Source organism: Microbulbifer sp. SE14 (assembly GCF_059834885.1).
In genome coordinates, this window is the sequence record NZ_JCBAJA010000015.1 from 1 (window position 1) to 57,671 (window position 57,671).

The 57,671-nt window shown below is 62.3% G+C and carries 50 protein-coding genes and 1 pseudogene (1 of these 51 running past the window's edge); 33 read left to right on the forward strand and 18 right to left on the reverse strand.

Going from position 1 to position 57,671, the window contains the following annotated elements; all coding sequences use genetic code 11:
- Window positions 1–1,436: 1,436 nt before the first annotated feature.
- From AC6R19_RS11820 to AC6R19_RS11840, 5 genes and pseudogenes are all read right to left on the reverse strand, one after another.
- Window positions 1,437–1,768 (reverse strand): annotated as a pseudogene (locus AC6R19_RS11820) (DUF1214 domain-containing protein).
- Window positions 1,696–2,055 carry a hypothetical protein gene (locus tag AC6R19_RS11825; RefSeq protein WP_500580023.1) on the reverse strand — a complete coding sequence of 120 codons (360 nt, stop codon included), beginning with the start codon at window positions 2,053–2,055 and terminating at the stop codon, window positions 1,696–1,698. Before AC6R19_RS11825 ends, AC6R19_RS11820 begins: the two are co-directional and overlap by 73 nt.
- 187 nt (window positions 2,056–2,242) lie before the next feature.
- Complete coding sequence (locus AC6R19_RS11830; protein WP_500580024.1) at window positions 2,243–2,449, reverse strand: DUF1254 domain-containing protein; 207 nt, start codon at window positions 2,447–2,449, stop codon at window positions 2,243–2,245.
- Complete coding sequence (locus tag AC6R19_RS11835; protein WP_500580025.1) at window positions 2,450–2,692, reverse strand: hypothetical protein; 243 nt, start codon at window positions 2,690–2,692, stop codon at window positions 2,450–2,452.
- A gap of 23 nt (window positions 2,693–2,715) precedes the next feature.
- The gene (locus AC6R19_RS11840; protein WP_500580026.1) at window positions 2,716–3,027 is read right to left on the reverse strand and encodes a DUF1214 domain-containing protein; all 312 of its coding nucleotides are present in this window, start codon (window positions 3,025–3,027) and stop codon (window positions 2,716–2,718) included.
- 178 nt (window positions 3,028–3,205) lie between these two features.
- On the opposite strand from AC6R19_RS11840, the gene AC6R19_RS11845 reads away from it, so the two are divergent.
- The 16 genes from AC6R19_RS11845 to AC6R19_RS11920 all read left to right on the forward strand — a co-directional run bounded on the left by AC6R19_RS11845 (window position 3,206) and on the right by AC6R19_RS11920 (window position 23,601).
- The gene (locus AC6R19_RS11845; protein ID WP_500580027.1) at window positions 3,206–4,312 is read left to right on the forward strand and encodes a hypothetical protein; all 1,107 of its coding nucleotides are present in this window, start codon (window positions 3,206–3,208) and stop codon (window positions 4,310–4,312) included.
- Entirely contained in the window at window positions 4,309–4,980 is a 672-nt protein-coding gene (locus AC6R19_RS11850; protein WP_500580028.1) for a GntR family transcriptional regulator, read from the forward strand. The genes AC6R19_RS11845 and AC6R19_RS11850 overlap by 4 nt, the downstream gene beginning before the upstream one ends.
- On the forward strand, window positions 4,981–5,289 hold the full coding sequence (locus AC6R19_RS11855; RefSeq protein WP_500580029.1) for a DUF6122 family protein: 309 nt from the start codon (window positions 4,981–4,983) through the stop codon (window positions 5,287–5,289).
- 155 nt (window positions 5,290–5,444) lie between these two features.
- A complete protein-coding gene (locus AC6R19_RS11860; RefSeq protein WP_500580030.1) occupies window positions 5,445–6,818 on the forward strand; it encodes a Type 1 glutamine amidotransferase-like domain-containing protein in 1,374 nt (457 codons plus the stop codon).
- Between the two features lie 757 nt (window positions 6,819–7,575).
- Window positions 7,576–10,383: a TonB-dependent receptor domain-containing protein gene (locus AC6R19_RS11865; protein WP_500580031.1), complete on the forward strand. Its 2,808-nt coding sequence runs from the start codon at window positions 7,576–7,578 to the stop codon at window positions 10,381–10,383.
- A 91-nt stretch (window positions 10,384–10,474) separates the two neighbouring features.
- Complete coding sequence (yfcC, locus tag AC6R19_RS11870; protein WP_500580032.1) at window positions 10,475–11,980, forward strand: putative basic amino acid antiporter YfcC; 1,506 nt, start codon at window positions 10,475–10,477, stop codon at window positions 11,978–11,980.
- A 23-nt stretch (window positions 11,981–12,003) separates the two neighbouring features.
- On the forward strand, window positions 12,004–13,167 hold the full coding sequence (gene iadA / locus AC6R19_RS11875; protein WP_500580033.1) for a beta-aspartyl-peptidase: 1,164 nt from the start codon (window positions 12,004–12,006) through the stop codon (window positions 13,165–13,167).
- Window positions 13,164–14,090: a GlxA family transcriptional regulator gene (locus AC6R19_RS11880; RefSeq protein WP_500580034.1), complete on the forward strand. Its 927-nt coding sequence runs from the start codon at window positions 13,164–13,166 to the stop codon at window positions 14,088–14,090. The genes iadA and AC6R19_RS11880 overlap by 4 nt, the downstream gene beginning before the upstream one ends.
- A gap of 26 nt (window positions 14,091–14,116) precedes the next feature.
- Window positions 14,117–15,379, forward strand: coding sequence for a cyanophycinase (locus AC6R19_RS11885; RefSeq protein WP_500580035.1), 1,263 nt, complete (start codon window positions 14,117–14,119; stop codon window positions 15,377–15,379).
- 76 nt (window positions 15,380–15,455) lie between these two features.
- Window positions 15,456–15,638 carry a hypothetical protein gene (locus AC6R19_RS11890; protein WP_500580141.1) on the forward strand — a complete coding sequence of 61 codons (183 nt, stop codon included), beginning with the start codon at window positions 15,456–15,458 and terminating at the stop codon, window positions 15,636–15,638.
- Between the two features lie 221 nt (window positions 15,639–15,859).
- Window positions 15,860–17,209: an aspartate aminotransferase family protein gene (locus AC6R19_RS11895; RefSeq protein ID WP_500580036.1), complete on the forward strand. Its 1,350-nt coding sequence runs from the start codon at window positions 15,860–15,862 to the stop codon at window positions 17,207–17,209.
- Window positions 17,210–17,443: 234 nt separating this feature from the next.
- Window positions 17,444–18,829, forward strand: a complete 1,386-nt coding sequence (locus tag AC6R19_RS11900) for a glutamine synthetase family protein (protein WP_500580037.1) — start codon at window positions 17,444–17,446, stop codon at window positions 18,827–18,829.
- 317 nt (window positions 18,830–19,146) lie between these two features.
- Window positions 19,147–20,001, forward strand: coding sequence for an OmpW/AlkL family protein (locus AC6R19_RS11905; RefSeq protein WP_500580038.1), 855 nt, complete (start codon window positions 19,147–19,149; stop codon window positions 19,999–20,001).
- A gap of 389 nt (window positions 20,002–20,390) precedes the next feature.
- Window positions 20,391–21,749 carry a glycosyltransferase family 4 protein gene (locus AC6R19_RS11910; protein ID WP_500580039.1) on the forward strand — a complete coding sequence of 453 codons (1,359 nt, stop codon included), beginning with the start codon at window positions 20,391–20,393 and terminating at the stop codon, window positions 21,747–21,749.
- Window positions 21,749–22,525 (forward strand): class I SAM-dependent methyltransferase, encoded by a 777-nt coding sequence (locus AC6R19_RS11915; RefSeq protein WP_500580040.1) that lies wholly within the window; start codon window positions 21,749–21,751, stop codon window positions 22,523–22,525. The genes AC6R19_RS11910 and AC6R19_RS11915 overlap by 1 nt, the downstream gene beginning before the upstream one ends.
- Window positions 22,522–23,601 carry a prenyltransferase/squalene oxidase repeat-containing protein gene (locus tag AC6R19_RS11920; RefSeq protein ID WP_500580041.1) on the forward strand — a complete coding sequence of 360 codons (1,080 nt, stop codon included), beginning with the start codon at window positions 22,522–22,524 and terminating at the stop codon, window positions 23,599–23,601. Before AC6R19_RS11915 ends, AC6R19_RS11920 begins: the two co-directional genes overlap by 4 nt.
- A 209-nt stretch (window positions 23,602–23,810) precedes the next feature.
- Here the strand turns inward: AC6R19_RS11920 and AC6R19_RS11925 are convergent, their stop codons facing one another.
- A complete protein-coding gene (locus tag AC6R19_RS11925) occupies window positions 23,811–24,428 on the reverse strand; it encodes a class I SAM-dependent methyltransferase (RefSeq protein WP_500580042.1) in 618 nt (205 codons plus the stop codon).
- 114 nt (window positions 24,429–24,542) lie between these two features.
- On the opposite strand from AC6R19_RS11925, the gene AC6R19_RS11930 reads away from it, so the two are divergent.
- Together AC6R19_RS11930 and AC6R19_RS11935 are read left to right on the forward strand one after the other, a co-directional pair.
- A complete protein-coding gene (locus AC6R19_RS11930; protein ID WP_500580043.1) occupies window positions 24,543–25,265 on the forward strand; it encodes an acyltransferase in 723 nt (240 codons plus the stop codon).
- Between the two features lie 50 nt (window positions 25,266–25,315).
- Window positions 25,316–25,828, forward strand: a complete 513-nt coding sequence (locus AC6R19_RS11935) for a shikimate kinase (protein WP_500580044.1) — start codon at window positions 25,316–25,318, stop codon at window positions 25,826–25,828.
- Window positions 25,829–26,072: 244 nt separating this feature from the next.
- Here AC6R19_RS11935 and AC6R19_RS11940 read toward each other — a convergent pair whose 3' ends face one another.
- A complete protein-coding gene (locus tag AC6R19_RS11940) occupies window positions 26,073–26,543 on the reverse strand; it encodes an Lrp/AsnC family transcriptional regulator (RefSeq protein WP_078085981.1) in 471 nt (156 codons plus the stop codon).
- Window positions 26,544–26,813: 270 nt separating this feature from the next.
- Between AC6R19_RS11940 and AC6R19_RS11945 the strand changes: the two genes are divergently transcribed.
- The gene (locus AC6R19_RS11945) at window positions 26,814–30,380 is read left to right on the forward strand and encodes an indolepyruvate ferredoxin oxidoreductase family protein (RefSeq protein ID WP_500580045.1); all 3,567 of its coding nucleotides are present in this window, start codon (window positions 26,814–26,816) and stop codon (window positions 30,378–30,380) included.
- Between the two features lie 110 nt (window positions 30,381–30,490).
- On the opposite strand, the gene AC6R19_RS11950 is transcribed toward AC6R19_RS11945, so the two are convergent.
- Window positions 30,491–31,762 carry an OprO/OprP family phosphate-selective porin gene (locus AC6R19_RS11950; protein WP_500580046.1) on the reverse strand — a complete coding sequence of 424 codons (1,272 nt, stop codon included), beginning with the start codon at window positions 31,760–31,762 and terminating at the stop codon, window positions 30,491–30,493.
- Between the two features lie 129 nt (window positions 31,763–31,891).
- Window positions 31,892–32,791, reverse strand: a complete 900-nt coding sequence (locus AC6R19_RS11955; protein ID WP_500580047.1) for a TraB/GumN family protein — start codon at window positions 32,789–32,791, stop codon at window positions 31,892–31,894.
- A 187-nt stretch (window positions 32,792–32,978) separates the two neighbouring features.
- Between AC6R19_RS11955 and AC6R19_RS11960 the strand changes: the two genes are divergently transcribed.
- A complete protein-coding gene (locus tag AC6R19_RS11960; protein ID WP_500580048.1) occupies window positions 32,979–34,082 on the forward strand; it encodes a glycosyltransferase in 1,104 nt (367 codons plus the stop codon).
- A gap of 85 nt (window positions 34,083–34,167) precedes the next feature.
- Here AC6R19_RS11960 and AC6R19_RS11965 read toward each other — a convergent pair whose 3' ends face one another.
- The 3 genes from AC6R19_RS11965 to AC6R19_RS11975 all read right to left on the reverse strand — a co-directional run bounded on the left by AC6R19_RS11965 (window position 34,168) and on the right by AC6R19_RS11975 (window position 36,863).
- Window positions 34,168–34,797, reverse strand: a complete 630-nt coding sequence (locus AC6R19_RS11965) for a glycosyltransferase (protein ID WP_500580049.1) — start codon at window positions 34,795–34,797, stop codon at window positions 34,168–34,170.
- Window positions 34,798–34,910: 113 nt separating this feature from the next.
- Window positions 34,911–35,504 (reverse strand): acyloxyacyl hydrolase, encoded by a 594-nt coding sequence (locus AC6R19_RS11970; protein ID WP_500580050.1) that lies wholly within the window; start codon window positions 35,502–35,504, stop codon window positions 34,911–34,913.
- Between the two features lie 213 nt (window positions 35,505–35,717).
- Window positions 35,718–36,863, reverse strand: coding sequence for a sigma-70 family RNA polymerase sigma factor (locus tag AC6R19_RS11975; RefSeq protein WP_500580051.1), 1,146 nt, complete (start codon window positions 36,861–36,863; stop codon window positions 35,718–35,720).
- A 440-nt stretch (window positions 36,864–37,303) separates the two neighbouring features.
- Here AC6R19_RS11975 and AC6R19_RS11980 point away from each other — a divergent pair, with 440 nt between their 5' ends.
- On the forward strand, window positions 37,304–37,843 hold the full coding sequence (locus AC6R19_RS11980) for a bactofilin family protein (RefSeq protein ID WP_500580052.1): 540 nt from the start codon (window positions 37,304–37,306) through the stop codon (window positions 37,841–37,843).
- A gap of 77 nt (window positions 37,844–37,920) precedes the next feature.
- On the forward strand, window positions 37,921–39,147 hold the full coding sequence (locus AC6R19_RS11985) for a hypothetical protein (RefSeq protein ID WP_500580053.1): 1,227 nt from the start codon (window positions 37,921–37,923) through the stop codon (window positions 39,145–39,147).
- Here AC6R19_RS11985 and AC6R19_RS11990 read toward each other — a convergent pair.
- The gene (locus AC6R19_RS11990; RefSeq protein ID WP_500580054.1) at window positions 39,117–39,785 is read right to left on the reverse strand and encodes a YceI family protein; all 669 of its coding nucleotides are present in this window, start codon (window positions 39,783–39,785) and stop codon (window positions 39,117–39,119) included. The genes AC6R19_RS11985 and AC6R19_RS11990 overlap by 31 nt on opposite strands.
- 19 nt (window positions 39,786–39,804) lie before the next feature.
- Entirely contained in the window at window positions 39,805–40,227 is a 423-nt protein-coding gene (locus tag AC6R19_RS11995) for a hypothetical protein (protein WP_500580055.1), read from the reverse strand.
- 155 nt (window positions 40,228–40,382) lie between these two features.
- Between AC6R19_RS11995 and AC6R19_RS12000 the strand changes: the two genes are divergently transcribed.
- Complete coding sequence (locus AC6R19_RS12000) at window positions 40,383–40,727, forward strand: hypothetical protein (RefSeq protein WP_500580056.1); 345 nt, start codon at window positions 40,383–40,385, stop codon at window positions 40,725–40,727.
- 89 nt (window positions 40,728–40,816) lie between these two features.
- Here AC6R19_RS12000 and AC6R19_RS12005 read toward each other — a convergent pair whose 3' ends face one another.
- From AC6R19_RS12005 to AC6R19_RS12020, 4 genes are all read right to left on the reverse strand, one after another.
- Window positions 40,817–41,572 carry a YciK family oxidoreductase gene (locus tag AC6R19_RS12005; RefSeq protein WP_500580057.1) on the reverse strand — a complete coding sequence of 252 codons (756 nt, stop codon included), beginning with the start codon at window positions 41,570–41,572 and terminating at the stop codon, window positions 40,817–40,819.
- A 135-nt stretch (window positions 41,573–41,707) separates the two neighbouring features.
- Complete coding sequence (locus AC6R19_RS12010; RefSeq protein ID WP_500580058.1) at window positions 41,708–42,415, reverse strand: HAD-IA family hydrolase; 708 nt, start codon at window positions 42,413–42,415, stop codon at window positions 41,708–41,710.
- A 2-nt stretch (window positions 42,416–42,417) separates the two neighbouring features.
- Window positions 42,418–43,119, reverse strand: a complete 702-nt coding sequence (gene ubiG, locus AC6R19_RS12015) for a bifunctional 2-polyprenyl-6-hydroxyphenol methylase/3-demethylubiquinol 3-O-methyltransferase UbiG (RefSeq protein ID WP_500580059.1) — start codon at window positions 43,117–43,119, stop codon at window positions 42,418–42,420.
- A gap of 247 nt (window positions 43,120–43,366) precedes the next feature.
- Complete coding sequence (locus AC6R19_RS12020) at window positions 43,367–44,680, reverse strand: TRZ/ATZ family hydrolase (protein WP_500580060.1); 1,314 nt, start codon at window positions 44,678–44,680, stop codon at window positions 43,367–43,369.
- Window positions 44,681–44,912: 232 nt separating this feature from the next.
- On the opposite strand from AC6R19_RS12020, the gene gyrA reads away from it, so the two are divergent.
- From gyrA to pyrF, 10 genes are all read left to right on the forward strand, one after another.
- On the forward strand, window positions 44,913–47,477 hold the full coding sequence (gene gyrA / locus AC6R19_RS12025; protein ID WP_500580061.1) for a DNA gyrase subunit A: 2,565 nt from the start codon (window positions 44,913–44,915) through the stop codon (window positions 47,475–47,477).
- A 168-nt stretch (window positions 47,478–47,645) separates the two neighbouring features.
- Window positions 47,646–48,737 carry a 3-phosphoserine/phosphohydroxythreonine transaminase gene (serC, locus tag AC6R19_RS12030; RefSeq protein WP_500580062.1) on the forward strand — a complete coding sequence of 364 codons (1,092 nt, stop codon included), beginning with the start codon at window positions 47,646–47,648 and terminating at the stop codon, window positions 48,735–48,737.
- A gap of 165 nt (window positions 48,738–48,902) precedes the next feature.
- Complete coding sequence (pheA, locus tag AC6R19_RS12035; protein ID WP_500580063.1) at window positions 48,903–50,006, forward strand: prephenate dehydratase; 1,104 nt, start codon at window positions 48,903–48,905, stop codon at window positions 50,004–50,006.
- Window positions 50,006–52,249: a bifunctional prephenate dehydrogenase/3-phosphoshikimate 1-carboxyvinyltransferase gene (locus tag AC6R19_RS12040; protein WP_500580064.1), complete on the forward strand. Its 2,244-nt coding sequence runs from the start codon at window positions 50,006–50,008 to the stop codon at window positions 52,247–52,249. The genes pheA and AC6R19_RS12040 overlap by 1 nt, the downstream gene beginning before the upstream one ends.
- 345 nt (window positions 52,250–52,594) lie before the next feature.
- Window positions 52,595–53,293: a (d)CMP kinase gene (gene cmk / locus AC6R19_RS12045; RefSeq protein WP_500580065.1), complete on the forward strand. Its 699-nt coding sequence runs from the start codon at window positions 52,595–52,597 to the stop codon at window positions 53,291–53,293.
- A 173-nt stretch (window positions 53,294–53,466) separates the two neighbouring features.
- Window positions 53,467–55,146, forward strand: a complete 1,680-nt coding sequence (gene rpsA / locus AC6R19_RS12050; protein WP_500580066.1) for a 30S ribosomal protein S1 — start codon at window positions 53,467–53,469, stop codon at window positions 55,144–55,146.
- A 156-nt stretch (window positions 55,147–55,302) separates the two neighbouring features.
- Complete coding sequence (ihfB, locus tag AC6R19_RS12055; protein ID WP_500580067.1) at window positions 55,303–55,611, forward strand: integration host factor subunit beta; 309 nt, start codon at window positions 55,303–55,305, stop codon at window positions 55,609–55,611.
- A 56-nt stretch (window positions 55,612–55,667) separates the two neighbouring features.
- Window positions 55,668–55,976 carry a lipopolysaccharide assembly protein LapA domain-containing protein gene (locus AC6R19_RS12060; protein ID WP_500580068.1) on the forward strand — a complete coding sequence of 103 codons (309 nt, stop codon included), beginning with the start codon at window positions 55,668–55,670 and terminating at the stop codon, window positions 55,974–55,976.
- Between the two features lie 7 nt (window positions 55,977–55,983).
- Window positions 55,984–57,174 carry a lipopolysaccharide assembly protein LapB gene (gene lapB, locus AC6R19_RS12065; RefSeq protein ID WP_500580069.1) on the forward strand — a complete coding sequence of 397 codons (1,191 nt, stop codon included), beginning with the start codon at window positions 55,984–55,986 and terminating at the stop codon, window positions 57,172–57,174.
- A 56-nt stretch (window positions 57,175–57,230) separates the two neighbouring features.
- Window positions 57,231–57,671 carry the 5' portion of an orotidine-5'-phosphate decarboxylase gene (pyrF, locus tag AC6R19_RS12070; protein WP_500580070.1) on the forward strand. The gene runs 273 nt beyond the window's last position, so 441 of the gene's 714 nt are visible here — the first part of the coding sequence; its start codon is at window positions 57,231–57,233; its stop codon lies beyond the right edge, outside the window.

Here is a 57,671-nt window from a genome sequence, read left to right on the forward strand (position 1 = left end):
TCCGCAACTGGAAGCCAGCGCTAAACCGTTTTATGATCGAATTTGGTGATCGCTTGGTCGATCACCAGTAACCAGCGGCATGGGCGGTTACACAGAATTATTTACAGCCTCATAAATTTTCGTAAAACACTATCATTCTGCTCTTCGTATCTTCGTATCTTCGTATCTTCGTATCTTCGTATCTTCTGTGCTTGCAGATTTGGTATCGCAGAAAATGGCAATCATCTTTAAAGAAGATGACTGCCAATAATTTATATAATGCTCAGAGAATATTCGTAATCGTCAGTGAGCTGGTGCTTGGCGCTTCGCTGACTCCAGGTCCTAGTAGACAGGACGTCAGATCGAGAGTTGGTGTTACCCACTCCTCAACCACTCTGCTTCCGAGATACTTGCCTTCAGTTACAGTGCCCGTGTTCGTTCCAATCTGTTGTCCGCCAACGGTTACGATTACTTGATCTTCCTTGGCCCAGGAATACAGGGTGTGTGTGCCGTCGCTCCATTGAATATTATTGGACCCTTCATTAGTGGAAGTCGGGGTCAGGCAGCCCAACATATTGGTAACTGAGCTGGTTACCTCGCCTACTGATCCATCAACGCAAGAGTAGGTTGTTTCCCATGTGGTAGTTGTTTCCTGCTCCTCAAGCCGTAAAGGCGGAGAATAGGTTATTGTTGCGTCAGCAAGGCATTCCTGAATGGGTTCAGCTTGAGCTGACGGCGAAGAGGTAAACAGAATGCAAATAAAGAGCTGTATTGCAATCGCTGGGGTTTTTAAGTTTGAGTATAGGTTCATGCCTCTGCCCGCTTTTATCGTTTGTTCAATCTGAATGGTTCTTGAGTTATCTTTTCTATTTCATGCGTGATCTCCTTGATGGAAAAAATCTGGAATGGATAACGGATGATTATTATATGTTGTGTCTGATTTTCTATGATTATAGCGGTAATGTATCCTGTTTGATTTTTATGTCGTCAACCTAAATTTATTTGATTATCTGTTGTGGATGTGTTTGTTTTCCTGGGTTCTTTTATGGGTGATGATACATATATTTAATTTGTAATGTGAGGGAGATTCCGCCAGTTACCTTGGTTGTCGTGTTTTCTGTTCTTTAATTGTTGTTTTGTGATCTTTTTATAACTTTGTGGGTATATTTCCCGTCGGTTTTTTCACTAAGGCCATTGTGGTTGGTGGAGGGTTGTTCGGGATCCTAGATTCATGCTGTGCTAACCCGTAAAAGATGGTTGCCAGTTTCGACTGAAATAAAGTTGTTAATAAGACTGAAGGGGAGGTACTTTCGATCCTGTGGTAGGTGGGAGCGAAGAGAAGGAAGCTCCCTCTTTATTCCGTAGGAAATATAACCTCAGTACTGGAGGAAAGGCTATTGCCTCCTTGGCGGCGACAGTGAGTGAGCCTCCATTCACTACTTGGTAGCAGGGAATGCTCAATTCTTTCGTATTACCGGAGGCGGGGCCAAGGAGCCGTCGAGCACTTCCAGTGCCGGCCAATAGAGCCGCATCATCAGGGAAAAGTTGCCGTCTGCAGGTGTCGGCAGCCGGTTGGATTCCTTGGCCGCGCCGGGCGACTCGCGCTGAACGTACAAGTCCAGAGAACCGTCCGGATTGAATGTGAGCTTGTCGCGGTCGCCGATGGCGTAGCGTCGATGGGGTTGTCGGCGAACAGCTGGCGACCGTTGTATAGGGTCAGTGACCAAAAAGCGCGCACTGGCGGGACTTCGCCTTTTCGAAGTGCATGATATAGCGGCGGTCGTTGCACAGTGGCTCGCCGTTGGCGTCCACAAAGGCAGTAGGGTAGACGGCGTCTTCCGGGATATTGGCTCCCAGTCCGCCGTAGGCGACTGCGGCACGGCGCAAGTAGTTGGTGCCGTAATTGCCCATGCCGCTGAGGTTCATGCTCCAGCCGTTGACCGAGCTGGTGGTTTTTCCCTGGTGTTCATGATTCTCGACAGGGTCTCTTCCGGTGCCGCCTGAAGCCTCGCGGACGATTTCCGGCTGGCCTTTGGGGGAAAAGGCCTGGCCGGGCACAATACCGATGCATTTCATACGATCGAGAATCGGGTAGTCGTGCGCGTGGGGCGGGTTTTTTTGCCAGCTCGACGAACAGTGAAAAGAATTCCAATGCCCTCCATCTTCGCCACCTGGTCTACCGGTGGGCTCATATCCAGTTTAGGGTCGACGCTGCCTTTGAGCGGTGTGTATGGCTTGCCGTAGGCGCTTAGCGGGATCGCCTTCAGAGCCGCTGAAATTTATAAACGGCCTCGTAATCGGCCTTGCCGCTGGTCTGCACGCGACCGCCCAGCCAGCCGAAAGCAGTGGGGCTGTCATAGCGGGTCACCCCCTCCGGCAATTCACCTTCCCTGCCGGGGCCGACAATGGCAAAAGTCTGCGCACCGTTGCCGGTGTGCGCGTGCCAAGGGCAGTGAATACATCGGTCCATTCATCGAGGAACGGCAGTAGGTAGTAGCGCCCGGCCGAGTCCGGTACGGTTGATGGGGGTTTGGGGAAACTGGGGATCCTCGACGTTGATCGCCACCTTTTTGCCTACATGCATCAGTACCAGTGGATAGGCGTAGATGTAGGCATCGCGGGCGATCTCGCGCATTTCTAGTGCCGAAGGTGTCTCATCGCTGTGCACCGCCGACAATAGCAGCAGGGTGATAAAGAATGTTGCAACGCGCAATGTAGTCATCGTTGAGGTGCTCCTTACTGCCGATTGTTTGGGGGAGTGACTTTTTGAAGGGGCGGCAAGCGGGGGCCTTCACGCAAGACTTCTGCTTTCGGCGAGTACATGCGCATCATCACCTGGAAGCGGCCTTCGGGCGCGGATAGCCAATTGGATTCGCGTGCTTTCCCTGGTGATTCGTGCTGGATATAGATATCCAGGAAGCCATCCGCATTGAAGGTAGTGTGGCGTGGATGCCCCTTTTCCTGCTGCGCGAAGAGTTGCCAGCTTTCACTATCGGGGGGCTTTGGGTCACAATAGGCGGCACCAGTGCCGGACGACGACCCGGTCACTCCAAGTTGAGGTAGCCGGGCGCGGTTTTGACGGCGGATGGCGAGGTCTGGCGTTGCGCCGGTGACGAGACACGCCCGGGACCGGTTGTACTGCGGAGGGTCATGACCAGTCGGTTCCTGGCCAGTCTGCGGCGTGATCCGAGAGCCTTCAGTTGCCTGATGGATTCAGAGTAAAGCAGTGAAAAAATCCAATTGTGTATTGCTGGCGGGCGCCAGTGCCGCGAAGCGCATTCGCGAAGAAGGGCTGCGCCAGCAGCAGTTCTCTACCCTGGTGGGCGCCTCCGGCGGCCCCAAGTGGCTGGTGATCAGCCATCTGGACCGGATTCTGGCGGGCGAGTTTTTCCGCGACCGTCGCGAGCCGATTGCGTCCGTGGGCTCCTCCATCGGCAGCTTCCGCAATATGTGCTACGCGATGGAGGATTCCCTCGGGGCGCTGGCGCGCCTGGAGTACGGCTATATCCACCAGACCTACGCCTCGGCAAAGCCGACGCCGGCGGAGATCACCGCGGCCGGCGAAAAGATACTGAAGGACGTGCTGGGCGGGGAGGGCGCGCGGGAGGTGGCACACAACCCGGTCTGGCACAGCCATTTCGTCACGGTGCGCGGCCGCGGACCCCTGGCCAGCGAGAGGCGCGTCCTGTTGGCGCCGGCGCTGCTGGCATCCATGCTGGCCAACGCGCTGTCCCGCCACAGCCTGAGTGCCTTCTGGGACCGGGTGGTGTTCCACTCCGGCGACGCCACCCGTGTGCGCTTTGCCGATCTGCGCACCGTCAATACGCGCCTGTCGGTGGACAATGTCTGCGACGCGGTGCTGGCCAGCGGCTCCATTCCGCTGGTGATGGCGGGGGTGCAGAATCCGCAGGGGGCACCCGCCGGCAATTACCGCGACGGCGGTATCACCGACTATCACTTCGACCTGCGCTTCGAACACCCCGAGGGGCTGGCGCTCTATCCGCATTTCTTCCCCTATATGGTGCCCGGCTGGTTCGACAAGAACCTGTCCTGGCGCCGGGTCAGGGGGCGCGCCATGCAGAACACCCTGCTGGTGGCGCCGTCGCCGGCGTTTGTCGCCGGCTTGCCCTATGGCAAGATTCCCGACCGCAATGATTTCTACAGGCTCAGCACCGAAGAGCGGCTGAAGTACTGGAATACCGTGGTGGATATGAGCCGGCGGGTGGCCGACGATTTCTTTGAGCTGTGGCAGACGGGTAGTGTGGCCGACCATCTGGTTGAAGTGAGGTATGATGACGCCCCCCACAAGCTGTCCCAAGTGATCGCCGCATGAGCACCGCGCAGGAATTCAACGCCCCCCAGGAGGAATACCGCACCACCCAGGAGCGGGTCTACTACCAGGTGCGCGATGCCATCCTGCGCGGCAAGTTCCTGCCCGGGCATGCGATCACCATCCGCGGCCTGGCCGCGGACCTGGACTGCAGTCCCATGCCGGTGCGCGAGGCGCTGCGCCGGCTCACCTCCGAGCGGGCGCTGGAACTGTCGGACACCCGGCGGGTGACCGTGCCCACCATGACCCCGGAAAAGCTGGCAGAGATCTGCGCCGCGCGGGTGGCGCTGGAGTGCCAGGCCGCCGAGCAGGCGCTACCCCATGTGGGCCCCGGGGAGCTGGAACAGCTGCGCCAGTTGGACGAGCGGGTCACCGCGGCCCTGGCGGACAAGGACATAGAGGAATACGTCACCGCCAACCTGGAGTTCCACTTCACGCTCTACCGCCTCGGGCGGCCCCATATCATCCTGTCGCTGATCGAGAGCCTGTGGCTGCAGACGGCGCCGCTGCAGCACCTGGTGTTCCGGCGCTTCGGGGTGCAGGAGCTGCCGGACCGCCATCGGGACCTGATCGAGGCCATCGCCTCCGGCGATGCCGGGCGCGTCCGCACCGCCATCCGCCAGGATATCGAAGAGGGCCTCGGCTCCATCTCCGCAGAAGAATTGTTATAAATGTTCAGTTACATCCATATCGCCCTGCACATCCTGGTGCCGGTGGCCATCGCCTGGTTTTTCTTCCGCGATCAGTGGAAAAAGGCCGCACTGATCATGCTGGCGGCCAACCTCGTAGACCTGGACCACCTGCTGGCCAGCCCCGTCTACGATCCCGACCGCTGCAGCATCAACTTCCACCCGCTGCACAGGATGCTGCCCATCTCCCTCTATGGCGCCATGATGTTCCTGCCCTGGAAACCGGTGCGCTGGCTGGGTATCGGGCTGATAGTGCATATGCTGCTGGATGCGCTGGACTGCGGCCTCTGAGGAGAGGCGGCTGCGCGCAAAGCTTTCGGAATGTACAGTTTTTGCCGCGAACTTGACAGTTTTCTCCCGTATGCGCCGAGGGTGTCCAATTGAGGCCGCCGATACAGTTACTCTTTGATGGCATAACAATAACTGCAACCATCAAGGAGCGTGTCATGTTCGCAAGAACCGCACTGCTGTTAAGTTTGGCCCTGGCGAGCCAGTCCGGCCTCGCCTGTATTTCCCAGGAATCCGAATCCAACGATGCCGAGTCGAATGCCGATGGCCCTGTCTGTTCGTCGCAGACGGTCAGCGGAACCATCGCCAACCGCCGCGACCAGGACTGGTATTACTTCGATGTCGACGAGGCCACCAGTTTGACCATCAGCCTCGATCACGCCGGCAATGACGATTTCGACTGGCACCTGTACGATCCCAGTCAGCGCCTCTACAGTGCCGAGACCGGCAGCGCGCCGGAGAGCGCCACGGTATCCGTGGACGGTGTCGGCCTCTACACCCTGAAAGTGACCCGCTACAGCGGTCAGGGCTGGTATACCCTGGACGTGGACGGAATCCCCGATGGCAGCGGTGGCGGTTCCGGCGGCGACTGCGGTTACGGCAGCCGCCCGGCCAAGCCCGGTGGGCTGACCAGCTACCTGACCGGCAATGCGGCGGATGCCTGTGTGTCCCAGGACGACGGCGGCCTGCTGGTGATGGGCGGCGGCAGCGATGTGGACGACGCCTTTACCCGCCGGGTCAAGCCGCGCATCGGCGGCGGCGATGTGGTGGTGCTACGCACTTCCGGCAGCGACGGCTACAACGACTATCTGCAGGGCCTGCTGGCCGCCGATTCGGTGGAGACGTTGCTGGTGGACCGGCGCCAGTTTGCCGACGACGAGTACGTGCTCTGGGCGGTGCGTACGGCGGAGTTCGTGTGGATCGCCGGGGGCGACCAGTCCGATTACCTGAACCAGTGGGCCGGCACGGCCCTGGAGACGGCACTGGATGAAGTGCTGGCCCGTGGCGGAGTGCTCGGCGGTACTTCCGCCGGTGCGGCGGTGCAGTCCGAGCATATCTACGACCCCGACGGTGTGCTCGGTGTCTACTCTTCGGAGGCGGTCACTGACCTGTGCCACGAGTACATCAATATCTCCACCGATTTCCTGACCACCCAGGTGATGCGGGGGGTGATTGTCGATACCCACTTCGCCGAGCGCGACCGCATGGGACGCCTGATGGTGTTTATGGCGGGACTGCCGACGGGCATTCGCGGTATCGGTGTCGACGAGGCCACGTCCATCTTTTTTACCACCGATGGCACCGGCACCGTCGACGGCAGCGGCAATGTCTATGTGCTGGCGGAGGATGGGCAGACATCGCGCACTCAGGCCAGCTGTGGTCAACCGGTCGTGTACGAGGATGTGCTGCGCTACAAACTGTTGGAGTTCGATCAGTACAACATCCTTACCGGTGCCACCGGCGCAACGCCGAAGCGCATCGGCGTTGATGGGCGCAATCAGAATTTCTACATCAACCAGCCTTACCAGTAATCGGGCTATAGAACTGGAAGGGGCCTGAACTGAATGCCGCCAAGTTAAGAGCTCCGATTCGGCTCTGCCGCTGGTGGCCGCCCGGGAAAAAGCCTCATCGGCAAACATTTCCCGGGCGGTCACCAGCGGCAGAGTCTTAAATTGTGCCAGCTGCCCGCTTAACTTCGTGCCATTCGGGCCGGAACTCATGTCCGGTCCCTTTGTATTTTCTGAGTTTTTCGTTTCACTGAAATGCCGGGCAGCTGGTGTCGATGCCCTGGGCTGGCAGCAGATAATTCGGTTGCACCCCCCGATTTCCGCGTCGAAAACTTCTGCAAAGCAGGGCTTTACAGCATTTTTACAGCGTGATAAAAATTGCGTGAGTTTCCCAATAAGAGCTTTAACCAGCCAACACCCAGCGCCATGATTACAAGCGAGATTTTCACAATCACTGCTATCGAGCGCTGCTCCGCCAACTACCACCTCAGCGAGTGGTTTGACGAGTAGCTTTTCTGCCTCGGTGTGCCCAGGCATTCGACGTTGTTGTCGATATTGTTGAGCGTGCCGCCGAGTACAGGGAAGCTGTGAGTCGGAGCCTATTTTCCCGCACTTATTTGCTCACCGAAGTTTTCCACAGGATTGGTATGCCCTGGGTGTGCTGAACTGTGTCCGCCTGCCCGATCGCCAAGGTCTCTCGCACCCGTGTTCTGTTGGCGTTTTCAAGCGGTTTATTAACGAATATAAGGGCCAGGGGCCCGGAAAAAGAAGGGAAGATAAAATGAATAAGAGAACCCGACTCTATCAGGCCATCCGCGTCGCCATCGGCTGTTCCCTGATTTACGGCAGTGCAGTAGCCCGGGAGGTGCCGCGCGGTCCTGAAGAGGCAGTGGAAGAAGTGGTGGTCACCGGTACCCATATCAAGGGGCTGGATACCGAGGGGGCGGTCCAGGTAGTGCAGATCGACCGCGATGATATCGAGTCCTCGGGTGCGACCTCGCCGATCGAGATTCTGCAGCAACTGACCCAGACCGGCGGCGGCAGCGGCACCTTCTCCACCGCCACAGGCGGCCCGCTGTCCAGCAACACTCCCGTGGGCGCCGCCGGCGTTTCCCTGCGCGGCCTCGGTGCGTCCTCAACCCTGGTGCTGGTCAACGGCCGCCGGGTATCCGTCAGTTCCTTCGCCAAGGGGCAGGAGTCTTTCGTCGATGTAAACTCGATTCCGCTGTCCGCCATCGAGCGCGTCGAAGTGCTGCCCAGCGGCGCCGCAGCCACCTACGGCGCCGATGCGGTGGCCGGTGTGGTCAACTTCGTACTGCGCGACGACTTCGAGGGCAGCGAGATCACCCTGTCCCACGGCAACTCCACCGCCGGCACCGACGAGGGCAAGTACAACCTGAACTGGGTCTGGGGCCACAAGGGCGAGCGCAGCCACACCATGCTGGTGGCCGACTTCTTTACCCGCAACGCACTCTACGACCGCGACCGCGATGTTTCCGCGAGTTCGGTGCGACCGAGTCAGCAGGGTGTCTATCCGAGTTTCAACGACCTCTATTTTCTAGATCCCCCCTCCGGGAGTCGCGATCAAACCCAGGAGCCGGGTGCAAACGGCTGTCCAGTGGATCAGTTTAAGCTCGGTCGTCTGGGCGAGTACTGCGAATTCAACACCAACGCTGTCGTCGCTACACAGGACGAATACGAGAGTGGCAGCCTGGTCGGCACATTCAGTTACCAGCTGACTGATGACCTGGAGTGGTTCAATACCGCCATGGCGCAGATGAGCCAGTCTCGCGGTACAGCTTCTCCGGCCAACTTTAGCCGCGCCCCTTTCGATCCGGAAAGCCCTTTGTGGCCAGAGGGGCTGGTAAATGACATGGTGGTTGAGGGAGAGGTTGGCGGCTTTAGTGATTATTACGGTTATCCGGTTTACGCCTGGGGCAAGTTCCCGGATCCCCGCGCTGTCGAAGTAGAGAGTCAGTCTATCCGCTTGGTTACCGGCTTGCGCGGCGACATCAACGATTGGGATTGGGAAGTCGCGGCGAATATCGGCCGCAGCGAATCCGAGCAGCGTGGCATCTCCGGTCTTTACAATTCCGAGGCCTTTTATAACGCCAGCATGGGCAACCTGTGTACCGATGGCACCGTCGTCGATCGCTGGGAGCTCGACCTTGCCCGCCCCGGCGCCAGTTACGGCAGTGGCGAAACCTGTGAGTCTCTCGGCAAGACCACCGCCTGGTACAATCCCTTCAACGGCCAGGGCGAGCAGCTGGATGCAATAGACCAGTTCGTGCGCACCGATGCCAGGCGCAGCGGTGTTTCCAACCTGTATGCGTTGGGCGGCAATACTTCCGGCTCCTGGTTCGAGCTGCCGGCCGGTGCGGTACAGGTGGCCTTCGGTGTCGAGTTCCGCCGCGAAACCGTAAAAGATGCGCCGTCCGGCGATGCGGTTTCCACCACCCTGAACCCGGAGCCGATTCTCGGCTTCAGCTCCACCTCCGCCGACGCCGAGCGCGACCAGTGGGCGGTGTATATGGAGCAGATGATTCCGCTGGCGAGCAACACCGAGCTGCAGCTGGCGCTGCGCTACGACGACTACGACAGTTTCGGCGGCGACGCCAACCCGAAGGTCGCGCTGCGCCACGCCTTCAACGACGCCATCATCTTCCGCGGCAACTGGTCCACCTCCTTCCGCGCGCCGTCCCTGGCCCAGGTGGGTGCCGGCACCCTGCTGTCGAGCTACACCGTGGACTGCTCCGTGACTCCGGGCGCCTGTGACGGCCTCGACGACGAGAGCGGCGAGGCGCTGCTGTCGGAGGAGGTCAGCAACGACGATCTGCAGCCGGAAACCGCCACCACCTGGGGCGCGGGCTTCCTGTTCAAGCCCGGCAAGGATACCGAGCTGGCCGTCGATTACTGGAATATCGAGCACGAGAACCTGATCGGCGTGGAAGAGGATGACTTTATCTTGCGCGCGCTCGCCGGGGACTTCCCGGTGGTGGGCGAGGGCGAACTGGCCACCGGCCAGCCCGGCCTCGAAGTAGCCGGCGGCTTTGTGGTCGATGCCCATTTCCAGCTCACCAACCTCGGCTGGCAGAAGACCAGCGGTGTGGACATGGCCTTCACCCAGTATCTCGACACTGACGACTGGGGCAGCCTGCGCTTCGCGCTGGACGCCACCTACCTGGCGGAGTTCGACAAGTTGCCGTCCAGCACACTGGGCATCGTTAGCGAAGCGGGTCAGTACCAGTACCCGCGCTGGCTGGCGAACACTTCCCTGCGCTGGCGCTACGAGGACTGGTCCGCGACTCTCGGTGCCAAGTACACCCACAGCTACATGGACGATCCCAGCCCGCGGGTACTCGATGCCGTCGGCCTGCCGGACGACGCTGAGGTCGAGGTGGATGCCTGGACGGTATTCGACCTGAGTGTGAGTCGCGATTTCAGCAACGGCAGCTGGCTCTCCCTGCGGGTGGACAACCTGCTGGACAAGGAGCCGCCGCTGGTGCTGGGCACTGGCGCCAACGTGGATCACTTCAACCACAGCTCCATGGGTCGCTTCGTGACCCTGCGTTACGGCCACGCCTTCTAAGCACAGCCGCACGCGTTGTGGCCGGGCCGGGAGTGCGAGCGCGCTGCCGGTCCGGCCCGACTGGAACCGTCAATTTCCTTCTGGTGTTTCTATGCAAGCCTCTGTATCTGACGTCGAGCGCCAACAGCGCGAAGCGGTTTCCGCCGAGCCCAAGTGGGCCATGCCGGATACCTATCTGATCCTGCTGTTTGTAGCGCTGCTCGCATTTGCGCTCAATTTCCTGGTTCCTGCCGGCACCTACGAGACGGTGGTGGTGAACGACCGCACGGTGGTGGATCCGGGCAGCTACCGGCAGGCTTCGGATACGCCGGCAGGCATGGCCCTGTTCGCCGAGGGCGGCAATATCGGGCTGTTGAACTTCGCCTTCGAGGGCATGGTGTCCGGCTCCAAATGGGGAGCTTCCATCGGTGTCTTCGCATTTATTTTGCTCACCGGCGGCGCCTTCGGCCTGATCTTCGCCAGCGGTTCGGTGGAGCGCGGACTCTTCCAGGTGATTGCGCGCAACCGCGAGGCCGGCGGCTTTTACCTGGCGACGCTGTGCGCCATGTTTTCCGCCGGCGGTGCCGTTTTCGGCATGGGGGAGGAAGTGATCCCCTTCACCCTGCTGGTGGTGCCGCTGCTGGTTGCGATGGGCTACGACAGTATCACCGCGCTGCTGGTGACCTATGCGGCCACACAGGTGGGATTCGCCACCTCCTGGATGAACCCCTTCGGTGTGAGTATCGCCCAGGGCATCGCCGGGGTGCCGGTGATGTCCGGCAGCCTGCCGCGCATGCTGTTGTGGGCGCTGGCCACGGCATTTCTGATCGCCTACACGCTGCGCTATGCGCGCCGGGTGCGCAAGTGCCCGGAATCCTCCCCGGCCTTCGAGTCGGACGCGGTGCACCGCGCCGGGCGCCCGTCGCTGGATGCGATAAGGCCGATGGTGCGCGGCGACGGCTGGGTGCTGCTGCTGTTCACCGCGGGTATCGCCTGGATGGTCTGGGGTGTGGTGGAGCGCGAGTATTTCCTGCCCGAAATCGCCAGCCAGTTTTTTACCATGGGCATCGTCATCGCGCTGGTGGCCATCGTCTTCGGCCTCAACGGGTTGACCGCCAACCGCGCCGCCGCGGCCTTCAAGGAGGGCGCGCAGCAGCTGCTGCCGGCGGCCATGGTGGTGGCCTTCGCCAAGGGCATAGTGCTGCTGCTGGGGGGCGACGAGCCCGGCAATCCCAGCGTGCTCAACACCCTGCTGCACTGGGCGGGGCAGGGCCTTGCCGATGTGTCCGGCACCCTGTCCGCCTGGTGCATGCTGCTGTTCCAGACGGTATTCAACTTCTTCATTACCTCCGGCTCCGGCCAGGCGGCGCTGACCATGCCGATCATGGCGCCGCTGGCGGACCTGGTCGGGGTAACGCGGCAGACGGCCGTGCTGGCCTTTCAACTGGGCGACGGCTTCAGCAACCTGGTCGTGCCCACCTCCGCCGCGCTGATGGGCTGCCTGGGAGCCGCCCGCCTCGACTGGGGCCTGTGGATTCGTTTCGTCCTGCCGCTGATGGGCTGGCTTTTCGCGCTGGCCTCGGCGGCGGTTGTACTCGCCGCTTTAACGGGATTTTAAAAGTTGTTATGTCACGAATTGTATTGATAAAAAACGCGCAGGTGTTCGCGCCGAGGAATCTCGGGGTCTGCGACATACTGGTCGCGGGCGACAGGATCGAAAAGATTGACCAGGGCCTCTGCCTGCCGGCGGAGATCGGCGAAACCGTGGACGCCGACGGCGCCTGGCTGATCCCCGGGCTGGTGGACTCGCTGGTGCATATCAGCGGCGGCGGCGGCGAGGGCGGTTTCGCCACCCGCACCCCCGAACTGGATCCGCGCGAGGCATTTGCATCCGCTGTCACCACCGTTGTCGGCGTGCTGGGCACCGATGCCACCACCCGCACCCTGAACGAACTCTACGGCAAGGCGCGGGCCCTGGATGCCCAGGGGCTGTCCTGCTTCATGCACAGCGGCTCCTATCAGTTCCCGGTCAATACGCTGACCGGCAGTGTGCGCACCGATATCATGCTGGTGGACAGTATCATCGGTGTCGGCGAACTGGCGATCTCTGACCACCGCTCATCCCAACCGTCCACCGCCGAGCTGGTGCGGGTCGCTTCGGACGCTCGGGTGGCGGGTCTGCTGAGCGGCAAGGGCGGCGTGATCAGCGTTCACGTCGGCGGCTGCGAGGGCAGGCTGCAGCCGCTGTTCGACGCGGTGGCGGCGTCGGACATTCCGATCAGCCAGTTCTATCCCACCCATATCAACCGCAACCAGCCCCTGCTGGAACACGGCGTCGCCTTTGCGCGCGCCGGTGGCTATATCGATTTCACCACCTCTACCACCCGGGAAATTCTCGCGTCCGGCGAACTGCGCGCGAGCGCCGCGCTCAGGCTGGCCCTGGAGGTCGGCGCACCGGCGGAGCGCATCACCTTCTCGTCCGACGCGCAGGGATCCATGACCAACTTCTGCGACCGGGGTACTCTGCAGGATATCGAGGTGGGTTCCGTGGCCAGCCTGTTCGATGAATTCCGCCGCGCCGTGCGCGAGGAGGGAGTCGATTTCATCAGGGCCTTGCAGGTGGTCACCGACAACCCGGCCCGGGTGCTGGGGCTGCGCAACAAGGGCCAGATAGCCGCTGGCCTGGATGCGGATCTCGCGATAGTGGATCCGGCCAGCTTCGAAGTGCGCCACGTCATGGCCCGTGGCCGCTGGCAGTATTTCGACGGCGGGCTGCGATTCAAGGGGGGCTTTGCCGGGACATGAGCCAGTCTGCCGCAGGTACCATTGCCGTGCTTTTGTTACCGGGCTTTTCCATGGCGAGCCTGGGCATACTGACCGAGCGCTTTACCCTCGCCGCCGGCCGGGCGCCGCTGCTCTTCAGTTGCGGCGACGAGATGGTCGCGTCGGAGCACGGTATCCGCGTTCAGGCCCGGGAGCTGCCGCAGGAGCCTCGGGAGTTCCACAGTCTGATTGTCTGCGGCGGGCGACAGCGGCCGACTTCACTGCACGCCTGCGTACAGGCACAGGATCACATCGCGGTGTGCGGCGGCTATCGAATCGGTATCGGCAGCGGCGTGCTGGTGCTGGCTCGCGCCGGGTTGCTGGACAGGCGTCGCTGCAGTCTGCCCGAGGGGCTCAGGGGAGAGCTGGAGCAGATGGGCTGCGGGACCATCGTCATGCCGGGTTGTTTTACCCGCGACGGTGCCATCTGGACCTGCTGGGGCGAGGACGCCGTCACCACCATGCTGGATACAATGCTGCCGGCCTGGAGCAATAGCGGCTGCGGCGGCAACTCGCCGCTGCACGGCGAAGTGGAGGACAGATCCACACTCGTGGAGGCCCAGGCCCTGATGCGCAACAATCTCTCCGAACCGCTGACGACAAGGGAGGTCGCAGACTATCTCGGGGTTTCCTGCAAGAAGCTCGAGCGGATATTCCGGCAATTCGTTGGGCAACTGCCGGCTCGTTTCTATATCGGCCTGCGCCTCTCCCTGGCCAGGCAGCTGCTGCACCACAGCAACTGCAGTATCGAGGAGGTGGGCAGGCGCTGTGGTTTTGCTTCCGCCTCCCATTTCAGCCGCGCCTTCCGCAATCATTTCGGCTGCTCGCCGCGCGATGAACGCCAGAATTTCGCCGCATCGCCGGAAATGCTCGCCGAAAGCCGGGCACTTAGAGTTTCCGCGTGACAGATTGAATAAGAAAAAGGTCGACAATGTTTACGAGAAAAAATGCACTTTTCCAATGGCTGATCTCGACCGCTTCCGCGTTGCTGGCTACAGGTGTGCAGGCTGGTGAGGGTGGAAAGCTGCTGATCGTCGGCGGCGCGCTGCGCAGTGACAACGCGGCGGTCTACCGCGCGTTCATCGATTCGATACCGGGGGAATTGCCCGAAGTGGCCATAGTGCCGGCCGCCTCCGGCCGGCCCGCGCACTACGCCGAGGCCTTCCGGGCGGATCTGCGACGGCACGGATACGACGGGCGGGTGCATATACTGCCGGTGGCGGTCGAGGACGATCCGTCCACCGAGGTCGACGAGAGCCGCTGGTCCCGCGGCGCCCGCGATCGCAGCCTGGTCGAGCGCCTGGAAAAGGTGGGCGGCATCTGGTTTGTCGGTGGTGACCAGACCCGCATAACCGACACCCTGCTGCTGGATGATGGGGAGGATACACCGCTGCTTGCGGCCATCCGCGCCCGGCTGGCCGGGGGGGCCGTCGTCGCTGGCACCAGCGCCGGCGCCGCGATCATGAGCCGAACCATGATCGCCGCCGGCGATTCCCTCTCGGCGCTGACCCTCCCACAGGCACAGCAGTACGACGGCATGCAGGCCCAGGAGTCAGGGCAACTGCTGTTGGGCAGGGGGTTGGGATTTCTCGAAACCGGCATCGTCGACCAGCATTTCGATCGCAAGAGCCGCCTCGGCCGGCTGGTACGCGCCCTGGCGCCGCCGCTGCAGAAGGCACAGCGCCGCGGCTTCGGCGTCGATGAGGACACCGCGGTACTGGTCGACCTGGATAGCGGGGAAATGCGCGTGCTGGGTAGCGGCAATGTGTCGCTGCTCGATGCGCGCGAAGCAGAATTTGCGCGCAGATCCAGACATTTTGCGGTGGATGGTATCCGCTTGTCTGTGCTGAGTGACGGGGACAGTTACAATTGGAAAAACGGAGTCCTGAGGCTCGAGGGCAGCGCTACTACCGGCAGAGAGGCATTTGCTTACAGCCCGGCGCAGGGTGCTGGCATCGCGCTTCCCAATGGTCGCCTGGATCAGTTGCTGGGGTTTTCCCTGCTCGACAACAGCGAATCTAAGGAACTGCGCCGTTACGCGTTTAGTGAGAGCGGCCGCGGTGTTCTCTTCCGGTTCGAGCAGATGGGCGAGAGCCGAGGCTACTGGCGTTACGGCTCTGGCACCAAGGACCAGTACTCGATTGCCGATGTGCACTTGTCGATAAAGCCGGTGACCGTAACCATCAAACACTAATCCTCCAGCAGCGGACCAGCTGCAGTTGAATGCCGCGGTTACCTGGAGTGAGGTGTCGGGCTGGTGACGGCGCTCAATCCTTACTGGCTACGGAAGGACCTCGGCCATCACCCGGCGGGCGCTCCAGAGCGGCCGCAGCGTGAGGGAACTGGTGCTGGAGGAGCAGTTGATGACGCCGGAGCAACTGGAAGATCCGCTCGGCCCGGAATCCATGCTTGGGTCTGGCGATGCTCGGGTGATCTACAGCACCGGACTATAGTGTTGTCGCAACGGATCGATAGGTCTTGCGCTCTCCCCGGGCTCGCCCCTAGAATGTGATCACAAATTTGCGGGATGCAGATTTGGGCGCCCCAGGCGACCGCGGAGTGATTGCCGGGGACGGGCAAATTACCGATTTTGGAGAGATCGGCCCTCGTACGAGGAGGGGCGTACCGCATCGGGCGGCGACGCGGATCTCAGCTAGATAGCCAGGAGTGAGAGATGAACAAGAGCGAACTGCAACAACACGACCGCGAGCACTTGCTGCACCCCTTTACCGATTTCCACGACCTGGGCAAGCAGGGTACCCGTGTGATCACCAGCGCCGAGGGGGTCTATATCACGGATATCGACGGCCACAAGATGCTCGATGGCATGTCCGGTCTCTGGTGCTGTAACCTGGGCTACAGCCGCAAGGAAATCAGCGACGCCATCTACGAACAGCTGAACAAGCTGCCCTTCTACAACAGCTTCTTCCAATGCACGACTGTGCCCTCCATCGAACTGGCAGACGCCCTGGCGGAGGTGACCCCTGCGGGCATGAACAATGTCTTCTTCACCGGTTCAGGCTCCGAGGCGAACGATACCAACCTGCGCATCATCCGCCGCTACTGGGACCTGAAGGAGCAGCCCGGGAAGCGCATCGTCATCTCGCGCAAGAACGCCTACCACGGCTCCACCATCGGCGGTGCCAGCCTCGGCGGCATGAGCGGCATGCACAAGCAGTTCCAGGGGCTGGATTACATAGAGCACATCCAGCAGCCCTACTGGTTCGGCGAGGGCGGCGATATGTCCCCGGAGGAGTTCGGTATCTACGCCGCGCGCTGCCTGGACGAGAAGATCCAGGAGCTGGGTCCGGACAAGGTGGCCGCCTTTATCGCCGAGCCGATCCAGGGCGCCGGTGGCGTGATCATCCCGCCGGAGACCTACTGGCCGGAAGTGAAAAGGGTGCTGGACCAGTACGATATCCTGCTGGTGATGGACGAAGTGATCTTCGGCTTCGGTCGCACCGGCGAGTGGTTCGGCGCCGATTACTACGGCATGCAGCCGGACCTGATGACCTTTGCCAAGGCGGTGACCAACGGCTACTTCCCGCTGGGCGGCACCATGGTCAGCGACCGGGTGGCGGACGTGATCAAGGCCAGGGGCGGTGAATTCACCCACGGCTACACTTACTCCGCGCACCCGGCGGCCTGTATGGCCGGCCTGGTGACCATCAATATCCTGCGCAACGAGAAGATCATCGAGAATGTGCGCGACAACACCGCCCCCTACCTGGCCGAGCGCTGGGCGGAGCTGGCGGATCACCCGATCGTCGGCGAGGCCCGCAGTCTGGGCCTTGTCGGTGCGCTGGAGCTGGTCAAGGACAGGGGCAGCCGCGAGCGCTTCGACGACAAATGCACCGCCGGCGGTATCTGTCGCGATATGAGCATCAGGAATGGCCTGGTGATGCGCGCCACCGGCGACACCATGATCATTGCGCCGCCGCTGATCATCACCAATGAGCAGGTGGACGAGCTGGTGGAAAAGGCCCGTCGCGCGCTGGACGACACGGCCAAGGCGTTGGCGTAATATTCTCGGGACTCGGGACTCGGGACTCGGGACTCGGGACTCGGGACCCGGGACCCGGGACTCGATAAGAATGCGAAGTCTGATGCGAAGGCCCTGATGCCGGGGGCCGTCCGTGAAAAGCGCCCGCGGCTGGTAAACAGACCGATGAGGCTGTTGAGCGGACGGCCACCGGCAGCAGGGCCGCCACGGAAACATCAACGGGCCCGGGATTCGGGATCCCGCTAAAGGCAATTTATGTCTACAGAGAAAGAATTCATACCGCCGCCGGAACTGCTCGAACAGTCGCGCAAGTTCCTGGGCGAACACCCCGACCTGAAATGGGTCGAGGGCTTTATGTTCGATATCAACGGGGTGCCCCGCGGCAAGTGGCTGCCGGCGGATTCTGCGGAGAAGCTGCTGAAGGGCAGCCTGCAGATGCCGCGCAGTGCCGCCAGCCTGGATATCTGGGGGCGGGATATCGAAAACAGCCCGCTGGTATTCGCCAGCGGCGACAGCGACGGTATCTGCATCCCGGTATCGCCCATCTGCCTGGCGCCCTGGCACCGGGAGCAGACTGCGCAATTGCATATGCAGCTGCACGAGGCGGATGGCTCGCCTCTCTACGCCGATCCGCGCACCCAGTTGCAGCGGGTGGTCGCAAGGCTGAAGAGGTTGGGCTACACCGCCGTCTGCGCTACCGAACTGGAGTTCTACCTGCTGAAAGAAGAGGTGGATCACCTGGAGCGGCCGCGCCCAGTCAGCGACAACGACGCCGAGCTGGTGCCGTCCACCGACGTCTACGACCTGTCGGAACTGGACGCCCAGCGCCACTTCTTTGCCGATGTGCGCGCCGCCTGTGAGGCGCAGGGCATCCCCGCGGATTCGATCCTGTCCGAATGCGCGCCGGGGCAGTTCGAAATCAACCTGCTGCACAGCGCCGACCCGGTCAAAGTCGCCGACCAGACACTGTTGTTCAAGCGCCTGTTGAAGGGCGTCGCGCGCAGCCACGGCCTGCGCGTCAGCACCATGGCCAAGCCCTTCGGCGACCAGGCCGGCAACGGCATGCACGTGCACCTGAGCCTGATCGATGACAGTGGCAAGAATGTCTTCGACGACGGCAGCGAGCAGGGCTCCGATCTGTTGCGCTACGCCGCCGCCGGCATGCTGGCCACCGCCAACGATGCGATGGCTTTCTTCGCTCCCCACAGCAACTCGTACCGGCGCTTCCAGGAGAGTTCCCACGCGCCGCTCAACCTCTGCTGGGGCTACGACAACCGCACCACCACCTTGCGTGTTCCGGCCAGCAACCCGGAGGCGCGCCGCATCGAGCACCGCATCGCCGGCGCCGATGTGAATCCTTACCTGGTGCTGGCGGCGATTCTCGCCGGCGTCTGCCACGGTATCGAGAACAAACTGGAGCCGCCGGCTCCAGTGGAGGGCGACGCCTACCAGGTGGAGAGCGAGCAGTTGATCAACACCTGGAGCGGCGCGCTGAAGCGCTTCGAGGAGAGTGCGCTGTGGCGGGAGTACCTGGATCCGCGCTTTATCGACCTGTTCCTGCTGTTGAAGCGCCAGGAGCTGGCGGAGATAGGCGCGCGCGTCACCGATGTGGAATACCAGAGTTACTTGCACCGGGTGTAGTCTTTCGTGGAACCCTGGCGCTGTCTGCCCCGGCAATTCAATGGCTTTGGCGACAGTGTCAGCAGGGAGTGGCAATCCTTGCTATACCTTATTCTAAGCGCGTAACGCGCTTAGACTCTCCTCCTGAAAGTGTGTTCGAGAAAACTGGCCCGCCAACTGGCGGGCATTTTTTTTGCTAAAAGCAGTTTGTCGGAATTTCTTTCCTCAAATCCGCTGGGTAATTGGTACGCCTTGCTGCATGTTGAAAAAGCCCACCTATACTGGAAGTAACCGCAACTGCGGCGAAGGAGCTTTTCAGCGTTACAAGGAGTTACCCCATGAGATTGAAGTCCCTCCTAATCCCCGTGGCACTGGCGGGTTACGCCGGCCTCGCCGCTCAGCTGGCCCTGGCGGGCCCCTCCGGATATCCCGTACAGGCTCCGCCCCAGGGAATTTACACAGCCGGGACCGTCATGGTGCGCGTCGGTGCTTCCTTTGTGGAGCCGAGTGATGATGAGGAAGTCTTTGAAGGTACCCAGTTCTTCGTCGTCGACGACCCGTCCACCGAAGATATTGATGAGGTGGTGCCGGTAGATGTATTTACCAGCGTTGACCTGGATGATGATACCACCTGGTATATCAGTGGCGTATGGCTGCCGATAGAGCACTTCGGGGTGGAGCTGTACTTCAATGCTGATGCCAATCTCGACGCCACGCTCACTTCCGTCGCGAGTACAGGAGGCGCTGCTTTCGGCTCTTTCTCCCAGGGTATCGGTGATTTCGACAGCTACATTACCAGCCTGTACGCGAACTGGTATCCGCTCAGCCCGACCTGCCTGATCCAGCCCTATGTGGGTATCGGCGTCAGCTACGTCGATTTTGAGGGCGATTTTCTGCGGCCGGTATTCCGTGACGAATTCGGCGATGGTTTTGGTCTTGTGAGGCTCGGCAGCGATTTCAGCTGGACCGCGCAGCTGGGTGTGGATTTCAATTTCGGTCGCAACAACGGCTGGCAGATCAACGCCTCTGTGATGTATGTGGACTCGGAGCCGGATCTGGAGCTGGGCTTCGACACGGAGACGCTGCCGCCCGGATTTGGCGCTAGCGTATTCCTGCCGGTGCGCATCCGCGATGAGATGGATTTCGATCCCTGGATGTTCAACCTGGGAGTCGGCTACAGGTTCAGTTTCTAGGCAGTCCCGTTTACAGCCACAGGCAGGTGGGGCCTCCCACCTGCCTTTTTTGTATGAGCTACAAGTGTGTCACAAAACGGCAGGATAGCCGTTCAGCGCAGCCGAAGGCTGCCCGAAGGGCGGGGGGCCATGGGTGGCCCGAGTGACTAAACGGCAGGATAGCCGTTCAGCGCAGCCGAAGGCTGCCCGAAGGGCGAGGGCCATGGATGGCCCGAGTGACTAAACGGCAGGATAGCCGTTCAGCACAGCCGAAGGCTGCCCGAAGGGCGAGGGCCATGGATGGCCCGAGTGATTAATGTGAACCATTTCTGCCTGGCAGTCATTTCCGCGCCAGTGTATTCTTCGCTTTTGCCAGCCACCGGCACCAGAACAACGCAAATGGGGAAGTTATGACCGCCTCGGGCAAGGGTAGAGAGGGGAATTGTACAGACGGTCCATCGGTCGCGGCGCCGCGGCCACTGAAAATTTGCCTGCTGGGCTATCGCAGCCATCCCTACTGCGGGGGGCAGGGGGTCTACCTCCACTACCTGAGCAAGGCGCTGGTCGAGGCCGGCCACTCGGTGGATGTCATTTCCGGCCAGCCCTACCCGGAACTGGATCCGCGGGTAAAGCTGATCAAAATGCCGGGGCTGAACCTGTTCGAGGTTGAAAACCCGACCCGCGCGCTGCGACTCCGGCACCTGTTGTCCTGGACCGATTTCTTCGAGTGGTGGACCAAGCTCAGCGGCGGCTTCGCCGAGCCCTATACCTTCGGCCGGCGCGCGGCCAAGTACCTGCGCAGGCACGGGCGTCACTACGACATAGTGCACGACAACCAGTCCCTCTGTTACGGTTTGCTGGATATCGAAAAGAGCGGCCTGCCGGTTGTCGCCACCATCCATCACCCGATTACCCGCGACCGCCAGCTGGCCCTGGATGCGGCGCCGGACTGGCGCTATCGGCTGCTGGTGCGCCGCTGGCACAGTTTCCTGAATATGCAGATCAAGGTGGCGAGGAGACTGCGGCACATCGTCACCGTATCGCGCCAGTCCGAGCGGGATATCGTCGAGCAGTTCGGTGTGCAGCCCGAGCAGATACAGCTGATCTACAACGGCATAGACACAAGCGTATTCAAACCCCAGGCCCATATCGAGCGCAGGCCGCTGCGCATCATGACCACCGCCTCCGCCGACCAGCCGCTCAAGGGGTTGCGCTTCCTGTTACACGCGCTGGCCCAGTTGCGCGAAAGTCTGGCCGGGCTCGAGCTGCTGGTGGTGGGCCGCCTGCAGGAGGGCGGTGCCACGGAACAGCTGCTGCACCAGTTGCAGCTGCAGGATTCGGTGCAGTTCGTTTCCGGAATCTCCAGCCAGCAGATGGTGGAATACTACGCGAGTGCGAGTGTGGTGGTCTGCCCTTCGCTCTACGAGGGTTTCGGCCTGCCCGCGGGTGAGGCTATGGCCTGCGGCGTGCCGGTCATCTCCAGTGATGGCGGTGCACTGCCGGAAGTGGTTGGCGATGCGGGCATAGTGGTGCCCGCCGGGGACAGCGGGGCGCTGGCGCAGGCGCTGCAAAAGCTGCTGGCCGACGGCGCGCTGCGCGCGTCGCTCGAAGAAAAGGGCAGGGCCCGTATAGAGCAGCAGTTTTCCTGGCGCCTGGCGGCGGAACGCCTGGTGGATTACTACCGGGAGATCCTGGGGCAGAAAAACGTCGAACCGCTGCCCCAGCGGCGCATGCAGACCTCCGGCGAAAACGGCGCGGAGGCGGCCTGATGATTACGGTGGATCCGCAGAGGCTGAATCTGCAGCCGGGGCAGAGAGTGCTGGACCTGGGTTGTGGCGAGGGACGTCACGCGATCCATCTGTGGATTTCCGAGGCGGTGGATATCATCGGCGTGGACCTGAGTATCGCCGATGTGCGCACTGCCTGCGAGCGCGCTGCGCCCTTTGTCGAACAGGAAGAAGTGCCCGGGCGCCTGCTGCTCGGGGTCGCCGACGGACTGCAGCTGCCCTTTGCCGACAATACCTTCGATGTCGTGGTCTGTTCCGAGGTGCTGGAGCATATCGAGGATTACCGGTCGGTACTGATGGAAATCGATCGGGTGCTGAAGCCCGCGGGTATTTTTGCCGCGAGTGTGCCGGCGTTCTTCCCCGAGTGGGTCTGCTGGCGCCTCAGCGATGAATACCATCAGGTGGAGGGCGGCCATATCCGCATTTTTCGCGAGCGCGAACTGCGCGCCAGTATCGAGAAGCTGGGCCACCGGTATTTTTCCCGCCACAAGGCCCACGCGCTGCACGCTCCCTACTGGTGGCTGAAATGCTTGCTCTGGCACAGGCCGGAGTCCCGCCTGCTGGCAGCCTACCACAGGTTGCTGGTGTGGGACCTGATGCAGAAACCGCGGTTTACCCGAATGCTGGAAAGGCTGCTGAATCCGTTGCTGGGCAAGAGTATCGTCCTGTATTTTGTCAAGCCGCGAGCACCTGTCGAGGCGGGGGGCGCGGAGATATCGCCTGCGGCGCCGGCAGTTGCGGCGGAGGCCCTGTCTTGAACGATCTAGCCATTCCCTCCCTGTCCACCGCGGCGCTCTTCCCGGACGGCTTTGTACGCGACAGCGCGGACTATATCCTCGCGCGGCAGCGGGCTGATGGCGCTATTCCATGGTTCGACGGCCACTACGCGGATCCCTGGGATCATGTGGAGGCGGCCATGGGACTCAGCATCGCCGGCGAGCTCACCGCGGCGGAAAGGGCCTACCGCTGGCTGGCGGATATCCAGCTGTCCGATGGCAGCTGGTGGGCGGCCTACAAGGATGGCGAGGTGCACAACTGTGAGCGCCGCGAGAGCAATTTTGTCGCCTATGTTGCCACGGGAATCTGGCACCACTACCGGATCACCGGCGACGACGGTTTCCTGCAGCGCTACTGGCCGACAGTCGAGCGCGCGGTGGAATTTGTGCTCGGCCTGCAGACGGAACACGGCGACATTCACTGGGCCGTCGATGGTGAAGGACAGCCCAAGGAGGACGCGCTGATTACCGGCTGTTCCTCCATTCACAAGAGCCTCGAGTGCGCCGTCAATATCGCCCACAGTCTCGGTTATTCCCGCCCGCGCTGGCTGGAAGCCAGGGCGGAGCTCGGCAGGGCCCTGCGGGAAAAGCCGCAGCGCTTCGATCGCACCTGGGAGAGCAAGGCGCGTTTCTCGATGGACTGGTTTTACCCGGTACTGGCCGGTGTGTTTTCCGGCAGCGCGGCCCGCGTGCGACTGCAGAAAAAATGGGATGAGTTTGTCGTGGCCGGCCTCGGCTGCCGCTGCGTCAACGACGAGCCCTGGGTGACAGTGGCGGAGTCCTGTGAACTGACCATGGCGCTGTTGGCAGCGGGAGATCGCAGCCGCGCGGCGAAACTCTACCGCGGATTGCACCGCTGGCAGGACAGGGACGGCGGCTACTGGACCGGCTATGTGTACCGGGACAAGGCCATCTGGCCGGAGGAGAAGACTACCTGGACGGTTGGGGCCATGCTGCTGGCGGCGGATGCCCTGGCGGGGCTGACGCCGGCGAGTGAACTGTTTACTTCGGTGCGGCTGCTGCCGGAACCGGCGCGAGTGGCGCTCAGTGAGGGATAGGGGCGGGCCTGTTACCGGTGGTTTCCCGGGAAAAGGTCCTTCGCATTGGGCTAACTTTTTCAGATCCGGTGGCGAAAGCGCTGGGTTGATTTGCAGGCACAGTGCCAGGCCCTGCTGCCGGTGGCCATCCGGGAATATTTGCCGATGAGGCTTTTTCCCGGATGGCCACCGGCAGCAGGGCCTGATCGAAGCCAAAAAATTGGCGGTGCTCAGATCCTGCGCAGTATGCCGAGAGTGTCGACGGTCTCCACCAGCTCGAACTGGGCGGAAGCCAGGGCCAGCTTGTAGATATCGTAGGGGGCTTGGCCGCCGTCGGCGGGGTCGGGGAAAATGTCGTGAATGGCGAGGTAGCCGCCGGGAACTATGTGGCGGGACCAGCAGCGATAGTCGGTCATCGCCGCCTCCAGCGAGTGGCCGCCGTCGATAAATACCAGGCCGAGCGGTGTATTCCAGCAGCGCGCCGCCACCGAGGAGGGCGCGACTACGGGTACCACCCAGTCCTCCAGCTGCGCCGCGCGGATATTGGCGCGAAAGGTGCGGAAGCTGTCCATCAGCTGGGCGCGCTTGTCGAAGAGTTCCGGGTCGTGGTACTCCTCGCCCGGCTGGTGCTCCTCGGAGCCGCGGTGGTGATCCACCGCAAACAATACGCTGTCCATCAGTTTGCACGCCGAGGCGATATAGAGGGTGGATTTTCCGCAGTAGCTGCCCACTTCCAGGCAGGGACCCAGGTCGCTGGCTTCAGCAGCCAGGTGATAGAGAGCCTCGCCCTCGTGGGCAGCGAGAAAACCCTTGATGCTGTGAATATCGATTGGCAGCTTGAGAGACATGGAATACGGCTCGTTTTTTTAGTGGCCCAAACAGTAAACCGCAGGCTGTGGAAATGCAATTGCAGTAATGGTTTGTTTCCGCTGTAAAGAAAGTCAGTGAATCGGTCAGGATAAATGCGCAAGGATCATCGTCCCTATTGGTTGAAACACTGGTTGCTGCGATTCCGGAAGTGGCGCACCCGCTACTTTCTGCTGCCTCAATTCGACGCCGTCGGCGTGGAACCGGAAGTCATGGACCCCACATCCGTGCAGGTATTCGGCAGGAATATTCGCCTGGGCGATTATCCGCACCTGATCTCGACGCCGGACAACTGTATCCGCTTTACCACCCTCGGCCACAAGGGCGGCGATGCGTTTATCACTGTCGGTGACTATGTGTTGATTTCCCCGGGCGTGCGCATCTCCGCGGCGGAATCGATCACCATCGGCGACGCCTGTATGATTGCGGCCAATGTATATATTTCCGATTCGGACTGGCACGGCCTCTACAATCGCACCCGGCCCTTTCGCTGCACGTCGCCGGTGCGCCTCGGCAACAACGTTTGGGTGGGGGACGGCGCAATTATCTGCAAGGGGGTCACCATCGGGGATAACTCGGTGGTCGGGGCCGGCAGTGTGGTGACAAAAGACGTGCCCGGCAATACCATCGTAGCCGGTAACCCCGCCCACGAAATCAAGAAGATCAACCCCCGCCGGCGTATGATCACCCGGGAGGCCCTGTTTGCCGACGCTTTCCGCCAGGCCCACAATATGGACGAGCTGGACCGGATGCTGCTGGACGGCAATTCGCTCTGGGGCTGGTTGCGCTCGCTGTTGATACCCCGCCGGGGCGACTGAAGGTTTCAGTGGTAACTGACTGTTTGCAGTAGCAGTAATAAAATAACGAAATGAAAAAACACAAAAGTATTGTCCTGATAGGCATGCCGGGCGCCGGCAAGAGTACCCTGGGGGTGTTGCTGGCCAAGGAGCTGGCATTGGATTTCGTCGACACCGATGTGCTGATCCAGCTGCGCGAGGGCAAGACCCTGCAGGAAATCATGGACGAGAGTGATTACCTGAACCTGCGCCGCATCGAGGGGGAGGTGATCGCCGATGCCGACCTGCCCAATCACGTCATCGCCACCGGCGGCAGTGTCGTGTACAGCGAGGAGGGGATGGCGAACCTGCAGCGCTTCGGCCCGGTGGTCTTCCTGAACTGCTCCGCGGATGAATTGCGCCGGCGCATTCACAACTACGAGAGCCGCGGCATCGCCAAGGCGCCGGGGCAGTCCTTCGAGGCACTGTTCGCCGAGCGCCAGGCGCTGTACCGCAAGTACGCGGATATCACCGTTAACTGTGATGATCGGAATTTACAGCAGGTACTGGATCAGGTGCTGCAGGAATTAAAAACGCTGAACTAACCGCTACCCGGAAATTGGCCCGTAGGGGCGAACCTTGTGTTCGCCCTTGCTTGCCGGCGGCACTCGAGCCTCGACTCCTGTAGCCAGTTCCAGGGCGGCCCTGCTACCGGTAGCCGTTCGTTCAACAGCCCCATCGGCAAACGTCTCTCGAACGACTCCCGGTAGCAGGGGCCTTCGTATGGTTCAGTTATTCTTTTCGAGTCCCGAGTCCCGAGTCCCGAGTCCCGAGTCCCGAGTCCCGAAATCAAAGCGGCAACTGCGTAGTGTACTTAACCTGCTTCAACGCAAAGGTGGAATTGACCGAGGCCACATTGGGCAGGTGCACCAGCGAGCGCTTCAGCAGCTGCTCGTAGTGCTCGACGCTGTCCACCACCACGCGCAGCACATAGTCCTTGTCACCGCTGGTGGAGTAGCATTCCACCACTTCCTGTACGTCCTGTACCGCCGACTCGAAGCTGTTCAGGGACTCTTCGTCGTGGTTGTGAATGGTGACATAGCAGTATACTGTGACCCCGAGGTCGAGTTTTCGGGGGTCGAGGAGGGTGACGCGGCCGCGGATGATGCCTTCAGCCTCCAGGCGTTTTATCCGGCGCCAGCAGGGAGTGTGGGACAGACCCACTTTGTCTCCGAGTTCCGCCATGGAATAATCGGCGTTCTCCTGCAGCGCTCGCAGAATCTTGCGGTCAAAATCGTCCAGGTCTGTCGAACGCTTCATATAAACTCCTATCCTACAAAAATTGTTCTGATCGAGATTTCTATCATAATTTTACGCACATATACGTAAATAAAGCAATGCTCTATTGCGCTTAACGCACTAGTATGACCCTGGCCAGTCCGTCGCAGATTCTATGTTTTTGTGCAGCCCGTTCCCCCGGAGCTGGGTGATTACACTCTGCCGACGACTGGTGGCAGTAAAGCCGAAAGAATAATGACCAATAGTCCGAAAGTAGTTTCGAACTGGATAGATAAGCGGAAGTAGGCGTGTATGAGTGAAAAAGTAAGTGGTGCGCAGGGCGCGGCCCGGTCCCCGGAGAAGGGCCTAGTCAAGCAGGTCTCCCTGGACGATCGCTACACCACCCTCAAGGGGCGCGTGTTGTTGTCGGGCATCCAGGCCCTGGTGCGCCTGCCCATCGACCAGATGCGCATGGACAAATCCCGCGGCCTCAACACTGCCACTTTTATTTCCGGTTACCGCGGTTCCCCCCTGGGCGGTTACGACCAGCAGCTGTCCCGCGCGAAAAAACTGCTCGACGAGTACAATATCCGCTTCCAGCCCGGCGTCAACGAGGAGCTGGCGGCGACCGCCGTCTGGGGCTCACAGCAGGTGGGCCTGTTCGAGGGTGCCGAGGTGGATGGCGTCTGCGGCATCTGGTACGGCAAGACCCCGGGTGTGGACCGCTCCTGCGATGCCTTCCGCCACGCCAATGCGGCCGGATCCTCACCCAAGGGCGGTGCCCTGATCGTCGCCGGTGACGACCACGGCTGCAAGTCCTCCTCCTATCCCGGCCAGTCCGAGTTCGCCTTCGTGGATATGCATATCCCGGTGCTGAACCCGGCCACCGTGCAGGAGGTGCTGGACTACGGCCACTACGGCCTGGAGCTGTCCCGCTTCAGCGGCTGCTGGGTGGCGATGATCACCCTGGCGGAAAACATGGACAGCTCGGCCACCGTCGAGGTGGACCCGGAGCGGGTGCAGTTTTCCTATCCGGAGATAGAGCGCCCCGAGGGCGGCCTGAATATTCGCAAGCAGGACAATCCGCTGGAGCAGGAAGAACGCCTGTGGCGCTACAAGCGCCCGGCGGCCCTGGCCTTTGCCCGCGCCAACAAGCTGAACAAGGTAGTGCTGGAAAACCCGGGCGCGAGCCTGGGTATCGTCACTACCGGCAAGGCGCACCTGGACCTGATGCAGGCCTTCGAGGATATGGGCATAGACGAGCAGAAGGCGAAGGCGCTGGGCATCCGCATACTCAAGGTGGGCATGACCTACCCGCTGGACGTGCCTGGCATCCGGGAGTTCGCCCGCGGCCTGGACGGACTGCTGGTATTGGAGGAAAAGCGCAGCCTGATGGAAGTGCAGCTGAAAGAAGAGCTGTACAACGTGCACCAGCAGGACCCGCACTTCCCGCGCATCCTCGGCAAGGTGGACGAGAACGACCGCCCGCTGATGCCGATGTACGGCGAGCTGTCGCCGGCGATTATTGCCCAGGTGCTGGGCAAAATACTGGGTAATGAAAAACTGGGCGAGCGCGCCAGGCACCGGCTGATGCGTCTCAACGCCCTGGCGGAACGCATTTCCGAGCAGGCCGGTTCCAGCGTGTCGCGACTGCCGATGTTCTGCGCCGGCTGTCCGCACAACCGCTCCACCAAGGTGCCCGAAGGCAGCCGCGCCCTGGCCGGCATCGGCTGTCACTATATGGCCCAGTGGCTGGACCGCGAGACCTACACCTTTACCCAGATGGGCGCCGAAGGCGTCAACTGGGTCGGCCAGGCGCCCTTTACCAGCGAAAAACACGTGTTCGTGAACCTGGGCGACGGCACCTATTTCCATTCCGGTATCCTCGCCATCCGCGCCTCTGTCGCGGCCAAGGTGAACATCACCTACAAGGTTCTGTTCAACGACGCCGTGGCCATGACCGGCGGCCAGCCCCACGACGGCGAACTGGCGCCGGACATGATCTGCCGCCAGGTGCTGGCGGAAGGTGTGCGCAAAGTCGTGCTGGTGATGGACAATCCGGACAAGTACAGGGGCGCCCTGACATTCCCCAGCGAGGTGGAAATCCGCCACCGCGACCACCTGCCGGTGGTGATGGAAGAGCTGAGAGAGACCGAAGGCTGCACCGTCATCATCTACGACCAGACCTGTGCTACCGAACTGCGCCGCAAGCGCAAGCGCGGCCTGTTACCCAAGGCTGAGGGGCGCCCGTTTATCAACGAGCGGGTATGCGAGGGCTGCGGCGATTGTGTGCAGCAGTCCAGCTGCATCGCGGTGGAGAAGGTCGATACCGCCCTTGGCGACAAGCGCCGCATCAACCAGACCGGCTGTAACCAGGATATGTCCTGCGTGAACGGCTTCTGTCCGTCCTTCGTTACCGTCAAGGGGGGCAGGCTGGCCAAGCGCGCAGGCGTCGGCGACGTGCTGCGTACCGAGGCAGACAAGCTGCCGTTGCCGCAGCTGCCCGGCTTGAACGAACCCTATAACCTGCTGGTGACCGGCGTCGGCGGCACCGGCGTGGTGACCATAGGCGCGCTGTTGGCGATGGCTGCCCATATCGAGGGCAAGGCCAGCAGCACCCTGGACCAGACTGGCCTGGCGCAGAAGGGCGGGGCGGTCTACTCCCATGTGCGCTTTGCCGCGACGCCTGCGGCCCTGCAGGCAGTGCGCATCTCCGATGGCCGCGCCGATGCGTTGATGGCCTGCGACCTGATCGCCGCCGGTAACCTGCAGGCCTGCCTGGCCAAGCTGGACGAGACCCACAGCCGCGCCGTCGTGAACACCCACCTGAGCCCCACCGCGGCCTCTGTATTGGGTCGCGAGGACGTGCACTCGCCGCAGGCGGTGCTGGATACCCTGAGCGGCGCGGTGAAGGAAGTGGAGGCGGTAGAGGCCCACAAGCTCACCAGTGCCGCCCTGGGCGACACATTGGCCGCGAACATCTTCATGCTCGGCTTCGCCTGGCAGAAAGGCCTGTTGCCCCTGGGGCAGGAATCCCTGCTGCAGGCGATAGAACTGAATGGCGTGGCCGTCGAGGGCAACCTGCAGGGCTTCGCCGCCGGCCGCCTGGCCGCCGCCAACCGCGAGGGCCTGGACGCGCTGCTGGCGCGGGACGAGAAAGCCATTGAGCTGCCGCGGGATCTGGAAGAGGTTGTCGCGCACCGGGTCGAGCACCTGACCGGCTACCAGAACGCCGAACTGGCGCGCCGCTACCGCGCCCTGGTGGACAGGGTGAAGGCGGCGGAAATCCTCAAGGTGCCCGGCAGCGAGGCGCTGGCGGAAGTGGTCGCGCGCTACTACGCGAAGCTGCTTGCCTACAAGGACGAGTACGAGGTGGCCCGCCTCTACACCGACGGCCAGTTTGCCAGGGCGCTGCGGGAAAATTTCTCCGGTGACTTCGAACTGGAATTCAATCTGGCGCCGCCGCTGATCGCGCCCTTCGACAAGGCCCTGGGCCGTCCGCGCAAGCTCAAGTTTGGAGGCTGGATGTACAAGGCCTTCGGCCTGTTGGCGAAACTGAAAGTCCTGCGCGGCACGCCTCTGGACATCTTCGGCTACACCGCCGAGCGCAGGATGGAGCGCGCCCTGATCGGCGAGTACGAGCAACTGGTGGACAAGGTGATCGGCGAACTGAACGCCGAGAACCACGCCGCCGCCATAGAGCTGCTCAGCTACCCGGATGCGATTCGCGGCTACGGCCTGGTCAAGGATGCCAGCCTCGAGCGGGCGAGGAAGCAGCGGGACGCGGCGCTGCTGCGCTTCGAGAACCCGGCTGTGGATCTGAACGGTTCGACACCGGTCGAGGTCTTCGATCCGGCCAAGGCCCAGCAGGTTGGCTGAGCCTATTCACCATGTAGGAGCGGCCGTTGGCCGCGATCGATGTCCGGGGTTATCCGGATAGCTCGATCGCGGCCAACGGCCGCTCCTACAGTATTTTCCCGTTACCGGGGTTACCAGCTCGCCTGGGCGCGAAACGCCAGCTGGTTGGTCTCGTCGCCGGTAAAGTCGTCGTCACCCAATACCACATTGAGCATAAAGCGCACGCGCGGGTTGAAATAGAAGTTGACCCCCAGCGTGACGTTACTCGCTTCCAGATCGGAAATATCCTTGTTTTCGATGGTCTGGTAGCGCGCAGTCAGCTCCCAGGCGCCCCAGCCACTGCGTGGCTTGGCGGACTTGAACACGCCCTTCTTGCTGTCGTAGGGCTTGTGTTCCCCGGTGATCATCCAGCTGCCCATGATGTACCAGGCCCGCACATCCTGGTCGCCGATAAAGCAGCCGGTCACCGGATCACAGGCAAATGTCGGCGGGTCGTTGAAGAAATCCTCGAACACTGTCTCGGACAGGAAATAATCCCCGTCGAAGTCCCCGTAGGCGTACTCGGCCTGCGCATACAGGGGGCCGTAGGTACCGGCCAGCTCCACTCCCGCGATGCTCACGCTGCCGCCCTGCTCGCCAAAGAAAAATTCGTCCTCGAAATCGTCAAAGAAAAAGTCCCTGTCGCCCGGTGTCAGCGCGATCAGCTGGTCGGGGCCGCGGCGGCCGGCGTAGCTGACATCGGCTGCGATCGGGTCGGAATCGCGGTTGGCGTTCTCGTGGCTGCCGGAAATGCCGAAGTGCAGCGTGCTGATCTCGTCGTTGATGGGCGCCCAGGTAAAGCGCCCGGCGGCACCCAGGCCCTCGTTGCGCGGGCCGCCGGGATCGCGCAGGTTGAAGCCCGCAATACCGAAGGTGTAGCAATCCCAGTATTTATGCCAGCCGACACCCTGTTGGCGGGAGCGGTCGGCGTAGATGCCGCTGGCGGTGGCAAAGGAGCGCTCCATCATGGTGATTTCATTGGAGCTGGTCAGCTCTTCCATGGAGCGGTAGGGCTTGAAGTTGCCGATGGTGAGTTTACCGCCCAGTACCTTGGTGGCGATATAAACGTCGCGCAGGCCACCGGTGCCACCGGAGGCGAAATCCCGCTCCAGCTTGTATTCCCATTTCCACAGGTTGCCCTTCATGGCCAGGCGCGCACGACGGAATTCGGTGGTGCTCACGGGATCTTCGATATCCCGGTCGAAGAGGTAGGTGTCGAAGTGGATGCGGCCGCCGAGTTCGGCGGAGAAGTTCCCATCATCCGAAGTGATTTTCAACCCGCCTTTGGTTTCCGCCTGGTCGGCGAAGGCCGGACTAATCAATGCCGCGCCGGCCAGGGCGCAAAAAAAAGCGCAACGGTTCATTGGATGCCTCCCTGTGAGCAACCCTGCAAGTGTTTCCATACACGATGCAGTTCGAGTTTAGCAGTTGCCGGCGCGACAATCCGTATTAAATATTGGTTTCAGCAACTGCCGGAGGTATCGGGTTCGGGGTTAAAGGCGCTCGAGCTTATAGCCGGCTTTCTTCAGCAGTTCGATCACGCTTTTATCACCCACCAGGTGGCCGGCGCCGACAATGACGAATTGGGATTTGTGGGACGCGCTGCCGCCGGCAATCCTGTCGGCCATATCGCGGTTGCGGCGGAAAAACAGTGTCTCGTAGAGCGGCTCGAATTCCGGGTGTTCGGCGAGGCCGTCGGCAATGATCAGTTTGTAGAGGGCGTCCGCGTCCCCGTTCTTCCAGGCGTTGGTCATCCGCGGCGCAAAGGTCTGGATGTCCCCCAGCTGTTCCAGTGTCTGCTGCATTAGCAGGTCGGGATTTTTCAGCTGGTTCAGTAACTGCAGCTGTTGCAGCACGCCCTCGAGTTCCACTATGGGTTTGCCATCCCGCTTTGCCTTTTTCAGGAAGTGGCGGTCGATCCCGAGGTTGGGGTCCAGTCCCTGAGCCTGCAGCTCCACCATGCTCAGGGTGATCATGGCGAAGGCGGGGCGCTGGCGGATGAACATCGGCTCCGGCAGCTGCCGCTCTTGCAGCCAGGTCTGCAACTGGCGGTAAACTGCCGGCGACAGGTCGTCGCGCAGATTGCGCTCACCCTGGTAGAGGGATTCACGCATGATCTGCTGCTGCAGTGCCAGGTCGCTTTCCGCGGCGAGAATATCGGCTTCGACCACCAGCGCATCGCTGTCCGCGTAGGCCTGCTGTATCTGCTTGCGCAGGGGATAGAAGTCGGCGGTGGCCAGGTGCACCGAGCCCAGCAGGTAAATGCTGTGGCCGTCCTTCTGCGCCAGCCAGAAGAGACCCCTGTCATTTTCTGCGCTGGCCAGGCCCGGATAGAGCAGCAGCGCGACGATGAACAGATACTGCAGTGATTTGAACAGATTCATGTTTTGCATTGGCGGTCTCTCCGCTGCGGGGTGGTCCGGATATCTTACAACGGCGGCCTCAAGGGGCGCGAGTTCCGGGTAAAAATGAAAACTGTGACGGACAAGGCGTTTTGCGACTCGGCAGGGGTGCCGGAATGCCGCACAATAGATGCCGAGCGACAACGACAAGAATGCCTTGAGGCACCGAGCCGGAATTATGCGGATTGTTCAAATATTGCCCGAGCTGGATTCGGGGGAGTTGGCGCGCGGCACATTGGATTTTGCCTGCGAGCTGGTGCGGTTCGGCCACGAGGCCACGGTAATTTCCAACGGCGGCGAACTGGTGCCGCGCCTCACCTTGCGCGGCGTCCGACATATCCGGATGCCGCTGCACAGGAAATCCCTCTGGTCCCTGCGCCTGGTCGGCCGCCTGCGGCGATTACTGGCGGAGCTGCAGGCGGACGTGGTGCATGCGCGCGCGCCGGTACCGGCCTGGATTACCTGGCTCGCCTGGCGCGGCATGCCCGAAGCCGGCCGGCCGCGGCTGGTCACCGGGGTGTACGGCTTCCACCGCAAGAGTTTCCACGGCGCCGCCATGGCGTCCGGGGAGCGGGTGATCGCCGTCTCCCAGTGCGTGGCGGATTCCCTGCAGGCGCTCTACGGTAAGAAGCTGCAGCGGCCGCCGCAGGTGATCCACCGCGGCGTTAATACCCGCGAGTTCGATCGCAGTGCGCCCGTTTCCGGCCACTGGCAGCTGCGCCTGCTCAACGACTACCCGCAGTTGGAGGGTAAACACTGGCTGCTGATGCCTGCGCGCCTGGCGCCGGAGGAGGGGCAGCAGGTTTTCCTGCAGATGCTGGCGGCCGTTGCCCGACTGCGGGAGGATGTGTTCGGCCTGATCGTCGGCGCGCCGGACGCGGGCGGGGAAAAATATGCGCGCAGACTGGAAAAAATGGCGCTGGACCTGGGGCTCTCCGGCAAGGTGCTGTTTCTCGGCGAGCGCCGGGATATGCGCGAACTCTACGCCAGCTCACAGATCTGTTACAGCCTGTCGGAGCGACCGGAGCCCTACGGCCGGATCGCCGCCGAGGCGCTGGCGATGAACTGCCCGGTAATCGCCTACCGGGACGGCGGTCCGGCAGAGGTGTTACAGCGCTGTTTTCCCCAGGGGCTGGTCGAGCGCGGTGATTTGAACGCGCTGGTGGAAACCAGTCTGCAGATTCTCGACAGGCCGCAAACTATCCAATTCAGCGGCTTCAGCCACGAGGATACGGCGGCGCAGACGCTGGCGGTGTACGAAGATCTTTGCCAGTCGGCGTAAGCGGTTGCCTCCTTGTCTATATAAGAGAGGCCTGGGCTGCCCTGTTGCTTTCCCGAGTCCCGATGGGGCGAATAGCTACCCCTATTCAGGAAACCAGTTGCAAGTAAACCCGCCAAGTGGCCTGTGCCATATTATCCAGGGTGAGTTCATCCAGAGAGATGATGTTCCAGTGAATACGCGAGTTGGCAACCGCGGTGTGGCTCACAGCGATGCGCGCGTCGAAGGCGCTGGCGAGCTTGTCGCGGGGCTGGCGGACATTGTGGCGGGTGATCACCTGTCGGGCGTCGGTGTACTTTTGCACAGCCGCCAACAGCTGCGCCGATTTACTGCCGTGACCGTGGGCTATCTGGAATCCGCCGGCGCGGATCTGGTTGGCCAGGCGCCAGATCAGTGTCGGGTGGTGGCGGCTGCGGTCGGTGTTCAGGGGGACGAAGTGAACCTGCTCGTCTAGGGTGCCCTGGTAGCGCGGGTGGGCGATCACGGAGATACGCGCATCGGTGTTGCGCGCCTGCCAGCGGGACAGGTCCGCCACATGCTTTTCCAGTCCGCCGTGCTCACGGCTGGCGATCAGATGGCAGATGCTGCGAATCCCGGCGCCGCCGGTCTCCGGTCCGGGTTGCTGGCTATGTATTTCAACCGCGGCAGGGTGGGGCGCGGAGCTGATGGGCGGAATCGCGCAACTGTCGCTCCGTGACGCCGAACTTTTAAGGCTCATAGATCCCCCGTTTTGTTATACGGGGTATTTTGGGCGGCGGCTATTACAGGAATTTGATTTAAATATGACCGTTTGGCGACGCCTGGTGTTTAAAAAACGATCGCCCCCATTCGTCAGAAAGTGAAATGCCCGTTCAGCGACGCAAAATCAAAGCCGGGGTTGGGGGTGTTGGTGTAGGCGTTGGAGAAATGACTGTAGCGCAGGGACAGGATAAAGCCGCTGCGCAGCCGGTAACCGGCGGCGAAGTGCAGGGCGAAATTGGGCTTGGTTGTGAGATGGATATCGCCGAAGTCCTTGTTGGTCAGGTAGGCGGCGCCGATGCCGGCTTCGCCGAACAGGCCGTAGGCGTCCTGCTGTGGGTACCAGCGCAATACCGGTTTCAGCTCAACGATATTCTGACGCTGGTTGTCGCCGCGATAGTCCAGGCGCATATGGGAGTAGCTGCCCTGGGCCCACCACTGCCAGTGGCCGAGGTCGCCCTCGTACTCGGAGAAGAGGTAGGAGTAGTTGATTCCCGCCATCTCCGCGCCGGAAATGGAATGCTGCTGGATCAGCGCGTCGCCGAGTCCCTTGCCTGCGCTGACGATAAACTCCTGTTCCGCGCGGGCAGGGGATGTGGCAAAAAGGCCGCAGAGGATGGCGGAGACCAGAAGAGTGGGGGGTAATGACGCGGCGGGAAACAGCGCTGCTGCAAAAAATCTGCGCATGGCATATCGCTTAATACTGGGTTGAAACAGTACCTAAGCCTAGCGGTATCTGCGCCGAAGACAAGCGCTAATCATAATTACTCACCCCTGTGGCACTAAGCCGGGGCCTGGGCGGCCCTGTTGTCGGTGGCCATTTGGGAAAAAGCCTCCTCGGCAAACATTTCCCAAATGGCCCCCGACAACAAGGCCTTCGCATTGGAGTCCGACCACTGGCTACCGCCACTGCCGCTTCAACTGCCGCAGCGCATCCGAGTGCAGCTGTCGCGCGCGCTCCTGGCTGAGCCCCAACTGTTCGCCGATGACGCGGAAGGAGCAGTCGTGATCGGAGCCGAGCCCGTAGCGCAGGTTCAGCACCGTTCGCTGTCGCGCCGGCAGGCGCGCCACTGCTTCGCGCAGGCGCTGCGCCAGTTCCTGGCTGGTGACCAGTTCATCGGTGTTGTAGAGCTCGTCCGCGGGTGCATAGTCCAGCCGCGTGCTGCTCTGGTCCTCGGCCACGGGTTCGTCCAGGGAGCCGGTGGGGCCGGGCAGCTTGAGCAGGCTCTGGATGCGCTCCAGGTCCAGGCCGGTGTACCTGGCCAGGTTCTCGTCGGAGGCGGGCAGTCCGTCGGCGCGCACATCGCCGATGGCGCGGTAGATGGCGCGCAGGTCGTCCTGCACATTGGCGGGCTGGCGCACCAGGTCGTCGTTGCGGCGCAATGCCAGCTGTATCTCCTGCTGTATCCACCAGTAGGCGTAGGTGGAGAAGCGGTACCCCATTTGCGGCTTGAAGCGCTCTATGGCTTTCATCAGCCCGACATTGCCCTCCTGGATCAGGTCGATAAAGGGCACCGACGGATTGCGAAAGCGCTTGGCGATGGCGATCACCAGGCGCAGGTTGCACTGGATCAGTTTCTGGCGCTGCGCGCGGAAGCGCCGCAACAGGCTCTGCATGGCACTGCGGTCGCGCTTCGGCAGCCTGTCCGACGCCAGCAGTTCCTCGGCGCGGGCGATGATCAGGCCGTGGTCGTAGGCACCGGTGCTGCCGCGCTGTTCCACGCCTTCACTGCGCAGTTCCACCAGTTCCACGCCGCGCTTCTGCAGCAGTGCGATCAGCTTGTCCTCCAGTTCCCGCAACAGGCAGGTGGTGGTGTGTTCCTCTTCCGGAGTCAGCAGCTCCAGCCGGTACAGATGCCTGAGGTAGTTCTGCATCGGCGTGCTGCCGCTTTCCGCACCGTTGTCCTCCGTTGCGGACGCTTCGCTGAGGTCTGCTTCGGTGTCGGCGGCGTCTTCAGAGGCCTCTTCCAGGGGAGCCCCGGAGAGGGATTCGTCTGTGTCCTTCAGCCATGCTTCATCCCTTGAGTAAAAGTTTTCTCGGGACAACTGCGTAAACCTTCTGTTGGCTGTGTGACAAGCCCGCAACTGCCCTTGGCGGGGCGGCCGCTTGGCGCATGATTCATTTTGACTATAGATGAATGTAGAAGGCTACGCCTGATTATGTCTGACTGGAGGGTTTTTATTGTTCAGGCGCGAACGTCGGCGAAAGTGCAGTTAAAACAAGATTCCTGTCGGGGAAATTAGCTGAACATCGATAGTATGGAAGCGGCTTGCCTGCAGCCGCCCGGCTCGCCCGCTGGCGCGCTGTAGGCGGCGCGGGCCCGGTCGTATTTCCGTGCAGTATTTGGCGCAGACTCCAGTGATCCACTGCCGAAATTTGCGCATTCTTCCGCGCCAGGGCCATCTTGGGTCGGCGGGGCGGTGTGGCAAGTGCTTTATTGATCTGGTCCCGACTAACCCCAGACCAATAACGAGGAGTTTGCCCAATGCTCGGCAGCAAGAATGACACTATCAAATCCAGTGTTGACCAGAGGCCCCAGCTGGTCACCAACGAGCCGGATACCGACTTCGACAGGGGCCGCGACAGCGGTCCCCCCGCGGCGATCATCGGCCCCAAGATCCGCTTCCGCGGCGAGCTGGTGGGTGAGGAGGACCTGCTGATCCAGGGGCAGATAGACGGCACCATCGACCTGAAAGACAACAACCTGACAGTGGGTGAGCAGGGCAAGGTCAAGGCCAATGTGCTGGCGAAGACCATTACGGTACAGGGGGAGGTGGAGGGGGATATCTTCGCCCAGGAACGAATCGCGATCCTCTCGTCCAGCAACGTAAAGGGCAATCTGGTTGCCGATCGCGTGGTGCTGGAGGATGGAGCCAGGTTCCGCGGTTCCATCGACATGGACGTGGAGGCCCACCGCGACCAGCTGCAGAAACTAGGCGACGGTGGCGGCACCAACTGGCAAAACGGCAGTGCCGCCAAACCGGCCAAGATAGGGAAACAGCCGGAGCCGGCCCTCGACGAATAGTCGCGACGGCGTCGCAGCGGCAGCCTTCCCGAAGGCGGCCGCTGCGCGTATAACGATAACAAGCCGCACGCCGCGCCATGAGCATCCACCACTCGCCGGCCATCCAGTCCATCCACCGCGCCCTGGGCGGCGGACGGCAGAACCGGATACTGGACCTGGGCTCCACCAGTTGCGGGACCTTCAATTTTTTCTCCCGCAACAGCTGCAAGATTCACTTCGAAAACCTGGACCGGTTTGTGGCCGAGAACAGGAAGCTGTCCACCGGCAGCCTGATCTACCAACTGCAGCGCTACCTGCTCGGCCACGGGAGTGGGGAAACCTTCGATGTGATTCTCACCTGGGACCTGTTCAACTACCTGCCCATCGACGCCGTCGCCGCACTGCTGCGGCAGCTGCAACAGCACTGCAAGCCGGGGACGCTGGTGCACGGCATCAAGTATCTCGCCGCGGAGATTCCCCGCACGCCGCGCAGTTTTTCCATTCGCGGCGAGGACCACCTGGAATTCGGGCCGGCAGAACTGCAGGCTCGGGGCATCCCTCCCCACAATGCCGCGACCCTGCTGAAAAGCCTGCAGCACTACACGATATCCCGCAGCTACTGCGACTGGGAGGGTATGTTGCCGGGCGTGGTGGAGCAGCTGCTGAGCTATCAGCCGGACCGCCGGGCCGGCGCGCAGGTCCCGGCTCGGGATGACTGCACCCGGACAGCGAAAGCTCAATACCTGTCCCCCATGTTCGCACAGTTGCTGGCGGAATTGCGGGAAAGTATCGGCATCGGCCTGCTGGATCTCGGCGGAGATGGCAATAGCGCCCTGTGGCTGGCGGAGGGGGCCGAACTGTCCTGCGTCGATCTGTACGCGGCGGTGGAGCAGGGTGGGGGAGAAGCGCCGGAAATGGTGATACGGCGCACCCTTGGCAGCTGCGTCGGCGACAGGAAGTTCGATGTGGTGGTCGCCTGGGACCTGTTCGACCACCTTCCGCCCCGGGCCATGCAGGTCTTCGCCCGCTGGCTGGCGCCCCTGTGCCGCGAGACCACGCAATTGCTGGCGCTGGCGGCGGGCGGCGCGGCAATACGGCCGCGCAGCCTGCGCCTGGCAGAAAACGGCCTGCTGCGCGGGGAACTCTCGGAAGGTTTTGCGGCGCTGGACTCTGGCGCGCCGCCGCGCCTGAGCGGCTTTCGCGTCCAGCGCACTCATCTGCCCACCAGCTCGGCCCTGAGGCGCCCGGCTGAGTATGTATTCGAACCGCAGGCGGTCGTGCGCTGCCGGGGCTCTCAGTCCGCGCGCCTGGCGCGGATATCGTAGGTAAAGTCGATTTTCTGCGCCACCTTCAGGGCGCCCATGGCAGCGCTGAACGGCGTCAGCCCCAACTGCCGGTGGCTCAGCGTGAATTGGCCGCTGGCACTCAGTGCGCTGCTGTCCAGTGTCACCCGGGCCGGCAGGCGTATCGGTATGCTTTGTCCGACCAGCTCCACTTCCGCATCCAGCAGCAGGTCCTGCTCGCCCTTCCCGGCGGCGACCACCGCGGAGCCGCTGAGACGGATACGGGGATAGCTGCCCGCGTTCAGCAGGGACCCGCCGAGCATATTGGCGCGGGTGTCGGCAATCGCCTGTGCCGGGGGCTGATCGGAGAAGTCTCCGCCGTAGCGGCGTCGCAGCGCCGGGTCGTCCACCACCAGCGCCGAGACGGGTATTACCAGCTCGAAGCGCGACGCCTGCGGGGCATCCGCCAGCTGTATGCTGCCGCTGAAGCTACCGCTGGAGATCACGTGGTTGTGTCCCAGTCCCGAGAGCAGGCCGGCACGGTAGACGCGCCAGTGGACATCGGAGGCCGCCGGGTCGACGGTGTAGCGGCCGGTTTCGGCACTGGTGGCTGCACTGCAGAGGACCAGCAGCAGGGAGAGAATGTGTGACGGGAGGGGGCTAAATCGCGCATTCAGCATTCATCATTCCGCATTATTGTCAGTCCACGCGTTTGACGCGCATTTTCCGCCCGCCGTCGGCACGTTTCATGAAAAAGGAGCCGAGCAGGCCGCGCTCGAGGATCACCGGGTCGCCGCTCTTCCAGTGGACCCGCGCGCTGTCGTTCTGGCGCCACACCTGGCCGTTGTCCAGGGTGATGAGCAGCTTGCCGTAGGCGGCCTCCCGGATCTCGGCGATGGTTGCCGCTATGGAGTCCGGGGCCTCCTCGGCGATGCGCTGCTGCTCCTGGCCGAAGTTCTGTTCGGCGCGCCGGTCCAGGGTCTTGCCCAGGGCGTCGTAACAGGCCAGGCGCTCGGTGTCCGCCTGGATGGTGGCACAGCCTTGCAGCTGCCTGGTCAGGGAGTCCGCGCTGGCACTGGCCGCGAGCAGCGCCAGCAGGGGGATCGTGAAAAGAGTTCGCATATTGTCAGCTTCGCCAGTTGAGATAGGCGAATTCTGCCCCAGCGATGGGAAATCGACAAACCGAAACGTGTTGCGCGTCACATTTTTGCCAGAACTGCCGTGGAACAATAGTCTGTGCGAATAATCATAAATCCACACTATCCAGGGGTCGGAAAATGAAGAAACTCATTATTCCAGCAATCGTAATCGCCGCCATAGGTGGCTACTTCTACTACCAGAACATGGAGCCCGCCGGCTCCGAAGAGACCATCGCCAAAGAAGTTGAAACCGCGGTGGAAGAGGCCAGTGCAGCGGAGGGTGCTGCAGAGACGAAAGTCGTCGCCAGCAATGAGATGATGGAAGTCGAGGGCGATGTCTTCGCCGATGCCCCGGAGCAGATGATGGAGACTGCCGAAGAGGCGGCAGAATCCATGGAGACCGTCGCCGAGGAAGCCGTGGAGATGGCTGAAGAGGTGATGGACGAAATGCCGGAAGAGGAAATCGATCACGCGGAGGAGTAATCCGCGATCGGTCAAGGCCTTTTAAAAATACCCGGGAAGATCCCGGGTATTTTTTACCCGGCCACTAACCACCCATCACTGACCACTGCCTACCCCTGGGCGTTAAACTGTTTGCCGCTCACGCCGCGGCTGTTGTCTCCCATCAGGTAGAGGTAGGTGGGCATTATCTCTTCCGCTGTCGTCACCGTTTTCGGATCCTCCGCCGGGTAGGCGGCGGCGCGCATATTGGTGCGGGTGGCGCCGGGGTTGATGCTGTTGGCGCGGATATTGGAGACGCCGTCCAGCTCGTCCGCCAGCACCTGCATCAGCCCCTCGGTGGCGAACTTGGAAACCGAGTAGGCGCCCCAGTAGGCGCGGCCCTTGAGGCCGACACCGGAGCCGGTAAATACGATCGAGCCCGCCTCGGATTTTTCCAGGAGGGGCAACAGGACTTTGGTGAGGCCGAAGGCAGCGTTGACGTTGACCTGCATCACCTGCTGCCAGGTGCCGAAGTGGTAGTTGGCGATGGGGGTGCGCTGGCCGAGCAGGCCGGCGTTGTGCAGCAGGCCGTCGAGGCGGCCGAACTCCTGGTCCACCGCCTCGGCGAAGTGTTCGAAGGTCTCGATGCGCGCCTCGTTCAGGTCCATCGGGAAGATGGCCGGCTGCGGGCCCCCGGCGGCTTCGATTTCGTCGTAGACCATTTCCAGCTTGGGGGTGGTGCGGCCGAGCAGGATTACGGTGGCGCCGTGGGCGGCGAAGGTCTTGGCCGCGGTCCGGCCTATGCCGTCGCCGGCACCGGTGACCAGGATGATCTTGTCCTTGAGCAGGTCTTTGGGGGCTTTGTAGTCGCCGATAAATTCAGACATAACAATTCCAGATTCCGTGGTGGCTGAAGCGCCGATCGCGGCCAACGGCCGCTCCTACATTGAGGTGTGGTGTAGGAGCCTGCTCGCAGGCGAAAGGACCGGTGCTCCCGTAGCGGTTCGCCTGCAAGCAGGCTCCTACAGGAGTTTCCCGAGTCCCGAGTCCCGAGTCCCGAGTCCCGTTTCTCCAATATAGTGTCGCTGCAGCAGCGGCCAGATTTCCTCCGCCGAATCCACCAGGTGGTCCGCGTTCCAGTTGGCCGGGTCGTCGCCGTTGTCGATGTAGCCGTAGCTGCAGGCGATGGTGGGCATGCCGGCGGCGCGGCCGGCGGCGATATCCCGCTCGTGGTCGCCCACGTAGACCGCTTCTTCGGGGCGACAGCCTATCTGGCTGCAGGCCAGCAGAACGGCTTCCGGGTCCGGCTTGCGGTTGGTTACATGGTCGGGGCAGATGACGGCCCCCGGTGCCGGCAGGTGGCTGAAGGCCTGCATCAGTGGCACTGTGTAGGCTTCCGGTTTATTGGTCACTATGCCCCAGGCGATGCCGTTCCCGGCGAGATTGTCGAGCAGGGTCTCGATACCGGGAAAGGGCACGGTTTTTTCGGCCAGGTGGGCGAGATACAGATCCAGCAGGCGCTGTCGCAGCCCCTCGAAGGCGGGGTGGCCTTCATCCTTGCCAAAGCCCAGGGTAATCAGCGCGCGGGCACCGTTGGAGACCACCGCGCGTATCTGGGCATCGGGCAGCGGCGGCAGTTGTTCCTGCTGGCGCAGCTGGTTCAGTACCACGATAAAGTCCGGTGCCGTGTCGAAGAGGGTGCCGTCCAGGTCAAATAAAACTGCTTTCATTCTTATTCCGGCTTGGTCGCGTGTACCAGGTAATTCACATCCACATCTCGCGGGTTGAGTTTGTAGCTGCGGGTCAGCGGGTTGTAGGTCATGCCGGTGATATCGCGGATTTCCAGGTCGGCCTCGCGCAGCCAGGCGCCCATCTCGGAGGGGCGGATAAACTTGGCGTATTCGTGGGTGCCCTTGGGCAGCAGGCGCAGCACATATTCGGCACCGACAACGGCGAACAACCAGCCTTTGGCGGTGCGGTTGATGGTGGAGAAGAACAGCTGGCCGCCGGGTTTGACCAGCTCGGCGCAGGCGCGGATTGCGGATGCCGGATCGGGTACGTGCTCGAGCATTTCCAGGCAGGTGACGATATCGAAACTGGCCGGCTGTTCCCTGGCCAGTTCCTCCACCGGCATGCGGCGGTAGTCCACCTTGACGCCGCTTTCCAGCGCGTGCAGCCTGGCGACGTTCAGTGGCGCCTCGCCCATATCGATACCGGTCACCTCGGCGCCGCGCTGGGCCATGGCCTCGGTCAGTATGCCGCCGCCGCAGCCGACATCCAGTAATCTTTTGCCAGCCACCGGTGCGCGCTGGTCGATATAGTTGGCGCGCAGCGGGTTGATTTCGTGCAGCGGCTTGAACTCGCCCTCGAGATCCCACCAGCGGCTGGCGAGTTGTTCGAATTTGGCGATTTCGGCTGGGTCTACGTTTGTCATTTGGGTTCCATGGATTTGTTCAGGCTCCGGGGTTCCCTTGTAAGGTGGTTCCGGGCGGCACTGCTGCCGGTGGCCTTTTGCCAGACACGCTGTAAATACATCCCTGTACGCTCTCCACGGCCATCCATGGCCGTGAAAGGTCTGGCAAAAGGCCCCCGGCATCAGCACCTTCGCATCTGGCTTCAGTATTCTTTTCGAGTCCCGAGTCCCGAGTCCCGAGTCCCGAGTCCCGAGTCCCGAGTCCCGCTTAAGCCTGGCCGGCGATTCTAGCACGCCACATTTGCGCCCGCTGAATCACCTCGGCTTCGTTGAGTGTCTGCAGTCGGCGATCTTTCAGCAGCTGTCTGCCGGCAACCCACACATCGCTGACATTGTGGCCGCTGCCGGTGTAGATCAGTTGGGAGATCGGGTCGTGCAGCGGCTGCTGCTCCAGTCCGCCCATATAGACAGCGGCCAGGTCCGCGCTCTTGCCGACTTCGAGGCTGCCGGTCACTTCATCTATGCCCAGGGCCCGCGCGCCGTTGATGGTGGCCATGGCCAGGGCCCGGTGGGCGGGCAGGGCGGCGGCGTCGCCGCTGACGGCCTTGGCCAGCAGGGCGGCGGTGCTGGCCTCGGCGAAGAGGTCCAGGCCGTTGTTGCTGGCGGCGCCATCGGTGCCCAGCGACACATTGATGCCAGCCTCCAGCAGCCTGGCCGCGGGGCAGAAGCCGGAGGCCAGTTTCAGGTTGGATTTGGGGCAGTGGGCCACGTGGGCACCGTTCTGCTGCAGCAGCTCCATATCCCGCTCGTTCACCGCGGTCATATGCACACACAGGGTCTGGGGGCCGAGCAGGCCCAGGCGTTGCAAACGCTCGGTGGGGCGCTCGCCGGTCTCCGCCAGGGCGCGCTCCACTTCGCCGGCGGTCTCGTGCAGGTGCATCTGCACCGGTATCAGTGCCTCGGCGGCGTAGACGGCGATCTTCTCCAGGGTGGTGTCGCCCACCGTGTAGGGGGCGTGGGGGGCGAGGACCACGTCGATGCGCTCATTGGCCTTGTAGTCGTCGCGCAGGGCCAGGCCCTTCTGCAGGGCGTCCTCGCCGTCGCGGCTCCAGGGGGTGGGGAAGTCGAGGATCGGGAAGGCGATCTGTGCGCGTACTCCCGTCTCCCGCGCCACCAGGGCGGTGGCCTCGGGGAAGAAGTACTGGTCGGAGAAGGTGGTGGTGCCGCTCCTGAGCATTTCCGCCACCGCCAGGCGACTGCCGTCGGCGGCAAATTCCGGGTCCACCCATTTCTGCTCTGCCGGCCAGATGTGCTGCTCCAGCCATTCCATCAGTGGCAGGTCGTCAGCAAAGCCGCGCAGCAGGGTCATGGCGGCGTGGTTGTGGGTATTGATCAGGCCGGGGATCAGGGCGTGGTGGTCGAGCCGGATCTCCTCCCTGGCCTGGTAGCGCGCTGCAGCTTCTGTGGAGGGCAGCAGGGCGAGGATCTTGCCTCCGTCGATTGCCAGGGAACAGTTTTCGAACACTTTCTGTTCGGGTATGACGGGAATGATCCAGCGGGCGTGTATCAGTGTGTCGATCATCTGTGGTGGTGGCTGGTTGGTGGCTTGTTGGTGGTGGATGATACCAGCCTCTGGTTCCCTGTTCCCGGTGCCGGTAAGCAAGTCTGGTGGCGACCCTGCCGCGGAGCCAGATCCAAAGCCTTCCACTGGCCGGGTCCCGCACCCCAAATCTGTGGTAGAATCGCCCGCTTATCCGGGCCAGGTGCAGCGTTTGCATTCGGGGCCTGCCGTATAAAAAGGAACGCCGTAAGCCATGGGCGAATTAGCCAAAGAAATCTCTCCGATCAATATCGAAGAAGAACTCAAGCAGTCCTATCTCGACTATGCAATGAGCGTGATCGTGGGCCGCGCGCTGCCAGATGTGCGCGACGGTCTCAAGCCGGTACATCGGCGCGTGCTCTACGCGATGAACGAACTGAAAAACGACTGGAACAAACCGTACAAGAAGTCGGCGCGCGTGGTCGGCGACGTGATCGGTAAATACCACCCGCACGGCGATACCGCGGTCTACGACACCATTGTGCGTATGGCCCAGCCCTTCTCCCTGCGCTACATGCTGGTGGATGGCCAGGGCAACTTCGGTTCCATCGACGGCGACAGCCCGGCGGCCATGCGTTACACCGAGATCCGCATGGACAAGCTGGCCCACGAGCTGCTGTCCGACCTCGACAAGGAAACCGTCAACTTTATCGACAACTACGACGGCTCCGAGCAGATGCCGGAAGTACTGCCGTCGCGGGTGCCCAACCTGCTGGTGAACGGTTCCTCCGGTATCGCCGTGGGCATGGCTACCAATATCCCGCCGCACAATATGAGCGAGGTGGTGCGGGCCTGCCTGGCGCTGATCGACAATCCCGATCTTTCCGTCGACGACCTGATGGAGTATATCCCGGGCCCGGATTTCCCCACCGGTGCCACCATCAACGGCCGCGCCGGCATACTGCTGGCCTACCGCACCGGCCGCGGGCGCATCTATGTGCGCGCCAAGGCGGAAGTGCTGCGCGATGACAAGACCAATCGCGAAACCATCATCATTCACGAGATCCCCTACCAGCTGAACAAGGCGCGCCTGATCGAGCGCATCGCCGAACTGGTGAAAGAGAAGAAGATAGAGGGTATCTCCGAGCTGCGCGACGAATCCGACAAGGATGGCCTGCGCGTGGTGATCGAGCTGAAGCGCGGCGAACTGGGAGACGTGGTGCTGAACAACCTCTACTCCCAGACCCAGCTGGAGAGCGTCTTCGGAATCAATATGGTGGCGCTGGTGGACGGCCAGCCGAAGGTGCTGAACCTGAAGCAGCTGCTCGAGCATTTCATCCGCCACCGCCAGGAGGTGGTGACCCGCCGCACCGTCTACCTGCTGCGCAAGGCGCGCGAGCGTGGCCATATCCTGGAAGGCCTGGCGATCGCCATCTCCAATATCGACCCGGTCATCGAACTGATCAAATCCTCCCCGACCCCGGCGGATGCCCGCGAGGCGCTGCTGGCCAAGGGCTGGCCGGTGGGCGAGGTGCAGCAGTTCCTGGAGCGTGCCGGCGCCGACGCCTGCCGCCCGGATGACCTGCCCAAGGAATTCGGCCTCCGCGAAGACGGCGCCTACTACCTGTCCCCGGCCCAGGCCCAGGCCATCCTGGAGCTGCGTCTGCACCGCCTGACCGGTATGGAGCACGACAAGCTGCTGGCCGAGTACAAGGAGCGCCTGGAGCAGATCGCCGAGTACCTGCATATCCTCGGCAGCTTCGAGCGCCTGATGGAGGTGATCCGCGAGGAGCTGGAGGCGCTGGACAAGGAGTTCGGCGATGAGCGCCGCACCGATATCGTCGCCTCCCGCCAGGACCTGACCGTCGAGGACCTGATCACCCCGGAGGACAAGGTGGTGACCATCTCCCACGGCGGCTACGCCAAGAGCCAGCCGCTGGCGGACTACCAGGCCCAGCGCCGCGGCGGCATGGGCAAGTCGGCGACCCAGGTGAAGGACGAGGACTTCGTCGAGCACCTGCTGATCGCCAACTCCCACGACACCATCCTGTGCTTCTCCAACAAGGGCAAGGTGTACTGGCTCAAGGTCTACGAGGTGCCCACCGCCGGCCGCGCCTCCCGCGGCCGGCCCATGGTCAATATGCTGCCGCTGGAAGAGGACGAGCGTATCAGCAGCATGCTGCCGGTGTCCGAGTACGACGAGAATTATTTTATTTTCTTCGCCACTGCCAACGGCACAGTGAAGAAGACCCCGCTGCCCGCCTTCGCGCGGCCCCGCAGTGTGGGCCTGAAAGCCATCGAGCTGGACGAGGACGACCGGCTGGTGGCCACCGCCATCACCGATGGCAGCCGCGATGTGCTGCTGCTCACCAGCGCCGGCAAGGCGGCGCGCTTCGCCGAGGAGAATGTGCGCTCCATGGGCCGTGTGTCCCGCGGTGTGCGCGGTATCCGCATGGCCGAGGGTGTATCGGTCATCGCCATGGTGATCCCGGAAGAGGGTGGATCCGTGATGATGGTGACCGAAAACGGCTACGGCAAGCGCACCGCCACGGCGGATTTCCCCACCAAGGGGCGCGGCACCCAGGGGGTGATCGCCATCGCCGAGAGCGAGCGCAACGGTGCGCTCGTCGGCGCCTGCCAGGTGCACCCGGGTGAGGAGATCATGCTGATCTCTGACCAGGGCACCCTGGTGCGCACCCGCGTCGACGAGGTTTCCGTACTGGGTCGCAACACCCAGGGCGTGCGGGTGATCCGCCTCAAGGCCGGTGAGAAACTGGTGGGCCTGGCGCGGATCCAGGAAAGCGAGGATGGCGACCAGGAAGAGGGCGGGGAGGAGTGATCCCCGCACCGGCTCACAGGAAAGGCTGCGATTCTCGCGGCCTTTTTTGACTCTGGTCGCCTAAAAAGCACTCGAATGAGTGATACATCTTTCCCGATTATTGATTTTGGCGTCGGTTTATCTAGTTAATTTTGAAACCAATTTTGCTGTCCTTACGGAAGTTGAGTTATGAGGAAGTTTAATTTCTGTGCCGGTCCCGCTGCGCTGCCGGAACCGGTTCTGCTTCAGGCGCAACAGGAGCTGCTCGACTGGGGCGGCCGCGGTTGTTCGGTGATGGAGGTCAGCCACCGCTCACCGGAATTCGTCGAGGTGGCCGAGCGCGCCGAGCGGGATCTGCGCGACCTGCTGTCGATTCCGGACAACTACAGGGTGCTCTTCCTGCAGGGAGGGGCCACCGGGCAATTCAGCGCCGTGCCCTGGAACCTTTTCGGTACCGGCGGTAGTCGTGAAGGGCGTGTGGCCGACTATATTCATACAGGCCAGTGGGCGGACAAGGCGATCAAGGAGGCCAGGCGCTACGGCCGGGTGAATGTCGTCGCCTCCAGTGAGGACCGCAATTTTACCTATGCGCCGGCGCAGGACAGCTGGCAGCAGAGTGAAAATGCGGCCTATTTCCACTACACGCCCAACGAGACCATCGGCGGCGTGGAGTTCGATTATGTGCCGGAGGTCAGTTGCCCGCTGGTGGCGGACATGTCGTCGAACATTCTGTCGCGGCCGATTCCGGTGGAGAAGTTCGGCATGATTTACGCCGGCGCGCAGAAGAATATCGGCCCCTCGGGCATAGCCGTGGCGATAGTGCGCGACGACCTGCTGGACCGCGCCATGGAGGGCATTCCCCGCAGCCTCAGCTGGAAGGTCGCGGCGGATGCCGGTTCGATGGACAATACGCCGCCCACTTTTGCCTGGTATCTGTCCGGCCTGGTGTTCCAGTGGCTGAAGGAGCAGGGCGGCGTCGAGGCGATGGCGACGCTGGCCGAGCAGAAATCCGCGCTGCTGTACGACTTTATCGACGGCAGCGGTTTTTATTCCAGCCCGGTGGAAAAGGCCAGCCGCTCGCGCATGAACGTGCCATTCGTGTTGGCGGACGAGCGTCTCGACAGGGAATTTCTGCAGCAGTCCGAGGAGGCCGGATTGCTGAACCTGAAGGGCCATCGCTCCGTGGGCGGCATGCGCGCCTCACTGTATAACGCGGTGCCGCTGGAGGCGGTGGAAGCGCTGGTGGCCTTTATGGCCGATTTCGAACAGCGTCACGGGTGATTGGCGCTTGTTTAAGGTGGGGGCGGCCCTGCTGCCGGTGGCCGTTCGCTCAACAGCCTCATCGGCAAACGTTTCACGAACGGCCCCCGGCAGCAGGGCCTTCGCATCTGGCTTCGGTATTCTTTCCCGGGTCCCGGGTAATCAGGAGAAATGTAGGCAAAACGGATGACTGAAGAAATTGTGAGCAGCGACCAGCGACTGCTGGAGCTGCGCGATCGCATCGACGAAATAGACAGCGATATCGCCCGCCTGATCAGTGAGCGCGCCGAGTGCGCGCTGGAAGTGGCGGAAGTGAAGAAGGCCACCGGCGAGGATGCCCTCTACTACCGGCCCGAGCGCGAGGCGCAGGTGCTGCGCCGGGCCATGGAGCGCAACCAGGGGCCGCTGACAAACGAGGAGATGGCGCGGCTGTTCCGCGAAATCATGTCCGCCTGCCTGGCGCTGGAAGAGCCGGTCAAGGTGGCCTACCTGGGCCCCGAGGGCACCTTTACCCAGCAGGCGGCGCTGAAGCATTTCGGTCACTCGGCCCAGAGCCGCCCGCTGGCGGCCATCGACGAGGTGTTCCGCGAGGTGGAGGCCGGTGCGGCCAATTACGGCGTTGTGCCGGTGGAGAATTCCACCGAGGGGGTGATCAACCACACCCTCGACAATTTCATGACCTCCAACCTGAAGATCTGCGGCGAGGTGGAGCTGCGCATTCACCACCACCTGATGATCTCCGATATCACCCGCCCGGATGCGATCACCCGTATCTACTCCCACGCCCAGAGCCTGGCCCAGTGCCGCAAGTGGCTGGATTCCCACTACCCGAACGTGGAGCGGGTGGCGGTGGCCAGCAACGCCGAGGCGGCGAAAAGGGTGAAGGGGGAGTGGAATGCCGCCGCCATCGCCGGCGATATGGCCGCGGAGCTCTACGGCCTCAAGGTGCTGGCGGAGAAGATCGAGGACCGCCCGGACAACTCCACCCGCTTCCTGATCATCGGCACCCAGGCGGTGCCGGCCAGCGGCGACGACAAGACCTCGCTGATGGTGTCCATGCGCAACGAACCCGGCGCGCTGCACGACCTGTTGGAGCCCTTCCGCCGCCACAATGTGGACCTGACCCGGGTGGAGACGCGCCCGTCCCAGTCCGGCAACTGGACCTATGTATTCTTTATCGACTTCAAGGGCCATCGCGACACGCCGGATATTGCCACGGCGCTGAAAGAGGTGGGCGCCTGTGCCTCCGATATGAGAGTGCTCGGCTCCTACCCGCGCGGGGTCCTCTGATGGTCGAAACTGGGGGGCGGGCGCAAATCGGTCGCCTGGTGGTCGTCGGCATCGGCCTGATCGGCGGCAGCCTGGCGCTGGCGCTGAAGGCCGCCGGCGCCTGCCGCGAGGTGATCGGCGTCGCGCGCAGGGGGCGCACCTGCGAGCAGGCCGTGGAGCTGGGCATTGTCGATCGCGCGGTGACGGAACTGGGCGAAGTGCTGCCGCAACTGGAGCCCGGCGACCTGGTTTTTATCGCCGTGCCCACCCTGGCGGTGGAGGGCGTATTTACCGAACTGCGCGATAAGCTGCCGGCCGGTGTGACTGTCACCGATGGCGCCAGCGTCAAGGGCAGCGTGATTGCCGCGGCGGAAAGGGTCTGGGGGCGGGTGCCGGAATTCCTGGTGCCCGGCCACCCGATCGCGGGCTCGGAAAAGAGCGGCGTCACCGCCGCGCGGGACGATCTCTATATCGCCCACCGCATTATCCTGACGCCGCTGGAAAGTACCGATTCGGAACACCTGCGGCGCGTGGTGCAGATGTGGCAGGCGACCGGCGCGGAAGTGCTGGGTATGCCGGTCGACGAGCACGACGAGGTGCTGGCCGCCACCAGCCATCTGCCCCACGTGATCGCCTACGGCCTGGTGGACACACTGGCCCACGACGCCGAGAACGAGAATATCTTTCGCTACGCCGCCGGCGGCTTCCGAGACTTCACCCGTATCGCGTCCAGCGATCCGGTGATGTGGCGGGACATCATGCTGGCGAACCGCGATGCGATCCTGAAGGCGATCGATCTCTACAGCGCCAATCTGTCCTCGCTGCGCAGTGCCATTGCCGATGGCGACAGCGACCAGCTAATGGGCGTTTTTACCCGGGCCAAGGCGGCGCGGGATCACTTTACGATAATGTTGGCCAGAAAAGCGTATACAGAACCTATGCAAGCACAGGAAGTTACTTTTATCGCGCAACCGGGCGGGTCCGTCAGTGGCAGGCTGCGGGTGCCCGGCGACAAATCCATGTCCCACCGCTCCATCATGCTGGGTTCCCTCGCCGAGGGTGTGACCGAGGTCGAGGGTTTCCTCGAGGGGGAGGACGCGCTCGCCACATTGCAGGCGTTCCGCGATATGGGCGTGGTGATCGAGGGGCCGGTGGACGGCCGCGTGGTAATCCACGGTGTCGGCCTGCACGGCCTGCAGGCGCCGCCGGGTCCCCTGTATCTGGGCAACTCAGGCACCTCCATGCGCCTGCTCGCCGGTTTGCTCGCCGGACAGGACTTTGACGTGACCCTGGCTGGGGACGAATCCCTGTCCAGGCGTCCGATGAACCGGGTGGCCAATCCGCTGCGCGAGATGGGCGCGGAAATCGAGACGGGCCCGGAGGGGCGGCCGCCGCTACTGATCAGGGGCGGGCGCAGGCTGCACGGCATCGACTACCGGCTGCCGATGGCCAGTGCCCAGGTGAAGTCCTGTGTACTGCTCGCCGGCCTCTACGCCGACGGCGAGACCAGCACCACTGAGCCCGCGCCTACCCGCGACCACACCGAGCGCATGCTCGCCGGCTTCGGCTACGAAGTGCGGCGCGACGGCGCCCGCGCGACCCTGCGCGGCGGCGGGCAGCTGACAGCAGGCAAGATCGACGTGCCTGCGGATATCTCCTCCGCCACCTTCTTTATGGTGGCGGCCGCCATCGCGCCGGGTTCCGACGTGCTGCTGGAGCATGTGGGCATCAACCCGACCCGCGACGGCGTGATCAGCATACTGCGCCTGATGGGTGCCGATATCGAGCTGTTGAACCGTCGCGAGGTGGGCGGCGAGCCGGTGGCGGATATCCGCGTGAAATACGCGCCGCTGAAGGGGATCCGCATCCCCGAGGACCAGGTGCCACTGGCCATCGATGAATTCCCGGCGCTTTTCGTCGCCGCCGCCTGTGCCGAGGGCGAGACGGTGTTGACCGACGCCGAGGAGCTGCGGGTCAAGGAGAGCGACCGCATCCAGGCCATGGCCGACGGCCTGCGCATCCTCGGTGTCGACGCCGAGCCGACGCCGGACGGCATAGTGATCCAGGGTGCCGGCGGGGGCGCAGTGTTTGGCGGCGGCACCGTCGACAGCCTCGGCGACCACCGCATCGCCATGGCCTTCGCTGTGGCATCCCTGCGCGCCCGCGATACAATCCGCATCCTGCGCTGCGCCAATGTGGCGACTTCGTTCCCGAATTTTGCCGAGTTGGCGACGCGCGCCGGACTGAAGCTGCAGTTGGCTTGAATCGGGACCCGGAGCAAACGGCGTGCCTGTAGGAGCGGCCGTTGGCCGCGATTGAGCATCGGGCTCCGCGGAAAGGGTGCCAGTAAACAAGTGCCAGGCAGCCCTGCTTCCGGTGACTGTTTGCGGGACACGCTGTGAATACATCCCTGTACGCTCTCCACGGCCAGTCCGGCCGTTCCAGGTATTCACGGCGCCTTCGGCCCCTGGCCGCAGAAGGTCCCGCAAACAGTCACCGGAAGCAGGGCCTTCGCTTCGGGCATCAGTGATCTTCCATCCCAATTGAAGTGCTGAGTGGGAGGGGCGGAATTGCGTAAATCGTAGAAGGCAAAGTATCCAGAACACATTATGAGCGAAACTGAAAACCTCCCACCGGTCATCACCATCGACGGCCCCAGCGGCTCCGGCAAGGGCACCATCGCCAAACTGCTGGCGGAAAGGCTGAACTTCTCCCTGCTGGACTCCGGTGCCCTCTACCGGCTCACCGCCCTGGCGGCGCTGAACCGCGAGGCGGACCTGACCGACGAGGCGGCCCTGACCGAGATAGCGTCCAACCTGGATATCCGCTTCGAACTGCGCGACGGCGAAGTCGCGGCACTGCTGGAAGGTCAGGACGTGAGTCGCGACATCCGCATGGAGCGGGTCAGCATGGCCGCCTCCAAAGTGGCTGCCGTGCCCGGTGTGCGCGCCGCGCTGCTGCAATGCCAGCGGGACTTCCGCAAGCCGCCCGGGCTGGTGGCCGACGGCCGCGATATGGGCACCACGGTCTTTCCCGACGCCCCCGTCAAGGTCTTCCTGACCGCCAGCGCCGAGGAGCGCGCCAGGCGGCGCTTCGAGCAGTTGCGGGGGAAGGGGGTTTCTGTTAGCCTCCGCGACCTGCTGGAGGACATCCGCGCCCGCGACGCGCGCGATATGAACCGCGAAGCCTCCCCCCTGGCGCCCGCCGAAGACGCAGTGGAGCTGGACAGCACCGGGGTGGATATCGACGGAGTCCTGCAGATTGTGCTGCAGCTGGTGCGCGACCGGATCCGTGTCCGGGGCATCTGAAGAGCGCCGGCAGACCTACAATCAGTTTTTAACGACAGCGGCCGGGATCAGCCAGAATCGCCCGGCCGCTGTTGTAATCCGACCCGCGTGCTGGCAGCGCGGTGGGGCCGCGGCTGGCGGTTGACTAAACTAAATAGTTATCACCGGCTGGGTCCGTATATATAGGTAATGTAATGAGCGAGAGCTTTGCTGAACTTTTTGAAGAGAGCCTGAAAAGCGTAGAAATGGCCCCCGGTTCCATCGTGACCGGTGTGGTGATCGACGTGGACAAAGACTGGGTGACCGTGCACGCGGGCCTGAAGTCCGAAGGCGTTATTCCCGCTTCCCAGTTCGCCAACGACAAGGGTGAAGTGGACCTGCAGCCCGGTGACGAAGTACAGGTTGCCCTGGAAGCCGTGGAAGACGGTTTCGGTGAAACCCGTCTGTCCCGTGAAAAAGCCAAGCGCGCTGAAGCCTGGAAGATCCTCGACGCGGCCCACGCTGCCGACGAAGTGGTCAAGGGCGTTATCAGCGGCAAGGTCAAAGGTGGCTTCACTGTCGACGTGGCCAACATCCGCGCATTCCTGCCCGGCTCCCTGGTAGACGTACGCCCGGTTCGCGACACCGCGCACCTGGAAGGCAAAGAGCTCGAGTTCAAGGTCATCAAGCTGGACGCCAAGCGCAACAATGTTGTGGTATCCCGCCGCGCCGTCATGGAAGCCGCTACTTCCGAAGAGCGCGAGGCCCTGCTGGCCAGCCTGCAGGAAGGCATGTCCGTCAAGGGTATCGTGAAGAACCTGACTGACTACGGTGCCTTCGTGGACCTGGGCGGTATCGACGGCCTGCTGCACATCACCGACATGGCCTGGAAGCGCATCAAGCATCCGAGCGAGATCGTCAACGTCGGCGACGAGATCGAAGTCAAGGTGCTGAAGTTCGACCGCGAGCGCCAGCGCGTCTCCCTGGGCCTGAAGCAGCTGGGCGAGGATCCCTGGGTATCCATCAAGCAGCGCTACCCGGAAAACAGCCGCGTGAAGGCGACTGTGACCAACCTGACCGACTACGGCTGCTTCGCCGAGCTGGAAGAGGGCGTCGAGGGCCTGGTTCACGTTTCCGAAATGGACTGGACCAACAAGAACATCCACCCGTCCAAGGTTGTCAATGTTGGCGACGAGGTAGAGGTGATGATTCTGGACATCGACGAAGAGCGTCGCCGCATCTCCCTGGGCATCAAGCAGTGCCAGGAAAATCCGTGGGATGCCTTTGCGCGTAAATTCGCCAAGGGCGACAAGATCTCCGGCAAGATCAAGTCCATCACCGATTTCGGTATCTTCATCGGCCTGGACGGCAGCATCGACGGCCTGGTTCACCTGTCCGACATCTCCTGGAACGAAGCCGGCGAAGAAGCCGTGCGCAAGTTCAAGAAGGGCGACGAAATCGAGACTGTTATCCTGGGCATCGACTCCGACCGCGAGCGCATCTCCCTGGGTATCAAGCAGCTGGAATCCGATCCCTTCTCTGACTACGTGGCCACCAACGACCGCGGCACCATCGTTACCGGTACCGTGAAAGAAGTTGACGCCAAGCAGGCGGTGATCACCCTGGCGGACGAAGTGGAAGGCGTACTGCGCGCTTCCGAGATCAGCCGCGACAAGGTGGAAGACGCCCGCAACGTGCTGAAAGAAGGCGAAGAGGTCGAGGCCAAGATCACCAGCGTGGATCGCAAGAACCGCGTGATCAGCCTGTCCATCAAGGCCAAGGATCAGGACGACGAGAAGCAGGCGATCAAGGATCACAGCAAGAAGCAGGCTGAGCAGGTTCAGCCGGCGACTATCGGTGACCTGATCAAGGCGCAGATGAACAACAAAGAGTAATAGCTCTTGGTTGTTAAATGCCCTGGACTGATTGTTTAGGGCAATGCGAAAGCCGGACCGGGGTTGCCCAGTCCGGCTTTCTATTAGATGATTGCCGCCCTAAGCTAGAATAATCAATGACTTACACCTTTTTGTGGCGAGGGGGCTGCGGGGCGCATGACCAAATCCGAACTGATCGAAAGGATTGCGTTGAGGTTGGATCAGCTGCCGGTCAAGGATGTTGAGCTGGCGGTCAAAGTGATGCTGGATACCATGTCAGATGTGCTGTCCCAGGGGGAGCGCATCGAGATTCGCGGTTTCGGCAGTTTTTCCCTGCACTACCGCGCACCGCGTACCGGCCGCAACCCGAAGACCGGGGATGCGGTGGCTCTCGCGGGCAAATATGTGCCCCATTTCAAGCCGGGAAAGGAATTGCGCGACAGAGTCAACCGGAGCATGCACGACGAGACGGCGACCGAAGTATGATTGGTCGGCTGTGCGGCCGTTGATTTAATCACCCCTTGCGGAACGTGGAGGTTCCCTTGTCATTTTTGCGCTGGCTGATGCGCCTCATCTACGGGTTGCTGGCTCTTCTGTGTATAGCGATCGGCGTCTACTTCGCGGTCGATAATCCCGACTCCATAGCCCCCAACTTTGCCGGTTACGCCCTGCCTGCGGGCAGTGTGGGCTTCTGGCTGATCGGCTTCCTGCTGCTCGGCCTGCTGCTGGGCTTTGTCGTCAGCCTGCTGCCTTTCTATGCCGAGCGCCGCCGCGCGCGGGGACTGGAACGGCAGTTGCAGCGGCTGGAACGGGAACTCCACACCGTGCGTCGGCAAGTGTCCGCAGATTGAGGCCTAGATGGGCGATCTAACGTTTTTCTTTTTTCTGCTCGCCGCCATCGCCATCGGCTGGTGGCTCGGGCGCAGAAGTACCAGGAAGAAAGCGGACTGCAGCCAACAGCAGCAGGCGCTGGCGCGCTCCTATGCGCAGGGGCTCAACTACCTGTTGAGTGAGCGCCACGACGACGCCATCGACAAATTCATCGATTCTCTCGAAGTCAGCAGCGCCACCTTCGATACCCACCTGGCACTGGGCAACCTGCTGCGCAAGCGCGGCGAATACGACCAGGCCATTCGCGTGCACCAGAACCTGCTCGCGCGCCCCAGCCTGGCGCGCCCCAGCCAGCAGAAGGCGCAGTTGGAGCTGGCGCGGGACTATATTGCCGCCGGCTGGCTGGACAGGGCGGAGCGACTGCTGCAGGAGCTGGTGGAGACCTCCTCCGAGCTGCGCAATACCAGCCTCGAGCACCTGGTGGAGGTCTACCGCGACGAGCGCGAATGGACCAAGGCCATTCACGCGGTGAACCTGCTGCACGGCCGCCGCCTCAAACGGCTCTCGCCGGAGTGGGCACCGGTACAGGCGCATTTCTGCTGCGAGCTGGCGGAAGAGGCGATCAGCGGCAAGGATTACCTGAGCGCGCGCAGGCATATCGACGCGGCGCTGGGCTACGACCGCAACTCCGTGCGCGCCAATCTGCTCTGGGGGCGGCTGGAGCATCTGCTCAATCGGCCGCGCGAGGCGATCAAGGTGCTGCAGCGGATCCCGAAGCAGAACCCGGACTATATCCCGGAGATACTCGAGCTGCTGATCACCTGCTACGAGGCAGTGGGCGACGAAAAGGGCTTGGACCGCTACCTGGAATCCCTGCTGCGGGAACACCCCTCAAACAGTGTGCTGATCGCGCTGACCGAGCGCATCCACCACCAGCAGGACGAGGCAGCGGCGGCGGCCTTTATGGGCAAGCAGCTGGCGCTGCGCCCGTCGCTGCGCGGGTTGGGGCACTTCCTCGACCTGCATATCGACAGTACCCAGGGCAGGGCGCGGGAGAACCTGTCGCTGCTGAAAACCCTGATCGACCAGTTGATCGCCAGCCGCCCCCACTACCGCTGCAGCAACTGCGGTTTCTCCGGCAACCAGCTCCACTGGCTCTGCCCCAGCTGCAAGCACTGGGATTCGGTGCGCTCTGTCAAAGGGGTGGAGGGTGAGTAATCAATGAATAATCGAATAGGTAGGGTGCGCTGCGCGCACCAGTGAGAGGTATATCTTTGCAAACCCAGGTTTCTTCCCCCGTCATCGTTGCCCTTGATTACGACAACGCCGCGGCCGCGCTGGCCATGGCGGAAAAACTGGAACCCTCCCTTTGCCGCGTCAAGGTGGGCAAGGAGCTGTTTACCGTCGCCGGGCCCCAACTGGTTCGGGATCTGGTGGCGCGCGGCTTCCAGGTCTTTCTCGATCTCAAGTTCCACGATATCCCCAATACCGTCGCCGCTGCGGTCAGGGCCGCGGCGGAACTCGGCGTGTGGATGGTCAACGTCCACGCCAGCGGCGGTGCGCGCATGATGGAAGCGGCTGCCGAGGCGCTGCAACCATACGGCGACAGCAGGCCGCTGCTGATCGGCGTGACGGTTCTGACCAGCACTGCACCTGAAGAGCTCGCAGTCGTAGGGGTAGAGCGGCCGCTGGAAGAGCAGGTGCTGGCCCTGGCT

Coding starts and splice junctions, on each gene's coding strand:
- AC6R19_RS11825 (WP_500580023.1), bottom strand. CDS start 2,055: ATGAAATGCATCGGTATTGTGCCCGGCCAGGCCTTTTCCCCCAAAGGC.
- AC6R19_RS11830 (WP_500580024.1), bottom strand. CDS start 2,449: ATGGACCGATGTATTCACTGCCCTTGGCACGCGCACACCGGCAACGGT.
- AC6R19_RS11850 (WP_500580028.1), top strand. CDS start 4,309: ATGAGCACCGCGCAGGAATTCAACGCCCCCCAGGAGGAATACCGCACC.
- AC6R19_RS11855 (WP_500580029.1), top strand. CDS start 4,981: ATGTTCAGTTACATCCATATCGCCCTGCACATCCTGGTGCCGGTGGCC.
- AC6R19_RS11860 (WP_500580030.1), top strand. CDS start 5,445: ATGTTCGCAAGAACCGCACTGCTGTTAAGTTTGGCCCTGGCGAGCCAG.
- AC6R19_RS11865 (WP_500580031.1), top strand. CDS start 7,576: ATGAATAAGAGAACCCGACTCTATCAGGCCATCCGCGTCGCCATCGGC.
- yfcC (WP_500580032.1), top strand. CDS start 10,475: ATGCAAGCCTCTGTATCTGACGTCGAGCGCCAACAGCGCGAAGCGGTT.
- AC6R19_RS11880 (WP_500580034.1), top strand. CDS start 13,164: ATGAGCCAGTCTGCCGCAGGTACCATTGCCGTGCTTTTGTTACCGGGC.
- AC6R19_RS11885 (WP_500580035.1), top strand. CDS start 14,117: ATGTTTACGAGAAAAAATGCACTTTTCCAATGGCTGATCTCGACCGCT.
- AC6R19_RS11895 (WP_500580036.1), top strand. CDS start 15,860: ATGAACAAGAGCGAACTGCAACAACACGACCGCGAGCACTTGCTGCAC.
- AC6R19_RS11900 (WP_500580037.1), top strand. CDS start 17,444: ATGTCTACAGAGAAAGAATTCATACCGCCGCCGGAACTGCTCGAACAG.
- AC6R19_RS11905 (WP_500580038.1), top strand. CDS start 19,147: ATGAGATTGAAGTCCCTCCTAATCCCCGTGGCACTGGCGGGTTACGCC.
- AC6R19_RS11910 (WP_500580039.1), top strand. CDS start 20,391: ATGACCGCCTCGGGCAAGGGTAGAGAGGGGAATTGTACAGACGGTCCA.
- AC6R19_RS11915 (WP_500580040.1), top strand. CDS start 21,749: ATGATTACGGTGGATCCGCAGAGGCTGAATCTGCAGCCGGGGCAGAGA.
- AC6R19_RS11925 (WP_500580042.1), bottom strand. CDS start 24,428: ATGTCTCTCAAGCTGCCAATCGATATTCACAGCATCAAGGGTTTTCTC.
- AC6R19_RS11930 (WP_500580043.1), top strand. CDS start 24,543: ATGCGCAAGGATCATCGTCCCTATTGGTTGAAACACTGGTTGCTGCGA.
- AC6R19_RS11935 (WP_500580044.1), top strand. CDS start 25,316: ATGAAAAAACACAAAAGTATTGTCCTGATAGGCATGCCGGGCGCCGGC.
- AC6R19_RS11940 (WP_078085981.1), bottom strand. CDS start 26,543: ATGAAGCGTTCGACAGACCTGGACGATTTTGACCGCAAGATTCTGCGA.
- AC6R19_RS11945 (WP_500580045.1), top strand. CDS start 26,814: ATGAGTGAAAAAGTAAGTGGTGCGCAGGGCGCGGCCCGGTCCCCGGAG.
- AC6R19_RS11950 (WP_500580046.1), bottom strand. CDS start 31,762: ATGAACCGTTGCGCTTTTTTTTGCGCCCTGGCCGGCGCGGCATTGATT.
- AC6R19_RS11955 (WP_500580047.1), bottom strand. CDS start 32,791: ATGCAAAACATGAATCTGTTCAAATCACTGCAGTATCTGTTCATCGTC.
- AC6R19_RS11960 (WP_500580048.1), top strand. CDS start 32,979: ATGCGGATTGTTCAAATATTGCCCGAGCTGGATTCGGGGGAGTTGGCG.
- AC6R19_RS11965 (WP_500580049.1), bottom strand. CDS start 34,797: ATGAGCCTTAAAAGTTCGGCGTCACGGAGCGACAGTTGCGCGATTCCG.
- AC6R19_RS11970 (WP_500580050.1), bottom strand. CDS start 35,504: ATGCGCAGATTTTTTGCAGCAGCGCTGTTTCCCGCCGCGTCATTACCC.
- AC6R19_RS11980 (WP_500580052.1), top strand. CDS start 37,304: ATGCTCGGCAGCAAGAATGACACTATCAAATCCAGTGTTGACCAGAGG.
- AC6R19_RS11985 (WP_500580053.1), top strand. CDS start 37,921: ATGAGCATCCACCACTCGCCGGCCATCCAGTCCATCCACCGCGCCCTG.
- AC6R19_RS11990 (WP_500580054.1), bottom strand. CDS start 39,785: ATGCTGAATGCGCGATTTAGCCCCCTCCCGTCACACATTCTCTCCCTG.
- AC6R19_RS11995 (WP_500580055.1), bottom strand. CDS start 40,227: ATGCGAACTCTTTTCACGATCCCCCTGCTGGCGCTGCTCGCGGCCAGT.
- AC6R19_RS12000 (WP_500580056.1), top strand. CDS start 40,383: ATGAAGAAACTCATTATTCCAGCAATCGTAATCGCCGCCATAGGTGGC.
- AC6R19_RS12005 (WP_500580057.1), bottom strand. CDS start 41,572: ATGTCTGAATTTATCGGCGACTACAAAGCCCCCAAAGACCTGCTCAAG.
- AC6R19_RS12010 (WP_500580058.1), bottom strand. CDS start 42,415: ATGAAAGCAGTTTTATTTGACCTGGACGGCACCCTCTTCGACACGGCA.
- ubiG (WP_500580059.1), bottom strand. CDS start 43,119: ATGACAAACGTAGACCCAGCCGAAATCGCCAAATTCGAACAACTCGCC.
- AC6R19_RS12020 (WP_500580060.1), bottom strand. CDS start 44,680: ATGATCGACACACTGATACACGCCCGCTGGATCATTCCCGTCATACCC.
- gyrA (WP_500580061.1), top strand. CDS start 44,913: ATGGGCGAATTAGCCAAAGAAATCTCTCCGATCAATATCGAAGAAGAA.
- serC (WP_500580062.1), top strand. CDS start 47,646: ATGAGGAAGTTTAATTTCTGTGCCGGTCCCGCTGCGCTGCCGGAACCG.
- pheA (WP_500580063.1), top strand. CDS start 48,903: ATGACTGAAGAAATTGTGAGCAGCGACCAGCGACTGCTGGAGCTGCGC.
- AC6R19_RS12040 (WP_500580064.1), top strand. CDS start 50,006: ATGGTCGAAACTGGGGGGCGGGCGCAAATCGGTCGCCTGGTGGTCGTC.
- cmk (WP_500580065.1), top strand. CDS start 52,595: ATGAGCGAAACTGAAAACCTCCCACCGGTCATCACCATCGACGGCCCC.
- rpsA (WP_500580066.1), top strand. CDS start 53,467: ATGAGCGAGAGCTTTGCTGAACTTTTTGAAGAGAGCCTGAAAAGCGTA.
- ihfB (WP_500580067.1), top strand. CDS start 55,303: ATGACCAAATCCGAACTGATCGAAAGGATTGCGTTGAGGTTGGATCAG.
- lapB (WP_500580069.1), top strand. CDS start 55,984: ATGGGCGATCTAACGTTTTTCTTTTTTCTGCTCGCCGCCATCGCCATC.